At 41.7% G+C, this 55,313-nt stretch carries 62 protein-coding genes, 9 tRNA genes, 2 rRNA genes and 2 pseudogenes (2 of these 75 running past the window's edge); 57 read left to right on the top strand and 18 right to left on the bottom strand.

Annotation, left to right across the window (positions count from 1 at the left end):
* From ACYH0L_RS02530 to ACYH0L_RS02580, 11 genes are all read left to right on the top strand, one after another.
* Window positions 1-171, top strand: partial view of a hypothetical protein gene (locus ACYH0L_RS02530; RefSeq protein WP_003214273.1) — the 3' portion only. 111 nt of this gene lie to the left of the window's left edge; only the last 171 of its 282 coding nucleotides appear in the window; its start codon lies beyond the left edge, outside the window; it ends in the stop codon at window positions 169-171.
* 4 nt (window positions 172-175) lie between these two features.
* Window positions 176-526, top strand: coding sequence for a type II toxin-antitoxin system endoribonuclease NdoA (gene ndoA, locus ACYH0L_RS02535; RefSeq protein WP_003214169.1), 351 nt, complete (start codon window positions 176-178; stop codon window positions 524-526).
* A gap of 117 nt (window positions 527-643) precedes the next feature.
* Window positions 644-1,474, top strand: coding sequence for an RsbT co-antagonist protein RsbRA (locus tag ACYH0L_RS02540; RefSeq protein ID WP_099728416.1), 831 nt, complete (start codon window positions 644-646; stop codon window positions 1,472-1,474).
* Window positions 1,475-1,478: 4 nt separating this feature from the next.
* Window positions 1,479-1,847 carry an RsbT antagonist protein RsbS gene (gene rsbS / locus ACYH0L_RS02545; RefSeq protein ID WP_003214235.1) on the top strand — a complete coding sequence of 123 codons (369 nt, stop codon included), beginning with the start codon at window positions 1,479-1,481 and terminating at the stop codon, window positions 1,845-1,847.
* Window positions 1,848-1,849: 2 nt separating this feature from the next.
* Window positions 1,850-2,251: an anti-sigma regulatory factor gene (locus tag ACYH0L_RS02550; RefSeq protein ID WP_099728415.1), complete on the top strand. Its 402-nt coding sequence runs from the start codon at window positions 1,850-1,852 to the stop codon at window positions 2,249-2,251.
* A 10-nt stretch (window positions 2,252-2,261) separates the two neighbouring features.
* Entirely contained in the window at window positions 2,262-3,269 is a 1,008-nt protein-coding gene (locus ACYH0L_RS02555) for a PP2C family protein-serine/threonine phosphatase (protein WP_230031323.1), read from the top strand.
* 59 nt (window positions 3,270-3,328) lie between these two features.
* Entirely contained in the window at window positions 3,329-3,658 is a 330-nt protein-coding gene (locus tag ACYH0L_RS02560) for an anti-sigma factor antagonist (protein WP_099728413.1), read from the top strand.
* Complete coding sequence (gene rsbW, locus ACYH0L_RS02565; protein WP_099728412.1) at window positions 3,655-4,143, top strand: anti-sigma B factor RsbW; 489 nt, start codon at window positions 3,655-3,657, stop codon at window positions 4,141-4,143. Before ACYH0L_RS02560 ends, rsbW begins: the two co-directional genes overlap by 4 nt.
* Window positions 4,109-4,897 (top strand): RNA polymerase sigma factor SigB, encoded by a 789-nt coding sequence (gene sigB / locus ACYH0L_RS02570; RefSeq protein WP_099728411.1) that lies wholly within the window; start codon window positions 4,109-4,111, stop codon window positions 4,895-4,897. Before rsbW ends, sigB begins: the two co-directional genes overlap by 35 nt.
* A complete protein-coding gene (locus ACYH0L_RS02575) occupies window positions 4,897-5,496 on the top strand; it encodes a PP2C family serine/threonine-protein phosphatase (RefSeq protein WP_099728410.1) in 600 nt (199 codons plus the stop codon). The genes sigB and ACYH0L_RS02575 overlap by 1 nt, the downstream gene beginning before the upstream one ends.
* 77 nt (window positions 5,497-5,573) lie before the next feature.
* Window positions 5,574-7,733 (top strand): Tex family protein, encoded by a 2,160-nt coding sequence (locus ACYH0L_RS02580; RefSeq protein ID WP_482354329.1) that lies wholly within the window; start codon window positions 5,574-5,576, stop codon window positions 7,731-7,733.
* A 19-nt stretch (window positions 7,734-7,752) separates the two neighbouring features.
* Here the strand turns inward: ACYH0L_RS02580 and cmpA are convergent, their stop codons facing one another.
* A complete protein-coding gene (cmpA, locus tag ACYH0L_RS02585) occupies window positions 7,753-7,887 on the bottom strand; it encodes a cortex morphogenetic protein CmpA (RefSeq protein WP_008346893.1) in 135 nt (44 codons plus the stop codon).
* 99 nt (window positions 7,888-7,986) lie between these two features.
* Here cmpA and ACYH0L_RS02590 point away from each other — a divergent pair, with 99 nt between their 5' ends.
* From ACYH0L_RS02590 to ACYH0L_RS02650, 13 genes are all read left to right on the top strand, one after another.
* The gene (locus ACYH0L_RS02590) at window positions 7,987-8,460 is read left to right on the top strand and encodes a SprT family protein (RefSeq protein WP_099728407.1); all 474 of its coding nucleotides are present in this window, start codon (window positions 7,987-7,989) and stop codon (window positions 8,458-8,460) included.
* Window positions 8,461-8,885: 425 nt separating this feature from the next.
* On the top strand, window positions 8,886-9,863 hold the full coding sequence (locus ACYH0L_RS02595; protein ID WP_099728406.1) for a thiamine pyrophosphate-dependent dehydrogenase E1 component subunit alpha: 978 nt from the start codon (window positions 8,886-8,888) through the stop codon (window positions 9,861-9,863).
* Window positions 9,864-9,883: 20 nt separating this feature from the next.
* A complete protein-coding gene (locus ACYH0L_RS02600) occupies window positions 9,884-10,921 on the top strand; it encodes an alpha-ketoacid dehydrogenase subunit beta (protein WP_482354330.1) in 1,038 nt (345 codons plus the stop codon).
* A gap of 17 nt (window positions 10,922-10,938) precedes the next feature.
* A complete protein-coding gene (locus tag ACYH0L_RS02605) occupies window positions 10,939-12,078 on the top strand; it encodes a dihydrolipoamide acetyltransferase family protein (RefSeq protein WP_230031327.1) in 1,140 nt (379 codons plus the stop codon).
* Between the two features lie 16 nt (window positions 12,079-12,094).
* The gene (lpdA, locus tag ACYH0L_RS02610; RefSeq protein WP_482354331.1) at window positions 12,095-13,474 is read left to right on the top strand and encodes a dihydrolipoyl dehydrogenase; all 1,380 of its coding nucleotides are present in this window, start codon (window positions 12,095-12,097) and stop codon (window positions 13,472-13,474) included.
* 108 nt (window positions 13,475-13,582) lie between these two features.
* A complete protein-coding gene (locus ACYH0L_RS02615; protein WP_482354332.1) occupies window positions 13,583-15,430 on the top strand; it encodes a sigma-54-dependent Fis family transcriptional regulator in 1,848 nt (615 codons plus the stop codon).
* 210 nt (window positions 15,431-15,640) lie between these two features.
* Window positions 15,641-15,715, top strand: a tRNA-Asn gene (locus tag ACYH0L_RS02620).
* Between the two features lie 4 nt (window positions 15,716-15,719).
* A tRNA-Ser gene (locus ACYH0L_RS02625) sits at window positions 15,720-15,810 on the top strand.
* 7 nt (window positions 15,811-15,817) lie between these two features.
* Window positions 15,818-15,889 (top strand) — tRNA-Glu (locus ACYH0L_RS02630).
* Between the two features lie 25 nt (window positions 15,890-15,914).
* A tRNA-Gln gene (locus ACYH0L_RS02635) sits at window positions 15,915-15,989 on the top strand.
* 31 nt (window positions 15,990-16,020) lie between these two features.
* Window positions 16,021-16,096, top strand: a tRNA-Lys gene (locus ACYH0L_RS02640).
* Between the two features lie 7 nt (window positions 16,097-16,103).
* Window positions 16,104-16,186: transfer RNA gene (locus tag ACYH0L_RS02645), tRNA-Leu, on the top strand.
* 48 nt (window positions 16,187-16,234) lie between these two features.
* Window positions 16,235-16,318 (top strand) — tRNA-Leu (locus ACYH0L_RS02650).
* Between the two features lie 771 nt (window positions 16,319-17,089).
* Here the strand turns inward: ACYH0L_RS02650 and ACYH0L_RS02655 are convergent.
* Window positions 17,090-17,221, bottom strand: a complete 132-nt coding sequence (locus ACYH0L_RS02655) for a winged helix-turn-helix transcriptional regulator (protein ID WP_371930235.1) — start codon at window positions 17,219-17,221, stop codon at window positions 17,090-17,092.
* A 564-nt stretch (window positions 17,222-17,785) separates the two neighbouring features.
* Here ACYH0L_RS02655 and ACYH0L_RS02660 point away from each other — a divergent pair.
* From ACYH0L_RS02660 to ACYH0L_RS02670, 3 genes are all read left to right on the top strand, one after another.
* Window positions 17,786-18,121, top strand: coding sequence for a DUF3139 domain-containing protein (locus ACYH0L_RS02660; RefSeq protein WP_256499330.1), 336 nt, complete (start codon window positions 17,786-17,788; stop codon window positions 18,119-18,121).
* Window positions 18,122-18,143: 22 nt separating this feature from the next.
* Window positions 18,144-18,704, top strand: a complete 561-nt coding sequence (locus ACYH0L_RS02665) for a YiiX/YebB-like N1pC/P60 family cysteine hydrolase (RefSeq protein WP_256499331.1) — start codon at window positions 18,144-18,146, stop codon at window positions 18,702-18,704.
* A gap of 999 nt (window positions 18,705-19,703) precedes the next feature.
* Window positions 19,704-19,907 carry a cold-shock protein gene (locus ACYH0L_RS02670; RefSeq protein ID WP_003214229.1) on the top strand — a complete coding sequence of 68 codons (204 nt, stop codon included), beginning with the start codon at window positions 19,704-19,706 and terminating at the stop codon, window positions 19,905-19,907.
* A 278-nt stretch (window positions 19,908-20,185) separates the two neighbouring features.
* Here the strand turns inward: ACYH0L_RS02670 and ACYH0L_RS02675 are convergent, their stop codons facing one another.
* Entirely contained in the window at window positions 20,186-20,647 is a 462-nt protein-coding gene (locus ACYH0L_RS02675; RefSeq protein WP_099728400.1) for a CarD family transcriptional regulator, read from the bottom strand.
* Window positions 20,648-21,015: 368 nt separating this feature from the next.
* Window positions 21,016-22,065, bottom strand: a complete 1,050-nt coding sequence (locus ACYH0L_RS02680) for an NAD(P)-dependent alcohol dehydrogenase (RefSeq protein ID WP_230031330.1) — start codon at window positions 22,063-22,065, stop codon at window positions 21,016-21,018.
* Between the two features lie 206 nt (window positions 22,066-22,271).
* Here ACYH0L_RS02680 and ACYH0L_RS02685 point away from each other — a divergent pair, with 206 nt between their 5' ends.
* On the top strand, window positions 22,272-22,673 hold the full coding sequence (locus tag ACYH0L_RS02685; RefSeq protein WP_230031331.1) for a MerR family transcriptional regulator: 402 nt from the start codon (window positions 22,272-22,274) through the stop codon (window positions 22,671-22,673).
* 80 nt (window positions 22,674-22,753) lie between these two features.
* On the opposite strand, the gene bglS is transcribed toward ACYH0L_RS02685, so the two are convergent.
* Window positions 22,754-23,482, bottom strand: a complete 729-nt coding sequence (bglS, locus tag ACYH0L_RS02690) for a beta-glucanase (protein ID WP_230031332.1) — start codon at window positions 23,480-23,482, stop codon at window positions 22,754-22,756.
* A gap of 271 nt (window positions 23,483-23,753) precedes the next feature.
* Between bglS and ACYH0L_RS02695 the strand changes: the two genes are divergently transcribed.
* From ACYH0L_RS02695 to ACYH0L_RS02730, 8 genes are all read left to right on the top strand, one after another.
* On the top strand, window positions 23,754-24,326 hold the full coding sequence (locus tag ACYH0L_RS02695; protein WP_099728648.1) for a TetR/AcrR family transcriptional regulator: 573 nt from the start codon (window positions 23,754-23,756) through the stop codon (window positions 24,324-24,326).
* 80 nt (window positions 24,327-24,406) lie between these two features.
* On the top strand, window positions 24,407-25,846 hold the full coding sequence (locus ACYH0L_RS02700; protein ID WP_099728616.1) for a DHA2 family efflux MFS transporter permease subunit: 1,440 nt from the start codon (window positions 24,407-24,409) through the stop codon (window positions 25,844-25,846).
* A gap of 195 nt (window positions 25,847-26,041) precedes the next feature.
* Window positions 26,042-26,935 (top strand): alpha/beta hydrolase, encoded by an 894-nt coding sequence (locus ACYH0L_RS02705; protein ID WP_482354333.1) that lies wholly within the window; start codon window positions 26,042-26,044, stop codon window positions 26,933-26,935.
* A 196-nt stretch (window positions 26,936-27,131) separates the two neighbouring features.
* A complete protein-coding gene (locus tag ACYH0L_RS02710) occupies window positions 27,132-27,497 on the top strand; it encodes an MmcQ/YjbR family DNA-binding protein (RefSeq protein WP_367308386.1) in 366 nt (121 codons plus the stop codon).
* Between the two features lie 104 nt (window positions 27,498-27,601).
* Window positions 27,602-28,363: an SDR family NAD(P)-dependent oxidoreductase gene (locus ACYH0L_RS02715; RefSeq protein ID WP_256499335.1), complete on the top strand. Its 762-nt coding sequence runs from the start codon at window positions 27,602-27,604 to the stop codon at window positions 28,361-28,363.
* 105 nt (window positions 28,364-28,468) lie between these two features.
* Window positions 28,469-28,687: a MerR family transcriptional regulator gene (locus ACYH0L_RS02720; RefSeq protein ID WP_230031338.1), complete on the top strand. Its 219-nt coding sequence runs from the start codon at window positions 28,469-28,471 to the stop codon at window positions 28,685-28,687.
* A 70-nt stretch (window positions 28,688-28,757) separates the two neighbouring features.
* Entirely contained in the window at window positions 28,758-29,234 is a 477-nt protein-coding gene (locus tag ACYH0L_RS02725) for a hypothetical protein (protein WP_230031339.1), read from the top strand.
* Window positions 29,231-30,241: an alpha/beta hydrolase family protein gene (locus ACYH0L_RS02730; RefSeq protein ID WP_230031340.1), complete on the top strand. Its 1,011-nt coding sequence runs from the start codon at window positions 29,231-29,233 to the stop codon at window positions 30,239-30,241. The genes ACYH0L_RS02725 and ACYH0L_RS02730 overlap by 4 nt, the downstream gene beginning before the upstream one ends.
* A gap of 106 nt (window positions 30,242-30,347) precedes the next feature.
* On the opposite strand, the gene ACYH0L_RS02735 is transcribed toward ACYH0L_RS02730, so the two are convergent.
* The gene (locus ACYH0L_RS02735; RefSeq protein ID WP_230031341.1) at window positions 30,348-30,704 is read right to left on the bottom strand and encodes a hypothetical protein; all 357 of its coding nucleotides are present in this window, start codon (window positions 30,702-30,704) and stop codon (window positions 30,348-30,350) included.
* A pseudogene (locus tag ACYH0L_RS02740) lies at window positions 30,689-30,913 on the bottom strand (SAR2788 family putative toxin); the annotation flags it as partial. The pseudogene ACYH0L_RS02740 and the gene ACYH0L_RS02735, both read right to left, overlap by 16 nt.
* A 221-nt stretch (window positions 30,914-31,134) precedes the next feature.
* Between ACYH0L_RS02740 and ACYH0L_RS02745 the strand changes: the two are divergent.
* On the top strand, window positions 31,135-32,283 hold the full coding sequence (locus ACYH0L_RS02745; protein ID WP_283775143.1) for a type II asparaginase: 1,149 nt from the start codon (window positions 31,135-31,137) through the stop codon (window positions 32,281-32,283).
* 19 nt (window positions 32,284-32,302) lie between these two features.
* On the opposite strand, the gene ACYH0L_RS02750 is transcribed toward ACYH0L_RS02745, so the two are convergent.
* Window positions 32,303-33,217, bottom strand: coding sequence for an alpha/beta fold hydrolase (locus ACYH0L_RS02750; RefSeq protein ID WP_099728624.1), 915 nt, complete (start codon window positions 33,215-33,217; stop codon window positions 32,303-32,305).
* Window positions 33,218-33,274: 57 nt separating this feature from the next.
* The gene (locus ACYH0L_RS02755; protein ID WP_180275562.1) at window positions 33,275-33,721 is read right to left on the bottom strand and encodes a MarR family winged helix-turn-helix transcriptional regulator; all 447 of its coding nucleotides are present in this window, start codon (window positions 33,719-33,721) and stop codon (window positions 33,275-33,277) included.
* Window positions 33,722-34,162: 441 nt separating this feature from the next.
* Here ACYH0L_RS02755 and ACYH0L_RS02760 point away from each other — a divergent pair, with 441 nt between their 5' ends.
* The 4 genes and pseudogenes from ACYH0L_RS02760 to ACYH0L_RS02775 all read left to right on the top strand — a co-directional run bounded on the left by ACYH0L_RS02760 (window position 34,163) and on the right by ACYH0L_RS02775 (window position 37,020).
* A complete protein-coding gene (locus ACYH0L_RS02760) occupies window positions 34,163-34,768 on the top strand; it encodes a TetR/AcrR family transcriptional regulator (protein WP_099728627.1) in 606 nt (201 codons plus the stop codon).
* Between the two features lie 31 nt (window positions 34,769-34,799).
* Window positions 34,800-36,002 carry an MFS transporter gene (locus tag ACYH0L_RS02765; protein ID WP_230031343.1) on the top strand — a complete coding sequence of 401 codons (1,203 nt, stop codon included), beginning with the start codon at window positions 34,800-34,802 and terminating at the stop codon, window positions 36,000-36,002.
* A 379-nt stretch (window positions 36,003-36,381) separates the two neighbouring features.
* Window positions 36,382-36,600: a hypothetical protein gene (locus ACYH0L_RS02770; RefSeq protein ID WP_230031344.1), complete on the top strand. Its 219-nt coding sequence runs from the start codon at window positions 36,382-36,384 to the stop codon at window positions 36,598-36,600.
* A gap of 203 nt (window positions 36,601-36,803) precedes the next feature.
* Window positions 36,804-37,020: pseudogene (locus ACYH0L_RS02775) on the top strand (GNAT family N-acetyltransferase).
* A 12-nt stretch (window positions 37,021-37,032) separates the two neighbouring features.
* Here ACYH0L_RS02775 and ACYH0L_RS02780 read toward each other — a convergent pair.
* A complete protein-coding gene (locus ACYH0L_RS02780; RefSeq protein ID WP_230031345.1) occupies window positions 37,033-37,506 on the bottom strand; it encodes a GNAT family N-acetyltransferase in 474 nt (157 codons plus the stop codon).
* 53 nt (window positions 37,507-37,559) lie between these two features.
* Between ACYH0L_RS02780 and ACYH0L_RS02785 the strand changes: the two genes are divergently transcribed.
* Window positions 37,560-37,820: a YesK-like family protein gene (locus ACYH0L_RS02785; RefSeq protein WP_099728630.1), complete on the top strand. Its 261-nt coding sequence runs from the start codon at window positions 37,560-37,562 to the stop codon at window positions 37,818-37,820.
* 6 nt (window positions 37,821-37,826) lie between these two features.
* Here the strand turns inward: ACYH0L_RS02785 and ACYH0L_RS02790 are convergent, their stop codons facing one another.
* From ACYH0L_RS02790 to ACYH0L_RS02800, 3 genes are all read right to left on the bottom strand, one after another.
* Complete coding sequence (locus ACYH0L_RS02790) at window positions 37,827-38,366, bottom strand: GNAT family N-acetyltransferase (RefSeq protein WP_099728631.1); 540 nt, start codon at window positions 38,364-38,366, stop codon at window positions 37,827-37,829.
* Entirely contained in the window at window positions 38,363-38,758 is a 396-nt protein-coding gene (locus tag ACYH0L_RS02795; RefSeq protein WP_099728632.1) for a VOC family protein, read from the bottom strand. The genes ACYH0L_RS02790 and ACYH0L_RS02795 overlap by 4 nt, the downstream gene beginning before the upstream one ends.
* 68 nt (window positions 38,759-38,826) lie before the next feature.
* On the bottom strand, window positions 38,827-39,450 hold the full coding sequence (locus tag ACYH0L_RS02800; RefSeq protein WP_230031347.1) for a GNAT family N-acetyltransferase: 624 nt from the start codon (window positions 39,448-39,450) through the stop codon (window positions 38,827-38,829).
* A gap of 150 nt (window positions 39,451-39,600) precedes the next feature.
* Between ACYH0L_RS02800 and ACYH0L_RS02805 the strand changes: the two genes are divergently transcribed.
* The 6 genes from ACYH0L_RS02805 (at window position 39,601) to ACYH0L_RS02830 (ending at window position 43,689) form a co-directional block, all read left to right on the top strand.
* On the top strand, window positions 39,601-40,152 hold the full coding sequence (locus tag ACYH0L_RS02805) for a TetR/AcrR family transcriptional regulator (RefSeq protein ID WP_099728634.1): 552 nt from the start codon (window positions 39,601-39,603) through the stop codon (window positions 40,150-40,152).
* 80 nt (window positions 40,153-40,232) lie between these two features.
* A complete protein-coding gene (locus ACYH0L_RS02810) occupies window positions 40,233-40,787 on the top strand; it encodes a dihydrofolate reductase family protein (protein WP_099728635.1) in 555 nt (184 codons plus the stop codon).
* A 105-nt stretch (window positions 40,788-40,892) separates the two neighbouring features.
* The gene (locus ACYH0L_RS02815; RefSeq protein ID WP_099728636.1) at window positions 40,893-41,366 is read left to right on the top strand and encodes a MarR family winged helix-turn-helix transcriptional regulator; all 474 of its coding nucleotides are present in this window, start codon (window positions 40,893-40,895) and stop codon (window positions 41,364-41,366) included.
* Window positions 41,350-41,973, top strand: coding sequence for a nitroreductase family protein (locus ACYH0L_RS02820; protein WP_099728637.1), 624 nt, complete (start codon window positions 41,350-41,352; stop codon window positions 41,971-41,973). Before ACYH0L_RS02815 ends, ACYH0L_RS02820 begins: the two co-directional genes overlap by 17 nt.
* Window positions 41,974-41,990: 17 nt before the next feature.
* Window positions 41,991-43,043: an LLM class flavin-dependent oxidoreductase gene (locus ACYH0L_RS02825; RefSeq protein WP_230031348.1), complete on the top strand. Its 1,053-nt coding sequence runs from the start codon at window positions 41,991-41,993 to the stop codon at window positions 43,041-43,043.
* Window positions 43,044-43,392: 349 nt separating this feature from the next.
* On the top strand, window positions 43,393-43,689 hold the full coding sequence (locus ACYH0L_RS02830) for a hypothetical protein (protein ID WP_099728639.1): 297 nt from the start codon (window positions 43,393-43,395) through the stop codon (window positions 43,687-43,689).
* 42 nt (window positions 43,690-43,731) lie between these two features.
* Here ACYH0L_RS02830 and ACYH0L_RS02835 read toward each other — a convergent pair whose 3' ends face one another.
* Window positions 43,732-44,286, bottom strand: coding sequence for a helix-turn-helix domain-containing protein (locus ACYH0L_RS02835; RefSeq protein ID WP_099728640.1), 555 nt, complete (start codon window positions 44,284-44,286; stop codon window positions 43,732-43,734).
* 112 nt (window positions 44,287-44,398) lie between these two features.
* Between ACYH0L_RS02835 and ACYH0L_RS02840 the strand changes: the two genes are divergently transcribed.
* The gene (locus ACYH0L_RS02840; RefSeq protein WP_099728641.1) at window positions 44,399-44,986 is read left to right on the top strand and encodes a LysE family transporter; all 588 of its coding nucleotides are present in this window, start codon (window positions 44,399-44,401) and stop codon (window positions 44,984-44,986) included.
* A 4-nt stretch (window positions 44,987-44,990) separates the two neighbouring features.
* Here the strand turns inward: ACYH0L_RS02840 and ACYH0L_RS02845 are convergent, their stop codons facing one another.
* On the bottom strand, window positions 44,991-45,542 hold the full coding sequence (locus ACYH0L_RS02845; protein WP_099728642.1) for a GNAT family N-acetyltransferase: 552 nt from the start codon (window positions 45,540-45,542) through the stop codon (window positions 44,991-44,993).
* A 126-nt stretch (window positions 45,543-45,668) separates the two neighbouring features.
* On the opposite strand from ACYH0L_RS02845, the gene ACYH0L_RS02850 reads away from it, so the two are divergent.
* A complete protein-coding gene (locus ACYH0L_RS02850; RefSeq protein WP_099728643.1) occupies window positions 45,669-45,854 on the top strand; it encodes a CsbD family protein in 186 nt (61 codons plus the stop codon).
* Between the two features lie 161 nt (window positions 45,855-46,015).
* Window positions 46,016-46,678, top strand: a complete 663-nt coding sequence (locus tag ACYH0L_RS02855) for an O-methyltransferase (protein WP_249705205.1) — start codon at window positions 46,016-46,018, stop codon at window positions 46,676-46,678.
* Window positions 46,679-46,714: 36 nt separating this feature from the next.
* Here ACYH0L_RS02855 and ACYH0L_RS02860 read toward each other — a convergent pair whose 3' ends face one another.
* Window positions 46,715-47,035 (bottom strand): AzlD domain-containing protein, encoded by a 321-nt coding sequence (locus tag ACYH0L_RS02860; protein WP_099728644.1) that lies wholly within the window; start codon window positions 47,033-47,035, stop codon window positions 46,715-46,717.
* Window positions 47,032-47,757: an AzlC family ABC transporter permease gene (locus ACYH0L_RS02865; protein ID WP_230031350.1), complete on the bottom strand. Its 726-nt coding sequence runs from the start codon at window positions 47,755-47,757 to the stop codon at window positions 47,032-47,034. Before ACYH0L_RS02865 ends, ACYH0L_RS02860 begins: the two co-directional genes overlap by 4 nt.
* Before the next feature lie 295 nt (window positions 47,758-48,052).
* Here ACYH0L_RS02865 and ACYH0L_RS02870 point away from each other — a divergent pair, with 295 nt between their 5' ends.
* Both ACYH0L_RS02870 and ACYH0L_RS02875 read left to right on the top strand, forming a co-directional pair.
* Window positions 48,053-48,928, top strand: a complete 876-nt coding sequence (locus ACYH0L_RS02870; RefSeq protein ID WP_230031351.1) for a DMT family transporter — start codon at window positions 48,053-48,055, stop codon at window positions 48,926-48,928.
* 80 nt (window positions 48,929-49,008) lie between these two features.
* Window positions 49,009-50,028 carry a S66 family peptidase gene (locus tag ACYH0L_RS02875; RefSeq protein WP_482354334.1) on the top strand — a complete coding sequence of 340 codons (1,020 nt, stop codon included), beginning with the start codon at window positions 49,009-49,011 and terminating at the stop codon, window positions 50,026-50,028.
* A 99-nt stretch (window positions 50,029-50,127) separates the two neighbouring features.
* Here ACYH0L_RS02875 and gltP read toward each other — a convergent pair whose 3' ends face one another.
* A complete protein-coding gene (gltP, locus tag ACYH0L_RS02880) occupies window positions 50,128-51,378 on the bottom strand; it encodes a glutamate-aspartate/proton symporter GltP (RefSeq protein ID WP_230031353.1) in 1,251 nt (416 codons plus the stop codon).
* A gap of 370 nt (window positions 51,379-51,748) precedes the next feature.
* Between gltP and ACYH0L_RS02885 the strand changes: the two genes are divergently transcribed.
* The 4 genes from ACYH0L_RS02885 to ACYH0L_RS02900 all read left to right on the top strand — a co-directional run.
* A tRNA-Arg gene (locus ACYH0L_RS02885) sits at window positions 51,749-51,825 on the top strand.
* A gap of 11 nt (window positions 51,826-51,836) precedes the next feature.
* A tRNA-Gly gene (locus ACYH0L_RS02890) sits at window positions 51,837-51,910 on the top strand.
* A gap of 177 nt (window positions 51,911-52,087) precedes the next feature.
* Window positions 52,088-53,636: ribosomal RNA gene (locus ACYH0L_RS02895) — 16S ribosomal RNA — on the top strand.
* A 182-nt stretch (window positions 53,637-53,818) separates the two neighbouring features.
* A 23S ribosomal RNA gene (locus ACYH0L_RS02900) occupies window positions 53,819-55,313 on the top strand (it continues 1,436 nt past the right edge of the window).
* Together the 16S and 23S rRNA genes with 2 tRNA genes alongside form the textbook arrangement of a ribosomal RNA operon.

Raw genomic sequence — 55,313 nt, forward strand, 5'->3', positions numbered from 1 at the left:
TACCGAGCGACAAAAACGTATATTCGTGAACGTAATATTCGACAAAATCGTGAATCGATGAGACGCGGCTACATGGAGATGGCGAAAATTAATCTGAATATCTCTTCAGAGGCACAATATGCAGAATTTGAGGCTGAGAATACAGTTGAGCGATTAGTCAGCGGGGGTTAAACATTTGATTGTTAAACGCGGTGATGTTTACTTTGCTGATTTATCTCCTGTTGTTGGCTCCGAGCAGGGCGGGGTTCGCCCGGTATTGGTGATTCAAAATGACATTGGAAATCGCTTCAGCCCGACTGCTATCGTTGCAGCCATAACAGCCCAAATACAAAAAGCGAAATTACCGACTCACGTCGAAATTAATGCAAAGCGCTACGGCTTTGAACGAGATTCTGTCATTCTTTTAGAGCAGATTCGTACGATCGATAAACAAAGATTGACAGATAAAATCACACATCTTGATGATGAGATGATGGAGAAGGTTGATGAAGCCTTACAAGTTAGTTTGGCTCTTATTGATTTTTAATATGGTGATACTTGGTTGCTCTCCTGTGAGCAACTTTTTTTTGTGTTCATTTTTTATTAAGGCTATAATGGAGAGAGAATGAAAGTTATTGCTTTTTATGTACGCAGGGGGTAAATTATGTCGAATCATATCGTGTTAGCTTTTGCGAGAGCACACCAAAAGGAATTAGAAAAAGAATGGACTGACATCTTCAAACGACTCGGAGAAGAAGAAACGGACATGATGCTAAACGATAAAATGTATGAAACGATTTGTTCCGAATATGTCCAGCTTATTCTGGCATCCCTTTCAGAGGCGAATGCTGAGGATTTTGAAGAAAAAGTGCAATCTTTTGCTTTGAAAATTGTACAAATGGGTGTATCACTTAAATTACTGGCAAAAGGGCTAACGGAAATCCGTTCACACTTATATCAAAAAATGAACAGTGACAAAAATACTGAACAAGGAAGTAATGAGCTCATCTGGGAAATTGATCGGTTCATTTCACCTGTTCATAACGAAATATTGAATCACTACTCCATCTCATGGGAGAAAACCGTCAACCTTCAAAAAATTGCGTTACAGGAACTATCTGCTCCGCTGATTCCAGTGTTTGAGCACATCACTGTCATGCCTCTTGTAGGAACAATTGATACAGATCGCGCGAAGAAGATCATGGAGAATCTGTTAAATGGCGTCGTGAAACATCGATCACAGGTGGTCTTAATCGACATTACCGGTGTACCTGTCGTTGATACAATGGTGGCACACCATATCATTCAAGCGTCAGAGGCTGTGAGATTAGTAGGTGCAAAATGCTTATTGGTCGGTATTCGTCCAGAAATCGCCCAAACCATCGTCACTCTTGGAATTGATTTATCTCAAGTTACAACAAAGAATACCCTTCAAAAAGGAATTCAAACTGCTTTAGAAATGACAAATCGAAAAATTGTTTCATTGGAGGGATAACCCAGTGAGAAATCACCCGAAGATTCCAATCTTAAAATTATATAATTGTCTTCTTATTTCTATACAATGGGAGCTTGATGACCAAACGGCTCTTCATTTTCAAGAAGATTTACTCAATAAAATTCATGAAACAGGAGCGAACGGCGTTGTCATTGACCTAACATCTGTTGATATGATTGATTCATTTATCGCAAAAGTATTAGGTGATGTCATCACGATGTCAAAGCTCATGGGGGCAAAAGTTGTATTAACAGGAATACAGCCGGCAGTCGCTGTGACACTCATTGAACTTGGTATATCACTGGAAGAAATTCAGACTGCATTAGATCTTGAACAAGGGCTTGAGACATTGAAGCGGGAATTGGGGGAATAGATATGAAAGACCAATCCTGTGTGAAAATTTTGACGGAATGGGACATAGTCGCGGCAAGACAACTGGGACGAAATGTTGCAAAAGAACTGGGCTTTGGAACAGTTGACCAAGCAAGAATTACGACGGCCATTTCAGAATTAGCTCGAAACATCTATTTATACGCTGGTAAAGGTCAGATTTGTATAGAAGAAGTGATGGAGCGTGGAAAGCGTGGACTTAAAGTCATCGCAGCCGATGAAGGGCCTGGTATCATGGATATACGCAAAGTGATGGAAGACGGATTTTCTACATCAGGCGGACTCGGAGCAGGTCTTCCGGGAGTGAGAAGACTGATGGATGATTTTAAATTAGATTCTACACCAGAAGAAGGAACGGAGATACAAGCTGTCAAGTGGCTTCGCTAGGAGGGAAACCATGGATTTTAAGGAGGTAATGGAGCAGCGGTATCATCAGCTGCTCAGTCGTTATATCAGTGATCTAACTGAAACATCGCTTTATCAAGCTCAAAAATTCAGCCGAAAAACCATTGAGCATCAAATACCTCCTGAAGAAATAGTGAGTGTTCACCGAAAAGTAATTCAGGAGCTATACCCTGATTTGCCGGAAGATGTCTTTCATTCACTAGACTTCTTAATTGAAGTCATGATTGGGTACGGACTTGCCTACCAGGAACATTTAACACTCAGAGGCATCCAGCAAGAAATTAAATCGGAGATTGAAATTGCTGCAAATGTTCAGCAAACCCTTCTGGAAACGAAAATACCAGAAGGTGACACCTTTGATATTGGGGCCATTAGTGTGCCGGCAAAACAGATGAGTGGAGATTATTTTCACTTTGTCACTGATCACCATACAATCAATATCGCGATCGCAGATGTGATTGGGAAAGGCATCCCGGCTGCGCTCTGTATGTCGATGATTAAGTATGCGATGGATTCCTTGCCGGAGTCAGGGAGCGGCCCAACGAAGGTGCTGAAAACCCTTAATCGTGTTGTCGAACAAAACGTAGACCCAAGCATGTTTATCACGATGTTCTATGGCAGCTATAATACAGAAACACATGAATTTAAATACGCATCGGCTGGTCATGAGCCGGGCTTTTTCTATTGCAGAAAAGAGAACCAATTTTACGATTTAGATGCGAAAGGGCTTGTCCTTGGAATCGCACCAGACTTTGATTACAGGCAGTATGAGAAGCATTTGGATATTGGAGATATGGTCATTTTATTCTCCGATGGTGTAACAGAATCTAAGGCAGAGGACGGTTTCTTAGAGCGGGAGGATATCAAAGCGCTCATATCAGAGCACCTATCTTACTCGGCTCAGGAAATGGTGGATGCCATCTATGCCAGCTTACTCAAACTGCAAGATTTTCAGCTGCATGATGACTTTACATTACTTGTCCTGAAAAGAAAGGTTTAGAAAGTGAATACGCGGGTATATAAAATTCAAGGAAACAAGAATTTCGAGGTGAATGCATAATGAATATGTCTGTAAAAGAGCATCAAATAGATCATAAAACGAAAATTAGTGTCAGCGGAGAAATTGATGTGTACTCCGCTCCTGAGCTAAGAGAAACGCTTATGCCTAAAGCAGAGCAAGGAGAGCATCTAGAAATCTGTCTAAAGGATGTTTCTTATATGGATAGCACAGGTTTAGGTGTATTTGTGGGGCTGTTTAAAGCGGCTCAAAAAGCAGGTGGAACATTAAAGCTTGAGAACTTGTCGGATCGGCTTGTGAGGTTGTTTGAAATTACTGGATTAAAGGACATCATTGACATTTCTGCAAAAACAGAGGGTGGGGTACAATGAACGAATCAGTAGATCTAATCGAGATGAAAATCCCGGCGAAACCAGAATACGTAGGCATCATTCGTCTGACTCTTTCAGGCGTAGCAAGTCGAATGGGTTATGCCTATGAAGAGATTGAGGACTTAAAAATTGCCGTCAGTGAGGCCTGTACAAATGCAGTTCAGCATGCCTACAAAGGTGATCATGGCGAAAATGGAGAGGTAGCAGTTCGCTTTCTTGTCTATGAGGATCGTCTAGAAATCATTGTCGCTGACAAAGGCGGTAGCTTTGACTTTAAGCAAAAGCAGGAAGGACTAGGGCCTTATACATCTGCTCATACGGTGGATCAATTGGCAGAAGGAGGTCTTGGTTTATATTTGATGCAAACATTAATGGATGAAGTCGAGGTGCAAGCAAACTCCGGAGTTACTGTGGCAATGACAAAGTTTTTAAACAGGGAGCGAGTTGACCATGACACAACCATCCAAAACTATGAAACTAACTAAAGATGAAGTGGATCGCCTCATCCAAAGCTATCAAAACAATCAAGACGAGCAGGCGCAGCTCACGCTTGTTGAATGCTATACAAACCTGGTCGATATGCTGGCGAAAAAATATTCCAAAGGCAAAAGCTTTCATGAGGATCTAAGACAAGTTGGAATGATTGGTTTACTCGGCGCAATCAAGCGTTATGACCCGCTTGTCGGTAAATCATTTGAAGCCTTTGCGATTCCAACCATTATCGGGGAAATCAAACGCTTTTTACGTGATAAGACATGGAGTGTCCATGTACCAAGGCGGATTAAAGAGCTCGGACCAAGAATCAAGATGGCAGTTGATCATCTGACAACGGAGACGCAGAAGTCACCTAAAGTACAAGAGATTGCAGAATATCTAGATGTGACAGAAGAAGAAGTACTTGAAACAATGGAGATGGGCAAAAGCTATCAAGCGCTGTCTGTAGACCAAGGCGTAGAGGCTGATTCTGAAGGAAGCACCGTCACCATTTTAGACGTCGTCGGCTCACAGGAAGAGGGCTACGAACGTGTAAACCAAAAAATGATGCTTGAGAGTGTGCTTCATGTTCTGACGGATCGAGAAAAAGAAATTATCAATCTCACTTATTTGCAAAATAAGAGTCAGAAAGAAACAGGCGATTTACTCGGCATATCCCAAATGCATGTATCGAGACTGCAGCGGAAGGCAGTTAAAAAGCTACGAGATGCATTATCAGAAGATGCGTCTATGGAGCTAGGGTAATGAAGCAGATCGAACAGCATGAGCATGTGAACGCCATTATCTATCAATCGAATAAAGAAGGGAAATCATGCTGCGGGGACAGTTTTTTTATTAAAGCAGATGATGAAGAACTAATTTGTGCTGTAGCAGACGGATTAGGCAGCGGCCAGTTCGCCAATGAATCATCTTCTTTAGTTAGTGAAATTGTCGAAGAATATGGACATGAGGATGTGACGACCCTCATCGACAGATGCAATCAGGCCATGAAAAATAAACGCGGGGCCACGGTTGGCATATTAAAGGTGAATTTTTCCCAGCAGCAATTTACCTATTGTTCGGTTGGTAATATCCGATTTATCTTGAATGCACCTTCTGGCGACTATATTTATCCGCTTCCGACATCAGGATACTTATCAGGGAAACCTAGGAAATATAAAACATACACCTATTCCTACGAAAAAGGATCGACATTCATAATGTATTCAGACGGACTGAATGTGCCAAACATGCGAATGTGTTTAAAGCATAGCCATTCAGTTGCAGATATTGCAACGCAACTTGAAACATACACACAAGACAAAAAGGACGATCTCACCTATGTACTTGGTCAGCTCATGTGAAAATAGCTGACCTTTTTTCTGTTTTGCCGGTTTTTTTGATACACTAAAAGAGAAGACACAGTGAGAGGATGCAAAGTATGAAGACATCTGACGTTTTATTGAAACAAATTGCAACAGAATTAAAGCTTTCAACGAAACAAATTGAAAGTGTGATCCAGCTATTAGAGGATGGCAACACCGTCCCATTTATTGCTCGTTACCGGAAAGAGCAGACAGGCTCACTGGACGAGGTGCAAATTCAAACCATCTCTGAGCGCTATACATATATCCAAAATGTCACTACCCGAAAAGAAGAAGTCATTCGCTTAATTTCTGAACAAGACAAACTGACTGATGAATTAAAACAGAAAATCGAACAGGCTCATAAGCTGCAAGAGGTCGAAGATTTATATAGACCATTCAAACAAAAGCGTAAAACAAAGGCAAGTGTGGCAAAGGCAAAAGGGCTGGAGCCGCTGGCAGAATATTTGCTCAAGCTGCCGAATGATCATATCCAAAAGCAGGCTTCTGCCTTTATGAGCGAAGAAAAAGAAGTGACAAGTGTAGAAGAAGCACTTGAAGGCGCTCAGCATATTATTGCTGAACAGCTGGCAGATGACCCTGATATGCGAAAATGGATTCGCAGTGAAACGTACCAAAAGGGGAGTCTTGTCACATCAGGAAAAGACGTTGAAAGCGATGAGAAAAACGTTTATGAAATGTATTACGATTATCAAGAGCCGATCAAAAAGATTGTGCCCCATCGTGTACTTGCGGTCAACCGAGGAGAAAAAGAAGGCATTTTGAAAGCAGCCATCGAACCACCTGCTGAAAATATTCGTTTCTATCTCGACAAACAAGTCATAAAGGGCAAGCAAACGACGGCGAGACCGTATATTGAAGCGGCTATTGACGATGCTTACAAACGCCTCATTCAGCCTTCGATTGAACGTGAAATACGAAAAGAGCTGACAGAAAAAGCAGAAGAGCAAGCCATCCATATTTTCGCTGAAAACTTAAGAAAACTGCTGCTTCAGCCGCCGATGAAGGGGAAACGTGTACTAGGAGTGGACCCCGCATTTCGTACAGGCTGTAAATTAGCGGTCGTTGATGATACGGGGAAAGTTCATCATATTGGGGTCATTTACCCGCATCCACCCGTCCAGAAAAAAGCGGAAGCCAAACAAAAAGTAAAAGAGATCATTCAATCATCAAACATTGAAGTCATTGCAATTGGAAACGGAACAGCCTCAAGAGAGACAGAACAATTCATCGCAGACCTGATTAAAGAGCTGGATCAGCCGGTGTCATATTTGATCGTGAATGAAGCAGGGGCAAGTGTTTACTCCGCGTCTGCACTAGCGAGAGAAGAGTTTCCAGACCTGCAAGTGGAAGAAAGAAGTGCCATTTCAATCGCGAGAAGATTACAGGATCCTTTAGCAGAGCTCGTGAAAATTGATCCGAAATCTGTCGGGGTGGGCCAATACCAGCACGATGTGAGTCAAAAGCAATTGAACAGCTCGCTAACCTTCGTTGTGGAGACGGTCGTGAACCAAGTCGGTGTGAACGTCAATACAGCCTCACAGGCGCTGCTGCAGTATGTGTCGGGCCTTTCAAAAGCCGTCGCAGGGAATATCGTCAAGCGCCGCGAAGAGATTGGGAGATTCACAAGCAGAAAAGAACTGAAGGATATCCCAAGACTTGGTGCCAAGACATATGAGCAGTGTATCGGCTTCCTGCGCATCGCAGACGGACAAGATCCACTTGATCGTACAGGCATTCACCCTGAAAGCTATAAAGAAACAAAACAGTTCTTACGCATGATCAAGATGACGCCAGACGATCTTGGAACAGAACAATTAAAAGAGAAAATCGCTGAGGTGAAGCTGGATGAAGCAGCGGAGCAGCTTGAAATTGGTCCAATTACACTTCAGGATATCATCGATCAGCTGACAAGACCTGAGCGTGATCCGCGGGATGAAGTACCAAAACCGCTATTAAAAACAGATGTATTGAAATTGGAGGACTTGAAGCTAGGAATGGAGCTTCAAGGAACGGTGAGAAACGTCGTCGACTTCGGCGCATTCGTCGATATTGGTGTGAAACAGGATGGACTTGTCCATATTTCAAAGCTAAGCAATCGTTTTGTGAAGCATCCGCTTGATGTTGTGTCAGTCGGTGACATTGTGACCGTGTGGGTAGACTCTGTTGACCAGGCAAAAGGCCGCGTTGCCCTCTCCATGCTGAAACCAGAGTAAACAAAAAACGAGGCGCACCTTAGGATGGGGTGTGCCTTGATGTGACTGAATGTTTTTTTCTATAGAAGTACCAGCATTGATTCAGCAATTTGATTTGGTAATGATTTTTTTCATAAAATGCTTTCTGCATCTGATTTTTCAGCCAGTTGGGCATCGCCCATTCCTCCTTTGATCGAAACAGTGGATGTACCTTCAATGTATGCAAAGGGGAAATTGTCCTGTTCGAGGTTTTTATAGAAAGGAACGATCTTGTTTGAACCAGCCGCAATTACAACAGTTAACAGAGCACATTTCTCAGCAGTTCTTTGGTAAGGAATTTCGCCACAAGGCTGTTTTTAATGACCGCTTAAAAACAACAGGCGGGAGATATTTACTTGGTACACATGATATTGAATTGAATCGCCGATATTTAGAGGAGCATGGAAGAGATGAATTGATCGGTATCATCAAGCATGAGTTATGTCACTATCACCTCCATCTCGAAGGGAAGGGCTATCAGCATCGTGATCGCGAGTTTAAAGAGTTATTGAAACAGGTAGGAGCCCCGCGCTTTTGTACACCGTTAAGGGCTGTGCAAAACAGGCGAGGTGCGCAGAAACGCCATGACTACGTTTGTACAGGATGCGGCAAGCATTTTATCAGAAAAAGACGATTTGATACCTCTCGCTATGTCTGCGGCGTCTGCAAAGGAAAATTGACTTGGCACCGTACGATAGATTCAGTGTGAAAAGCATTCCTAGAGGGATGCTTCAGCGTGTAGACAAACCCTCGCATTCGTTGTCAGTCCTGCGTGCCGGTGCTCACGAATGTCACATTCACTCCGCTCCGGTACTCGTCCTTCCTAGACTGCAAAGGTTTTCTATCACGCTGAAAAAAAGAAGACAAAGGGCTAAAATAAAGGTCATTTCAGCCCTTTGTCAACAATCTGGAGCATTCCTAGAGGGATGCTTTTTTATGTCCAATCAAAATGGAACATCGTCTGATATGCAGGAGAGAAAGTAAACATATTGAGACAAAAAGAGATACATGTCTCATTTTGTCTCTTTTTTTACGGCTTGAATTGTCTAAAGCCTATGTTTCAACATGTCGTGATGTTGGCACGTTTTTTGCTTGTATATAAGTGCAAGCAAAAAAGATAGGAGGTTTTACAACATGGAAGTCGCATTGACAAAAGAAAAAGCGGTATGGATGTATCAAAAAATGCTGGAAATCCGCCAGTTTGAAGATCGAGTACACACACTTTTTACAAAAGGAATCCTGCCAGGCTTTGTCCATCTTTATGCTGGGGAAGAAGCTGTCGCTGTAGGAGCCTGTGCCCACCTGAATGAAAAAGACACCATCACAAGTACACACCGTGGCCACGGGCATTGTATAGCTAAAGGCTGTGATCTAAAAGGAATGATGGCAGAAATTTATGGGAAAGCCACAGGTTTGTGTAAAGGAAAGGGAGGGTCAATGCACATCGCAGATTTTGATAAAGGAATGCTTGGTGCCAATGGAATTGTTGGAGGTGGATTTCCGCTGGCTTGTGGAGCAGCCCTAACAGCTAAATATAAGAAGACAAAAAATGTAAGCGTTTGCTTTTTTGGAGATGGGGCAAACAATCAAGGAACATTTCACGAAGGTATCAATCTCGCAGCCATCTGGAAATTGCCTGTCATTTTCATCGCAGAAAACAATGGCTATGGGGAAGCGACACCATTTTCCTATGCTTCAAGCTGCAAATCAATCGTGGATCGAGCCGCCGGTTATGACATTCCTGGGATTCAAGTAGACGGAAAAGATGTGATGGCAGTTTATCAAGCCGCAGAACAAGCAATTGAACGAGCAAAAAATGGAGAAGGTCCGACATTGATTGAATGCATGACATATCGGAATTATGGTCATTTTGAAGGAGATGCTCAGCGTTACAAAATAAATACGGAAAGAACAGAACACCAAGAAGAGAAAGATGCCATCGCTCTTTTTAAAAATGAATTATTAAAGAAGCAGCTGCTTACGAATACAGAAATATCAAGTATTGAAGCGGCTGTAGCGGAAGCGATAGATGAAGCCGTTAGATTCAGTGAAGAAAGTAAATATCCAGATCATACTGAATTATTGACCGATGTGTATGTTTCGTATCAATAAATCAGAAAGGGGAAAGGAAAATGACAAGAGAAATCAGCATGTCTAGTGCATTGAACGAAGCGATCAAACTTGCGATGAGAAGAGATGAGGATGTCATTTTAATGGGGGAAGATGTTGCAGGAGGCGCTCATGTGGATCACTTGCAGGATGATGAAGCATGGGGCGGTGTTCTCGGTGTCACAAAAGGAATCGTTCAGGAGTTTGGACGTGAGCGAGTCCTTGACACGCCGATTAGTGAAGCTGGCTATGTCGGTGCTGCCATGGCAGCTGCTTCAACAGGGCTAAGACCCATTGCGGAACTCATGTTTAATGATTTTATCGGCACTTGTCTGGACCAAGTGCTGAATCAAGGGGCGAAATTCCGATACATGTTTGGCGGAAAAGCGGAGGTGCCCGTCACCATTAGAACAACACATGGGGCGGGTTTTAGAGCAGCGGCTCAGCATTCTCAAAGTTTGTATGCGCTATTTACGAGCATTCCTGGATTGAAAGTGGTTGTGCCTTCCTCGCCATACGATGCCAAAGGTTTACTACTGGCATCAATTGAGGACCAGGACCCTGTCATCTTTTTCGAAGACAAGACGCTGTACAATATCACAGGAGACGTTCCAGAGAGGTATTACACACTGCCGATTGGCAAAGCAGATGTGAAGAGAGAAGGATCAGACGTGACCATCTTTGCAGTAGGCAAACAAGTTCATACAGCACTCGAAGCGGCAGAACAGTTAGCTATGCAAGGAATTGAGGCTGAGGTCATTGATCCGAGAAGCTTGTCGCCACTTGATGAAGAGGCTATTCTGGCTTCGGTAGAAAAAACAAATCGGCTTGTCATTGTGGATGAAGCAAATCCAAGGTGCGGAATTGCCGCAGATATTTCTTCTTTGGTTGCTGATAAAGGATTTGATTTACTCGATGCTCCAATCAAAAAAGTGACGGCTCCTCATACACCGGTTCCGTTTTCACCACCTCTTGAAGATATCTATTTGCCGACACCTGATAAGGTTGTGAGCACCGTATTAGAAATGATTGGCGATAATCAAGACAAGATATTGAACTAAAGAAAGGAGAGAGAAAGATGGCTGTCGAGGTTGTGATGCCGAAATTGGGCATGTCGATGAAAGAAGGCACTGTATCTGTATGGAATAAGCAAGTCGGAGAGAGCGTAAACAAAGGGGAAAGCATTGCAAGCATCAATTCTGAAAAAATTGAGATGGAGATCGAATCACCTGCTGAAGGCACCGTATTGGAAATCAAAGTGCCTGAGGGAGAAGGTGTCCCTCCTGGCACGGTCATTTGCTATATCGGTGATGGAAATGAACAGGTTGAAGAAAAGAAAGAAGAAAGAGGCTTGCCGACAAAACCAAAGAAAGAGAGAAAGAAAATCTCCCCTGTTGCTCGTAAAATGGCTAACAATGCAAATCTGGACATTGACACGCTGGTGGGAACCGGACCAGACGGGAGAATTACAAAAGCCGATGTGCTTCAGGCACTTCCTGATCAGAAAGAGAAACAAATACAAAACAATAAGACAGACCATCAACCTGTCAACATGATGCGAAAAACAATTGCCTCACGGATGATGAAAAGTCTGCAAACAAGTGCACAACTCACAATTACGATGAAAGCGGACGTGACAAAACTGACAATATTACAACCTCAGTTGAACGAAACAGCCATAGCCCGTCACGATACAAAATTGACCATGACCGATTTTGTAGCCAAAGCAGCGATCCTTTCATTACTAGAACACCCTGCGATGAACAGTCAATATCAAAATGAAAGAGTGGAAACTTTTGAGTATGTTCATCTTGGGATAGCTGCTGCTTTAGAAAACGGCTTGGCTGTGCCGGTTATTCGACATGCGGAGCGACTATCGCTCATTGAGCTAGCGAAAAACATCAAATTGTATGGCAAAAAAGCACGTGAAGGCAAACTTCTTCACGAAGAAATCGAAGGCTCTACCTTTACGATCACCAACCTTGGTGCCTATGGTGTAGAGCATTTCACTCCGATTTTGAATCCGCCGGAAGCAGGTATCCTAGGCATCGGCACAATGTATGAAACCCCTGTTTATCAAGGTGATGAATTGTGCAAAGCCCATATCCTTCCACTCAGTCTGACGTTTGACCACCGCGTGCTGGACGGGGCACCAGCATCCGCATTTTTATCATCTGTAAAAGCATATTTAGAAAAACCAGTATCCATTCTTTTATAGGAAGAAGGGAAATACGATGACACTAGTTATTATAGGCGGCGGACCTGCAGGATATGTGGCGGCAATGACAGCCGCTCGTTTTGGAAGAGAGATTGTGTTAATTGATCAAGGACAGTTGGGAGGAACCTGTCTCAATGAAGGATGTATTCCAACCAAATCGCTTTTGCAAAGCGCCGATATGTACGAGGGTGTGAAGTCAGCTGCGCATTTTGGAATTGAACTTCCAGGGGAAAAGCCCATCATCCAATGGGATTCCGTTCAAAAACGGAAACAGTCAGTCGTCAAGCAACTGACAGATGGCGTTCGCTATTTGATGAATAAAAATAAAATCAAGGTGATAAATGGGAAGGCATCATTTCTTTCTGCACATGAGATGTTGATTGAAAGTGAAGGGGCGTCTGAAATCATTCAAGCAAAACAAATCATTATTGCATCAGGGGCAGAGCCTGCTGCCTTACCTTTTGCGCCATTTGATGGGAAATGGTTGATTGACAGCAAGGATGCAATGTCGCTCCCTTCGATACCAGATTCGCTTTGTATCATTGGTGGTGGGGTGATCGGGTGTGAGTTCGCAAGTATCTTTAGCAGAATGGGGACAAAGGTTGTTATGATTGAACAGTCGGTACACATTTTACCTGAAGAAGATGACGATATTGCACAATGTCTTCACGATCAACTTGAAGAAGCAGGTGTGGACATTTTGACATCGGCTGCAGTCAAGCAGCTTGATTCAACCTCAAGGAAAGTGGTGATTGAGAGAAAACATGGTGAGCGGTGTGAAATCCAGTCTGATCTTTGCTTAGTGGCAATTGGCAGAAAGCCGCGGCTTGGAAAGTTGAATCTTGATCAGATTGGCATTGAATATGACAGGAACGGGATCAATGTCAATGAGCATATGCAAACCAATCTCCCGCATATATATGCGTGCGGCGATGTCACAGGAGGAGTACAGCTTGCTCACGTTGCTTTTCATGAAGGCACGATTGCGGCATCCCATGCATCAGGTGAACATGTAAAGGTCAATGAACAAGTGATTCCAAGATGCATCTACACCTCTCCAGAAATCGCCAGTGTTGGTTTAAATGAAGAGAGTGCTAGAAAACAATATGGGGATATTCGGATAGGGACATGTGCATTTTCTGCAAATGGAAAAGCGTTAATTTTAAATCAACCAGCCGGTCAAGTAAAGGTCATTGTAGAACCGCAATTTCAAGAAATTTTAGGTGTATCAATCATCGGACCGAATGCAACAGAACTGATTGGACAAGCGGCGTTGATGATGCATACAGAGATGACTGCTGATACATTAGAGCAGTTTATTGCGGCACATCCGACACTTTCAGAGGCGATACACGAAGCCTTGCTGCAAACAATGGGACGAGCGATGCACTGCTGAAAAAGACTCTTTTTCTATCCGATTGACTTCTTGGGTTAGCCAATGTTAATTGAAAGCGCTTTTATATTTATCTATAATGAATAAAAAGCCCCCAGAGGAGAGGATGGAATGAATCCGACACCTTGTTATTTAAATACGTGGAAACGTTTTGTTCGTGAAGGTTTGCTTGATAAGTCTCGTCTGGATAAAAGAGTGATGGAATCATGGCACAGGTGTAAACAGGCAAATGTTAATCCGTATTTAGATAAAGGACAGTCGTTCTTAGAAAAGGAATTATTCAGTGCCCAAAAAAAGAAATATTCATTATTCCTCAATACCGCTCTTCCTTACTTAAATAAAATCAGTCAGCAATTAAAAGAATCTGACATGCTGGCCTTACTCATCGATGCAGACGGTTATGTGCTAAGTCTGACAGGAAGCCAAAGGACGATGGTGGAAGCGAGAAAAATTAATTTTATGGAGGGTGCGCGCTGGACTGAAACAGATGTAGGGACAAACGCGATCGGAACGGCACTCGTCATCGGAGAAGCTGTGATGATCAACGGAACTGAGCATTTTTCTATCGCCTCTCATCATTGGAGTTGTTCAGCCGCCCCTATTCGTGATGTAGACGGTACGATCATAGGGGTGATTGATATCTCCTGTATGGCGGATAACAAGCACCCTTTTATGCTTGGAATGGCTTCAACGGTTGCTTATGCCATAGAGAGAGAAATTCAAGTCCAGCAAAAAAGGAGAGAGATGGAGCTCATCACTCATTGTCTCCAGCAGGTGGAAGCGGAGGAACCGTATGTTGTCTGTAATGAAAAAAAGCAAATTGTTTCTGCAAGCAGGTCGATTAGAGAACGATTTTCAGACTGGTACGGAATGGATGTCGAGCGGCTTAAGGGTCATCCATTTGTTATCCGGGGAAAGCAGATCATTCAATCAGAGCAAGATGGAAAGATGCTAGGCATTTCTCTTTCCCTTGAAGAAGCAGCGAAAAGCAACATAACCGTTTCTTTTGCTCAATTTCCCGGGGAATCCGGAACAAGTAAGGTGTTTCAACAGACGCTCATCGAGATGAAGAGAGCGGCACAAACAGATGCTAATGTATATATTTGGGGAGAAACAGGTACAGGGAAAGAACTGGCCGCTAGAGCCATCCACTCAGCCAGTGAAAGGCATAGAGGGCCGTTTATTGCTGTTAATTGTGGAGCCATTCCTGAAAGCCTGTTAGAAAGCGAATTATTTGGCTATGCTGAAGGGGCTTTTACAGGGGCAAAACGTCATGGAGCAAAAGGAAAATTTGAACAAGCTTATAAAGGAACACTCTTTTTAGACGAAATTGGCGAAATCCCATATGCGATGCAAGTAGCGCTTCTTAGGGTGATAGAAGAAAGGAAAGTCGTACCGCTCGGCGGGACACATGAAATCCCTTTGGATATTAGAATTATTACAGCGACACACCGAAATATGAACGAACTGCTGAAGGAAGGAAAAATACGAGAAGACTTGTATTATCGTCTTCATGTCTACCCAATCAACATCCCGCCACTTAGAGAAAGAAAAGAAGACATCCATGATTTATATCGTTATTACCAAAAGAAGCACCACTGGAATGCGGTATTTCCTGAATCATTTTTTCAGAAATTGCAGGAGTATCATTGGCCAGGAAACATACGAGAGCTTTTTAATCTGTTTGAACATATAAGGGTCCTCTTTCCTAAAGGCGGTTGGATTGGTGAATCGCAATATGCTTCAGTATTAGAGGCGATTGATCAGAAAAAGCAGAAGCTTCATCCAGCAGAGTGTACTGAGATTCCAAAAGAACTTACGTTTAGAGAGCGCATTCAAAAGCAAACAGTGATAGAAGCACTTCATAAAACGAAAGGTCATGTGTCAGAAGCAGCGAGGTTAGCAGGGGTGCCAAGAAGTACCTTTTATAAGTGGATGCGAAAGTTTAAGCTGTCTTAATCTCCTGAAGAAGGTTGCATCAAGGCCCTTGGTCTACGTTAAGAGGTCGGGGCCTTTCTGCCAAGTTAAACAAATGGCATGGAATAAGGCTTGACTGTTATATTAGTATATGTTAAATTATAAAAGCCGTCGCAAATGGGGTAGGAATGAAACGCTAAAAATTCTTGACACATTTTTCTGGCATAGATATAATGAAACATGTCTTATTATTCCGCAGTAGCTCAGTGGTAGAGCTATCGGCTGTTAACCGATCGGTCGTAGGTTCGAGTCCTACCTGCGGAGCCAAAATGGAGAAGTACTCAAGTGGCTGAAGAGGCGCCCCTGCTAAGGGTGTAGGTCGCGCAAGCGGCGCGAGGGTTCAAATCCCTCCTTCTCCGCCATTTATCTGGCCCGTTGGTCAAGCGGTTAAGACACCGCCCTTTCACGGCGGTAACACGGGTTCGAATCCCGTACGGGTCATGTTTTGTTTAATTGATTGATTCGTTGGGCTATAGCCAAGCGGTAAGGCAACGGACTTTGACTCCGTCATGCGTTGGTTCGAATCCAGCTAGCCCAGCCATTTTTTATATTTGTTTTTCTGCATAGCAGATGAGCCATTAGCTCAGTTGGTAGAGCATCTGACTTTTAATCAGAGGGTCGAAGGTTCGAGTCCTTCATGGCTCACCATTGTCACGCGGGTGTGGCGGAATTGGCAGACGCGCTAGACTTAGGATCTAGTGTCTTTATGACGTGGGGGTTCAAGTCCCTTCACCCGCATTGTTTTTTCAAACAGTGCACTTATTGATATATGAGCACTTCATACACGCGGTCGTGGCGGAATGGCAGACGCGCTAGGTTGAGGGCCTAGTGGGTGAATAACCCGTGGAGGTTCAAGTCCTCTCGGCCGCATCAATGATACCAAGGGTTGTAGACCTTTGGTGTTTTTATTTTATATAACTGCTAAATAAATCTGTCCAAAGTCTGTCCACTCACCTTAAGATTAGCAGTAAGTCATGTGAATGACTTAAATCATGGAAATGGACAGGCTCAATCTTTCCTCCTTAACTTAACAAATCTGTTTTATCTTTCTATTGAAAATATATATAGTAGGCGGTCTGTCTCTGTATTGAAACATATAAGTATCTTCTGATTGATGTATTCCTATTCGATGAGATGTAGTCTCAATTCACCAGGTAATGGGATAAGTTTTGAATTGATACTTATAAGAGTTCAGAAAGAGAGTTTCGAGAAATAGAAAAAAAGCCTAAAATACCGTGTAGCTGCTTATAGTATATTATTCGTTAAGTAAACACTATAGGGTCGCTTCCTCCTAGAAAGTGTCCAGTATGATTAATACGTTTACCCCAAACCTGAGAACACAAGGAATCAAGTAAATCGGTATAAAATCTATAATTCCCATCGCTATATCATTTTTACTCACCCCTTCATATACATCTGCTGCAATTATTTTGACATATCAATTATTCTAAAGATATCACTCCAGAGAAAGGCATTTAACGAAAACAAGAGATAAAATAGAAAGATTTAAAAATAAACAAGTTGTAAGTGCAGGATGTCTCCTGCCTAGGATTTAGTGTAGACGGTCTCTTAATAAAAAAGAATCATCCCAGCTATAGCGATCATTCCTTTTGGAAGGTTATTTACTTTCTACTTATTGTTTCACTTAGGTTTCTCCCTTAGTTTTTTGCCTAAGTCCGCCATCATATCTATTATTGGGATATATTCACGCCCTTTAGGTGTTAATGAATATTCAACATGTGGAGGGACTTTAGGAAAAATCTCTCGCTTAATTAATCCATCTGTTTCGAGTTTCTCTCAACTGTTTTGTTAGATAACCTTGTGAAAAGTCCCATAAACAAAACTATAATTTTGCTATAACGACGTTCTTTTGTTTTAAAAATCCAAAGAATAATATACTTCCATCGTCCTGAAAGCATATATAGGTAAATACCATATACTTCTCTTTGTTCTTCTATACATTCTTTGTCAAATCCATCCTTACATATTCTAGACACCTTTTTCACATTCGATAGTTACATGAGAGAGTTCAGAAATATTTGATAATGTGTTTTATTCTGGCGAAGGATAGCCTTCATTCATAACCAGTGATATGGATTTACTTAGTTGATAACCCACAGTGAGTGAACAACCCTTGGAAAATAGACGCTAAGAGAAACCCGAAAATATGCAAGAAAAAGTGCGCCTCCACCAGCAGAGAAAGGCTGAAAAATATGTTGGATATAGAAAAAATTTAATTTTGTTGTTACAATTAACAGGAAATAAAGGATTGAATACCTTTATATACCATTTTATACAAAAATCATCATGTTGTTGGAAAGGGGAATAGATTACTTAATGAACAAGAAAATAACTTTCAGTATTGTTGGATTAGTGGCGTTAATTTTAATTGGGTTTTTTTCAGTAAACTATTTCTATGATTATCAAGCCAAGAAAATCGCATCTGAAACTGAAAATTATTTAATCAATGAAGAGGATAAGAAAAAAGAAGATATCAAAGAAGTTAAAGGTATTCGATCTAAGGTTGGAGATTATGGGATTTTGGTAAGAGTCATCTATAAAAGTGAACCTAACATACATTATTTTTACATTTCGAATAACGGCAAAATAATGTTTGAAGGTAAGGAAGATTTAAGTAAAGCTAAAGATCCAGTTCTTAATAAGAATGAATAACAAATGAGGGAGGAAACAAGTTTTGTTTGCGAGAGTTTTCACTATTTTTGTTGTTGCTTTAGGATGTTTGTTTACTATTGTATTGCATTCAGCACAAGCAGTGAAATATAGCAATGGTCAGACTGCTAAAGCTGGGGATGTGTTGATCTCGAAAAAGTCATTGGACAATTACTTTGTTGGACACGCTGCAATAGTTGGGGGCGATGGTGCTACTGCAGTGGAAGTATATAAAGGAAGAACCACTGTAAAAAGCTCTAAGCTTAGTAATTGGTTTAAAAAGCAAGACAGAGGATATAACGTAATGCGTTACAAGGATTCTAGCGTAGCAAAAGGTGCTGGAAATTGGGCGAGTTATAATGTAGGAGCAAAGTATAACTATAAGATTGTGTCTTCTTCTGCTTTAAGAGATTGGAAAGATCTTTATTGCTCCAAATTTGTATATCAAGCGTTCTATTTTAGTGGAGGGGTTAAGCTAAAAATAATAGGTGATCAAGCTGTGATGTGGGAATATCCCCCTACTTCAAGTTGGGTCATCAATCCGAACTTTATGATTGTCATGGAGAACTTTACTCGGATTAAATGAGGTTGTATAATCCGGTGCTAGTCTTACATTAATTTAGTCTATATAGTCGGAAAAATAAATAGAAAAAAACTAAAGTTGTAGTGGGATTCATCATCTGAAAAGAACTAAATATTTCAGAACTTGCATAAAACTCCTTTTAAGCTTATTCCAGTCAAATAAACGGTATTATAGATATAGAACTATTTATAAATAAAATTTACCCTGGCAAATGAATATTAAAAATGTAGTAAGTGAGATAAAACGCCCGACTGGACAGCTTTATTTCTCTTCTTATTCATAATATGTGTCATACACTTCTTGATATTGACACTTTAATTTGTCTATTAGATTTTGGTCACGGGAGATCATATCAAGCACATCATAATCAACATAGACAAGATAGCTTCATTATAAAACAAGATATACGCTGAAATTACTCTTTTTACAACACTTTTGATATATTGATACACCTTCTCAAAACGAACATGTTGGATAGATGCAAATATGACATTTGCGTCTATCTCTTCATGATAAACGATGGCTTCATACCACTTCTTGATCTTGATATACTTCCCTATATTAGTTTTTTCTCGATATCTGTGGTCATTTATCATATAACCCGAAATAAACGTAATATCAATTGCCTCTGATTGGTTTAGTGTTTTGTTTAATGTCTCTTTTAGTAAACGTAATTCCCCATTTTCAAAGAGTTCAACTCCGAATCGAATTCTCAATTCTGGAGATACTTGAAAAAATGGGATGACAGTATTTTTGTGAAATTTATATGGAACTTGTTTATTCCTTTCATGATTGAACCTCCTATCTATATTTGTGTAACCATATCATGTGCGGTGCTCTTTTAAATCCTAAATTGCAATTATTTCCGAATCATGTTACAATAAGAATAATTATTTTTGTTCGGCGTAAAGGATAGCATGAAGAAAGACTTTTCGTCTTGAGGATACTTTGGGCAAGGATAGTATAATACATTGTGTGATAACGCACTAGGAGGCAACAAACATGGAACAAGGTACAGTAAAATGGTTTAACGCAGAAAAAGGTTTTGGATTTATCGAACGTGAAGAAGGAGACGATGTATTTGTACACTTCTCTGCTATCCAAGGTGACGGATTCAAATCTTTAGACGAAGGTCAAAAAGTAACATTTGACGTTGAGCAAGGTTCTCGTGGAGCTCAAGCTGCTAACGTTCAAAAAACTGCTTAATCTTCATTTAATAAAAACAGGTTCTCTATAGAGGGCCTGTTTTTTTATGCTTTCTCTTATTTCTTCAATAAAAAACCCTACTCAGCGTGCCGAGTAGGGAGATGTTACAAGGTAATCGTAAAAAATTCATGCTTCAAAGGTTTATCAACAGTATAGCATAATAGATTGACAAAATGCGGAATTTGCCTAAATAATTTCTTTTTCTTTACTGAGTTCAAAGAGAGGGAATTTGTTCGTATAGAAAATGTATTTGAAAATGGGGAAGAAGGTAGAGAATCTTAACAGAAACTGTTTATTTGTTTTTCAGTAATTCCTTTGATAACTTCAAGTTCACTAAGCAAATACTCATAAGCATTGTCAAGCATTTTCTTTTCGCTTGCATTCAGTGCTTTTTCTTTCTTCATTCGCATGAGGTCACGTACAACTTCAACGCCTTCTTGTATGTCGCCCGTTTTTATTTTGTTCGTGTTGATTTTATATCTTTCTTTCCACGGCAATAATTTATCTGATTTTCCATTCTGAAAAATGTGTATAATGTTCTTTAATGCAAGTACATCTGTAACTGGTCTTATACTTGACCCCGACATTTTCCTCGTTGGAATCATCACTTTCATATGGCTAATTGACATTTTAATGACATAATACTGTTGTTTTTCATCAGAGAATTCCTTTTCTTCTATGGCTTCAATTATACCTGCTCCATGCATTGGATACACAATGTTATCACCAATTTGAAACATATCATCCACCTCCATATTAAGTACCTACTTTAAGGATACCACAAATCGATGTAAAATAATCAAATTTATAATAATAACATGATTATTTATTTGATGTCAATATTTTTGAGTCGAATTTTGAGAAAATCATTTATTTATTCCACCACTACTCATATATGGTTTTTTAACGTGATCAGTAAACTGGCACAGCCTAAAGCAATCACTACTTTTTTGTATCTCGTATGAAAGGAAATCCTAACATCACGAAAACGGCGATAATCAATAAACAATTTAAACAGGATATCCACATCTTCATGAGGACATCGTGATAAATGGTTGAAAGCTCAAAAGACTAGCCAAAGAGGCTAGCCTTTCAAAATAAAATCCGATCATAAGGTTGAAATATCAATGACAAAGCGGTAACGGACATCACTTTTGAGTACGCGTTCGTAGGCTTCATCGACTTGATTTGCGTTGATCACTTCAATTTGTGGCGCAATGTTGTGAGCAGCTGCGAAATCAAGCATTTCTTGAGTCTCCTGAATGCCGCCAACGAGTGATCCGGCCATGCTGCGGCGACCGGTGATTAATGAAAAGACGTGGAATTGATCTGGCTCAGGTGGTGCACCAACGTTCACCAAGGTTCCGTCCACACGAAGTAAGGACAAATAGGCGTCCACGTTGATATTGGCAGAGACCGTATTTAGAATGAGATCATATTGACCGGATAGTGTTTTAAATGTATCAGGATCACTTGTGGCAAAATAGTCCTTTGCGCCAAATGACAGTGCCTCTTCTTTTTTATTCAAAGAGCGGCTCAACACAGTGACCTCAGCGCCAAGTGCGCGTGCGAATTGAATTCCCACATGGCCTAGTCCGCCCATCCCGACAATGGCGACCTTTTTGCCAGGCCCTACATTCCAGTGCTTTAATGGCGAATACGTTGTGATTCCAGCACAGAGAAGAGGACTTGCCACATCAAGGGATAGTTGGTCAGGAATGCTGACGACAAATCGTTCTGTCACGACAATCTTTTGACTGTAGCCGCCATAAGTCGGTTCTCCATCATAATCAAGGTTATTATAGGTTTGAACGACTCCTTTCATGCAATATTGTTCATCTCCATTTTGGCAATATTCACATGTGCCGCAGGAATCTACAAAACAACCGACTCCTACACGATCTCCAATTTTAAACCTCGTGACAGCATCACCTACAGCTGCAACGACCCCAGTGATCTCATGCCCTGGAACCATTGGAAAAATGCCGCCTCCCCATTCGTCGAATGCACTGTGGATATCAGAATGACATATCCCGCTAAATTGAATATCAATTAAAATATCATGTGGACGAAGGGCTCTTCGTTCAATGGTTGTCCGTTCAAAGTTCGCTTTTGCATGTGAAACACTTAAAACGTGTGATTGGTGCGTCTGACACATTCTTGATCATCCTTTCAAAAGTGAAATTCGTTTCTTCCCCTATACTGTACGTCTTAAAGTGAACTCTAAGTCAAGATGGAATTCACCGGTGTAACGAATTCATCCTTAATATTAATTGAGCCAAAAGCATCTTGTTTTCTCTATCAAAATGGAGATGATGAGGAAAGGGAGAGTTGATAAGGTGAAAGAAGAGAAGGGTGAAAACAATGAAAATAGCACAAGCCGCAAAACAGCTGGAATTATCCACTGCGACGCTCAGGTACTATGAGAACATTGGTTTAATAAGACCAATCAGACGTGATGAGAACGGTATTCGTGATTATACGGAGGAGGATATTCAATGGATTGAATTTATTAAATGTATGAGAAGTGCAGGTCTTTCAATCGATGCGCTCAGAGAATATACGGCTTTATTTATTGAGGGAGATGATCATACATTGTCTTTACGGAAAAGCATTTTGGTTAATGAACGAGAAAGACTCTTAGAAAAACATAAGGAAATGGAAGAGACGATTAAACGATTAGATTTCAAAATAGAAAGTTATGAAGATATTATCCACAGTTATGAAAAAAAGCTGGTTCATCAACTCAAAACCAGTTCTATTTAAATGCATAGCCATCTTTATTCCAGTCACGCCTGCAAAGAGATGAAAAAAACCTGTGACATGTCACAGGTTTTATGATGAGGTTATTTTTTTGTGTAACGCACCCAGTTATAATGTGCGTGGAGCGGTGTAACGCCATTGTAGGAGCCGAGCCATTCATCGACACCTGCACCATTCCACAGGTTCATCATAATTTTTCCTGGTGTTTGAGGAATTTGAGTGGTGGCGGTATGTTTTAATTGTCCATCGACATACCATTTAATTGAGTTTGGCTGCCAGTCGAATGCATAGGTGTGATAAGCATTTGCTGCATCAAAACCAAGGTTGACGATTTTTTCATGATTTCCTACACCATTGGTATAGTAGTTGAATTGTACCTTTGTGGTATCTTTTCCTAGAAATTCGATGTCAATCTCATCCCAAGGCGTACCATCAGTTGGACCCGTATAAGTAAAGAACGAAGAAACGATCCCTACATTTTTTGCTGGTTTCATGCTGACTTCATAAAGCCCATAGCCGTATGTTTGAACGGAGCGGTTTTCCCCGCAGTCAAACTTGTTATAGGAAGGACTTGTGAGCGATAAACGCATTTCACCTAATGACGTCATGGAGACATTATTGGCACGCCATGTACAGTTAAACATGTTTCCATTCGAGTACCCATCGGCTTTTTGCCATAACCCTGTATTATAGTTGTTAAAAGGTTCATAAAACGATCCACCGGTTTGTGCTGAGGCAGCAGTAAATGTGGACAAACTCATAAATAATCCAGTGACAAGAAGCAGCAACATTCGTTTCACACGGTAAGGCATGTAGACATTCCCCTCTCCTTTTTTTGAAAGCGTTTTCTTTATTGATAATACATGATTCTCTCAAAATGGAAAATCGGTCTAAATAATGATAAACAGCAATTTTCATTTAATAGAATAGAGAGAAGGATCATGAGTAAAAAATAATGATTGACAAAGCGGACAGTTGTCCGTAAGATAATATCGTGACAATTGTCCTAACAACCTAAAGAGTCTTAATTTGAAACATATAGAGATGTGTGCAATGTGGATGAAGGTAAAGAAGGTGAGCATCATGGAAAAGGATATTGGGAAGGAAATTGAAGAGGTCGCTTTCTCCTTGTTTCAAGAGTTTGGCGTAGAAAATGTCAGCATGCATAAAATTGCGAAAACCGCTGGTGTTGGGCAAGGGACACTTTACCGCCGCTATGCAAATAAAAGTGATTTGTGTCTTTCTATACTTGGAGAGAAGTTTGAACGACTGATCCCTGCTTTGCATCTTTACTTGAGCAAAATAAGTGATCAACCTGTTCGAGATCGTTTACGTTATGTTCTCGAGGAGATCCATCTCATAGTCGGGCACCATTTAGACTGGATTCGGATGCTCACGATTTCTGGAAATTTAGAGCAGACAAGTAAAGTATATGATTGTCATTACAGTCAATCGCTTAAACAAATCATTCGTGATTTGCTGAAGGAAGCGAAAGAAAAAGGAGAAGCGAACATACAGGATATTGAGCTGACGACATTATGTATGTCCTCTCCAATGACGCCTGAACTCATGTTTTATATTCATGAATCTGGCTATTCAATCGAAGAAATTGCTCAATTCGCTGCAGAAAGACAAGTTTTATCCGTCTTTCAATAGACATTGAAGTGGCTCATTTCTGACCAGCCTGACTTCCTATGGTTCATCTAAACTGAAAAAAGAAAAGGAGCCAACTTAATATGAACAAACAGCAAGCAGCAGCTTCTGATATTAGAACGCTGCCCATTATTATCTCATTTATTACAGCTGGATTTATTGGTCTGTTCAGTGAAACGGCACTAAACATGGCACTGAGAAGTTTAACGTTAGACTTTGGAATTGAAGCGACGACCGCTCAGTGGCTGACAACAGGATATTTATTAACACTGGGTATTCTCGTACCGATTTCAGGACTAATTCTTCAATGGTTTACAACAAGACAGCTTTTCATTACTTCGTTGATATTTTCAATCATCGGAACATTTATTGCTGCGGTTGCGCCAGTCTTTAGTATTTTAATGGTTGCACGTGTCGTGCAGGCAGTTGGAACCGCATTGCTTCTTCCATTGATGTTTAATACGATATTGGTGATCATTCCGCCTCATAAACGAGGCAGATCCATGGGGATTATTGGCCTTGTGATCATGTTTGCACCAGCAGTCGGTCCAACGGTCTCCGGTCTTATTCTTAAATCGTTGACATGGCATTGGATTTTTTGGATTTCGCTTCCATTATTAATAGCTGCACTGGTATTTGGTTATATCTTTATGCAAAATATTACGGAACCAACTAGACCGAAAATCGACATTCTATCGATTGTGCTTTCAACTATTGGTTTCGGTGGAATTGTGTATGGCTTTAGTAGTGCCGGTGAAGGCGGCGGCTGGAGCAGCATGCATGTCATCGTGGCGATTGTTGTAGGTGTGATTAGTATTCTTGTGTTCTCCCTCAGACAGCTGAATATGAAAGAGCCGATGCTGAATTTAAGCCCATTTAAATATCCGATGTTTGTCATTGGGTTACTTCTGATCTTAGTGTGTATGATGGTGATGCTTTCTGCTATGATGATTTTGCCATTATATCTGCAAACATCCTTGGCCCTTTCAACATTTACAGCTGGTTTAATGCTGTTACCAGGTGGAATTATCAACGGACTCCTATCTCCAATCATGGGTGGTCTATTTGATAAGTTTGGACCGAAATGGCTTGTGATCCCAGGTCTTGTCATTGTCGCAGCGACGATGTTTGGCTTCACGAATTTAAGTGTGAATACATCGATTGGATATATTGTGACCCTTCATATTACGTTAATGGTAGGAATCGCTATGATCATGATGCCTGCACAAACAAACGGATTAAATCAGCTTCCACCAGAGCTTTACCCGCATGGCACAGCGATTATGAATACATTGCAGCAGGTGTCAGGAGCAATTGGTACTGCGGTCGGTATCTCTATCCTTTCATCAGGTGCCCGCAGCTTTATGAAAAATGTCGCTGATCCCGCAAATCCGGTGAATCAGCTGCTAGCCTTTACAAATGGCGTACAGCATGCATTTATCTTTGCTGTCATCATGACCGTCGTTGGCTTGGTCATCGCTTTCTTCATTAAACGAGTAAAGGTAGAACAGCAAGTATCTTAATGACATATGAAAAGCACTGAGGGCTTAGCGCCACAGTGCTTTTTTTAATTGGTGTATACTTGTTTCAAAGAGGATGAAAGTGGGGAGATAGATAAAAAGTGAACTGAATCAAATTTGTCTCTGATCAAGTGGAAGGTAAAAAAGAAAAGGTAACGAATGAATAGGAAGAAATGAATAAGATAGGAGACTGAGATCATGAACTTAGAAGAACAAATTAAAATCGCTGCGTCTTTACGTCAACCAACTGAAGGTTCATTACCGAGTCAATCGGAGCTGAAACCAGTCCATCCTCCTGAAGTGAACAAAATGGAATATGACATCCCAACATGTGCTGGCGAAACAAAGGTGTGGGTATTCAAACCTGTGAACGCAACGAAACAGCCGCTTCCTGTTTTTGTGAACTTACATGGCGGCGGATTTATTCTAGGCAGTGCTGAAATGGATAACCACTGGTGTCCTGTCATAGCAGACCGAGCACAATGTATCGTCGTCAATGTTGAGTATCAGCTTGCACCCGAAAATCCTTTCCCAGCCGCTCTTCATGAATGCTATGATGTGGTGAAATGGCTGTATGAACATCCTGATGAGCTTCAAATAGATCCCAATACATTAGCCATTGGCGGACATAGTGCAGGAGGAAACCTGGCAACAGCTGTTTGTCTGCTGAATATCCAAAAAGGGAACAAACTCCCGATTGTCTATCAAGTGCTTGATTATCCGCCGCTTGATTTAGCCACTGATCCAGAGCAAAAGCCAGCATTTGAAGAAGCGATTCCAGCTGAAATGGCGAAGCTCTTTAATACATTCTATGTACAAGAAGAAGATGCGCGCAATCCGCTCATTTCTCCTGTCTTTGCAGATAGATCATCCTTAGCACAAATGCCGCCGGCTCTTGTCATCACAGCTGAGAAGGATTCGTTAGCTGAAGAAGCCAAACAATATGCTGACAAGTTAAAAGAAGCGGGGGTAGTGGTCACGTATCAGCAATTTAAAGGAGTTCCTCACGCCTTCACACATGCAGGGGATTTAGAAATTGCTGAACAGGCTTGGCATCTGATGAGTGATCAATTAAAGAAGGCGTTTGAATAAGAAATGAAGGTTGTAGCCTTTCTTTTCTGATATAGGACAAAGCACAGGCCCGCTTCCTCCTGTGCTTTTGTTGTTTCAATCGATCTTTTGCTGAAATCCTGAGAAAGAGATGTGGATGTAAAAAGGATCAGAAATCTATCCTCGTTTTCTATATAATATAAAGAAATGGCGATGTCTTAAAAAAGGAGCTAATTCAATGGAAAAAGAGAAACTACAGGTATTTTGTCTTTCTTTAAGTGGTGCAACCCATGATTATCAGCCGGAGTGGCAGGCAGATCGTTATCATATTGGTGGAAAGATGTTTGCTATGATGGGCGGAGATGCGAATCGAAAACCTGTCATCACTTTAAAATGTGACCCTCAACGTGCTGAAGAACTAAGAGAGGCGCATGAGGGGATTATTCCGGGCTATTATATGAATAAGACTCATTGGAATTCGATTTACCTTGATGCGGACATTCCATCTTCATTTGTAGAGGAGTTAATCGAACATTCCTACCAATTGGTTTTTCACAAATTAACAAAAAAATCTCAACATGACATCCTCCAACATGATGAATGAAGTGAGACAAGTTAATAAACCCTGTGATTCTCTTCAAAATTGACTAGAGCGAAGTGCTGTCGTTATAATTTAACCAGTTAGAAGACGTTAATAGGGGGATATAAATGAGCTATACAGTCATTACAGGAGCAAGTTCAGGTATTGGGTATGAGGCGGCGCTAGCCTTTGCAGCACGAGGCAAAAACCTTATTTTAGCTGCACGCCGGCTCGAGAAACTCCAAGAACTGAAGAAAGAGATTCTTGATCAATATCCCGATATCAAAGTAAACATACAGTCTGTCGATTTAATCGACATGGAGCAAGTGTATTCATTTTATGAATCATTGGCTGAATATGAGCTTGACACATTCATTAATAATGCAGGGTTCGGCCATTTTGGTTCAATAGGAGAACAGGATGTAAGAAAAATTGGAGATATGCTTCATCTGAATATCGAAGCCTTAACGATTTTATCCACTTTATTTGTTCGTGATTATGAGCAAGTAGAAGGGGCGCAGCTGATCAACATTTCTTCAAGAGCGGGCTATACAGTCGTCAGCAATGCCGTCACCTATTCGGCCACAAAGTTTTACGTGAGCGCCTTTACAGAAGGACTGGCACTAGAGTTGAAAGAAAAAGGGGCTAAGTTACAGGCGAAAATATTAGCACCTTCCGCGACGGAATCAGAATTTGCAAAGCGTTCATTAGATGTAGACCAATTTGAATATGAAGGCAATATCAAGAAATATCATACATCAAAAGAAATGGCAGCTTGTCTGCTCGAGCTTTATGATCATGAAAAAACAGTCGGTATTGTTGACGGCAAGACATTTGATTTTGAATTCAAAGATCCGATTTTTTCACATGCTGGTCCAAGTATGAAATAGAAATTACACATCACTGAGGGCAGATTTCCTCGGTGATTTTTTTATGGCATGATTGACTGTGTGGTAACCACATGGTTTAGAATGTGTACACAAGGAGGGAATCTGGTGACGTATGTAACAAGTGGAGAAGTATGTAAGCTATTAAACATCACAAAGTATACGCTTCGTCATTATATAGAACAGGATCTCGTACGCCCTGCGAAGGTCGCTCAAAATGGATACCAATTATTTAATGAAAAAGAGATTTACACCCTTTATCAAATCCTCTTCTTAAAAAAGGGCGGGCTTCTCTTTAAAAGATATAAGCGAGACCTTTTCGAATGAACAAAGTATCACTCTGTTCTACCAAAAAATGCTGGGTCAGGTCGAGAAGCAAATACAGGAACTAAGCGAAGTGAAACAGCGTCTGGAGCATATGCTGTCGATTCAAAACAGCCTTCACCTTAATAAAACAACCATCCAAGATCGGCCAATTCGGTATTTAAAACAGATCCCGCATCATCTTCTAAAGGGTGAAACAGAGCTGGACTTTAAACAAATCGTTCATCAAAAGGAGCTGGATCTGTCTCTTTTTGAGGAGAGATATTATGTGATCAATCTGCAAGATGACACAACAATTTCTTATTATGTATCAAATGAACATGATTATGATGTGAGACTGGATGCAGGTTCATACGCGGTCAAAAGCTTTTTAGCCGGAGATGAAGAGAAGGTCATAGAAGAAATTGAGGCTTTTCTACATGAAGTACCTTTTACACAAGAGAGTGCACAACCTTCGTCTATCATCTTATATGAGAATGTACCAGTCTCTGTCACGTACCAAAATTCAATGGTGTACACAGTTGAACAGGGAGCGGGGAATAGAAGATGAAAAAAAGGATTTGGCTGATCATCGCTACAGCGGCATTCATTTTTATTGCAGCATTTGTATTTTATGAAAACAGCTTTGCTATGAATGAAAAGGAAGTCGTCATGGAGACAGAAAATGGGGCATTATCAGGTATCGTGACCACGCCTAAGAAAGCGCCAATCAAAGGAGTTGTGCTTTTTGTACACGGGGATGGTCCACAAAATGCCACATATGACGGAGGATACAGACCCTTAATGGAACGCTTTGCAAAGCAAGGCTATGCGTCTATCTCCTGGAATAAGCCCGGGGTGGGTCAATCAGAAGGAAACTGGCTCCATCAATCCATGGAGGATCGTGCAAAAGAAGTAGACAATGTGATCAAATGGGCGAAAAAAGAGCCTGATCTTCAATCAAAACAAATCATCTTATGGGGAGCAAGCCAAGCGGGCTGGGTGATCCCAAAAGTAATGGCAGATCGAACAGATATCACAGCCTCCGTCCTTGTCGGACCTGCTGTCAATTGGATGAGACAGGGAAGGTACTATACACTTCAAACATTAAAAGAAGCGGATGCATCTAAAGAACAAATTCAAAAAACACTCAAAAAAGAAGATGAGCAAAACAAATTATTAGTAGAAGGTGCAGCATTTCGCACATATCAAAAGAAAACGGACGTTCAAGAGATGACAAAAGATCGATTTGAATTCATTCAAAAGAACATGAAAGCCGATGCCACATCAGATATCAAGCGCATCCAAACACCGACCTATTTGGTTTTGGCGCAGAATGATCGAAATGTAGATTCTGCTGAAACAAAAAGGATCTACGAAAAAGAAGTAGCACCTAAATGGTTGCATGTTCAAACAATTAGAGGCGTAGAGCATTCAATGCTGAATCCGCTCATTCATCATTCAAATACCCTGATCACATTAGCAGCGATCGCCGCACCGAAAGACTTCCTGCTTAGCCAAGCGTACTTGGATCACTGTGAAAACATACTAGAGCAGCTAAAAAAACCTTTGCATTAGGCGTTTTTTTCATGCTTTTTGTTAGAAGTGAAAGAGTACATTTGAAATTTAAAACCACTCAGGATAAAACCTGAATGGTTTTTAATGTTATGCAAATTAAAAAATTTTAAATGTCGTTAAAATCTAAGCCTAAATTCTTTTTCATTTGAAGCACTAAATAATCTCTTTTTAAAAATTTACCGTTTCGAACCTCCGGAGAAAAGATTTTAGGATTGAATAATTCTATCCCGTTTTCAATCCACTGTTTTCTCCAAATGTCATGAGATTTTTCAACAATTTCTTTATCTGTTAACCCTTCATGGTCAAATTCATCACAATCAAAATCATCCACACCAAATTCAAAACCACAACATGGACAAATTTCGTTACTACCTGCGAAATCCGAATAGTATGGTCTTTCCTCTAATTCATTATAGCCACAAATTAAACAAATGTTTTTATTCATTTCTACTGATCCTTCCAATAGTTAATTCCTCTTTTAGGTTTGAAAAAAGTGATAATGACATCTTTCCCTTTTTGTTTTTCAACAGATAAAAATTCATTGGTTTTTTTATTATATTTATAATAACGGTGTTTACCATTAAATTTTTTCTTGCTTTTCTTTTCTAAAACATTTTTGCTTTTAGCTTTTCCTAATAGTGTACGTGCTTTATTTAGATACTCAGATTTGCTATATCTAAATAAGGATATTAAGGTAAATTTAATGTTATATAGTATATTTTTTATAACTTAACTTCTATTATAAAGTATTTCATCGGAAATATAGAGTTTTTTCCATCAATTGGTTCTATAACTTTTGCCTCATGCTGATGAATGAAGGAATGTTATAAAGTAAATCCTATAGACAGAGATATAGTCTTTCATCCATCACATTTAAGAAAAGAGATGATCCAATGAACGTCACAAAATGGTTAGGTGCTGTCCTTCTTTCCCTTTCATTACTAATGACAGCAGCTTGTGCAAACTCGAACACTCAAGAGAATAATCAAAGCAAACAAGAAAGCACAACCAATGAAACAAAGGACAAAACGACGGCTGTTGAGACAGGGAACAAGTCGTTATCTAATATTAAGGTACTGGCGACAGGTGGGACCATTGCAGGTGCTTCAGATAGTGATACAGATACAACAGGATATAAATCCGGTTCACTTGGCATCGATAAAGTGATTGCCTCCGTTCCTCAGCTGAAGGATATTGCAAACGTCACGGGTGAGCAGGTAGCGAATGTTGGCAGTGAAAATGTCAATAACGCTCTGCTTTTAAAATTAGCCAAAAGAGTCAATCAACTCTTAAATGATGATCAAGTAGACGGCATAGTGGTTACACATGGAACAGATACACTTGAAGAGACTGCTTATTTTTTACATTTGGTTGTGAAAAGTGATAAGCCCGTTGTGGTTGTCGGCTCAATGAGGCCAGCATCAGCAATTAGTGCAGATGGGCCGCTTAACTTGTATCATGCTGTCAAAGTTGCATCCACAAAAGAAGCAAAGGGCAAAGGTGTGATGGTCACATTAAATGACCGAATTGCATCGGCTCGATTTATTACAAAGACGAACACCACCACTACAGATTCCTTCAAGTCACTTGAGCAAGGCTACATTGGAGAAATTGCTGGTGAAGTGGTCTCTTTTTATAACGAATCGACAAGAAAACATACGACTGAAAGCGAATTTGATGTATCAAAAATAAAAGAATTGCCACAAGTTGATATCTTATATGGCTATCAAAATGATCAAAAATATGTGTATGATGCAGCAGTAAAAGCAGGGGCGAAAGGCATTGTTGTGGCCGCACCCGGAAATGGCACGATGTCCACTGAAGCGATTAAAGGGGCAACAGATGCTGTGAAAAAAGACGTGGTCATCGTGAGATCAAGCCGCGCAGGAAATGGAATTGTTACACATGAAAAGATGGATGATGAACATCACTTTGTCTCATCTGATTCATTAAATCCATCAAAAGCGAGAATTCTACTTATGCTGGCACTGACGGAAACAAAAAATCCAGATAAAGTGCAAACCTATTATGACCAGTATTAATCAGAAAAAGACCCGAATTTTATAGGGTCTTGTTTGATGCGTGTTCCTGATGATGATGTTCAGCACGCGTTTTTAAAGAGAGTAAAATATCTCGCCAAATATCGTCTACATCAGTGAGAAAATGTCCCGCTTGATCTATATAATATGTTTTGGCGTTTGGAATGGTTGGAGCAATTTTTTCTATTTCTTCAAATGGAGCCATCGTATCTTCTTTTCCATGCCATACATCAACAGGGATTTGTATATCTTTCATATTGAACGCCCACGGACGCGAGAGTAAATCTGGTTCATGAATACATTCATCAACCGATTGACGAGTGGCTTCGTGTAAATGCATCATCATCAGCTCGAGCTGCTCATCGGTTTGAAGGAATTGACGATCCCAAGGATGTAAATGTTTGTTCCCATTCTTGGTGAGCTTCTTAAATTTCTCTGGTTTGTTCTCAATCAGTTTTTTCTGTGCACGATAGCTTGCTTTTAAGAGCCAAGGGAATCTTTTACTAAGGAAAAAGGCTAATTTGTTCTCTTTCAGCATACTTTTAGGCGGTCTTCCGTCCTGAAAAGGAGTTGTACTTGAGATCAGAGCGGCTGAAAGGATACGATTGGGCAATTGATAGGCACAACCAGCAGCGAATGCGCCCCCTCCAGATACACCCATGACTGAAAAATGGTGTATGTCTAGATGGTCTGCCACTTCCAGCACGTCTTTTGCCCAGTCTAAAATTGTACGGTCAGGTTGAGGGGTAGATAAGCCAAATCCAGGTCTGTCTATACAGATGAGACGTACACCAAGCTCTTTGGAGATTGGGTCATCATCTAAAAACATGACTCTTGATCCAGGTGTTCCGTGAAAAAAGAATACTGGAAATCCTTCAAGATCACCGTATTCAATCAAACCCATTCTGCGTCCATCTTTCAAATGAATAACGTCCATATACTTTCATCCCCTTAATAGTTAATCTTACTTAAATATTGGTGGGAAAACACCGTGTTAAGGCGCTTCTTTTGCAATCTTATAGATTTTTTCGTATAGAGATAATAATGTTTTTAAATCTTCTTTTGGAAGCTTCGCATAGTATTTTTGAATAAGGTGCAATTGTATTTCTTCCGTATTCTTGTGATAATCAAGGCCCTTTTGAGCAAAATCAACAATGATTTCTCTTCGGTTATGTGGATTAATTTCTCGTTTGACATAGCCAAGCTGTTCAAGCTTTGATACGAGCTGGCTAGCTGCACTAGCAGAGATCGAAAAGTAATCAGCTAATTCATTGATTGTTCTCGTTTTTGTCCGTAATAATTCAAGTGTCAGCTCTTGTTTGCTTGTTAAATCTGCATATTCATTTTTTAAGAATCGTTTATACTCTTCTACGTAAATAGAGCCTAGTGCATTCGAGTACTCAATGATTTTTTTACTGTAATGAATGATCTCTTCATCCAATGACGTCACCTCTCCTCTCTTATATTATATACAATCCTTATATTTAAGTGAAATTAAATATTAAGTAAAATTAAATGAATAGTCACTTACGATAATTCACTTGAAAAGGAAATCATCGGTACAACCACTTTTTCAACAATAATGGGCAAAGAATACTTCCCATGACCCCCGCACATTCATAAAATGCGGTTAGTTTGAATTTGAACAGATAGTAGGCCAAGGTAGCAATGAACAGGTCATAAATGAAAAACAAGGATAAGTCTTTTTTAGTGATGGCACAAATGACCGTTTTGTTTGTTTTCACATGAACCACTCCTCATGAAGTCGATGACTTTTTCATTGTATTATGAACAATATCCATTTATAATAAAAAAATAAACCAACTGGTCGGTTTTATTTTGTCCGCATGAAGAAATGCAGAGTAGAAGGGATTGTTAATAGATGACAAGTGCACAAAGCGGGGCTGGAAAGAGTGAGAAGACGAAGCAAAAAATTGTCACCGCTTCACGTGATTTATTTGCGAAAAAAGGATATTCAGAAACATCCGTGCGAGATATTTTAGAGGCTGCTGAGATTAGTAAAGGCAATCTCTATCATCATTTTAAAGGAAAAGAGTTTTTGTTCCTTCATATCATGGAAGAGGATCATCGCTTGATGATGGAGACGTGGCATGAGGAGAAACAAACGCTGCATCGAGCCATAGATAAGCTCACAGGATTTGCAGAGCTGCTGAGTCAAATGGGGATTAACTATCCTTTAATGAGAGCAAGCGAGGAATTTTGTGCAAGTGCATTTACATCAGATGAAGTCATGGAACGGCTGAATAAAATTGATGTGGACTTTGATGATGTGATGAGAGATATCTTGCTTGAAGGAAACGAAGATGGCAGCTGGTCGATCCAGCATGTCGAGTCAAAAGTCAAAATATTACTTTCCGTTTTTTACGGATTAGATGTGTTATATAAGAATGACACGATGAAGCAGAAAAAAGAGTTACAAAAAGAGGCGATCTCATTGTTTATTCACGGAATCAACCATCATGAGTAACAAGTGAGTCAGTAAAGGAGAAACAAACATCATGCAAAAACCGATTCGTGAGCAAAAAGCTGTACTCATTATTTTATTAAGTAATATATTTATTGCGTTTTTAGGCATCGGCCTCATTATTCCTGTCATGCCGCTATTTATGAATGTGATGCACCTAACAGGCAGTACGATGGGATACCTTGTGGCTGCGTTTGCTGTTGCTCAGCTCATTGCATCACCTATTGCAGGAAGATGGGTAGACCGCTACGGTAGAAAGATTATGATTGTGTCAGGGCTGTTTCTATTCGCTTTATCAGAACTCGTCTTTGGCTTAGGGACACATGTGTATGTTCTTTACTTTGCGAGGGTTCTAGGCGGCATTAGTGCGGCGTTTATCATGCCGGCTGTCACCGCCTATGTCGCAGATATCACGACCGTTCAAGAAAGATCAAAGGCGATGGGATATGTATCTGCGGCCATTAGTACCGGCTTCATCATTGGACCGGGAATTGGCGGGTTTATTGCAGAATACGGCGTTCGTCTGCCATTTTTCTTTGCAGCAGGTATTGCGTTTATTGCCGTCATTTCGTCTATGTTGATGCTGAAGGAGCCATTAACAAAAGAAGAGCGAGCGAAGCAAATGGAACAAGTAACGGAATCTACCTTCTTTAAAGATTTGAAAAAATCCATTCACCCAAGCTATCTCATCGCCTTCATCATTGTGTTTGTGCTGGCGTTTGGACTATCCGCATACGAAACGGTCTTTAGCTTGTTTACAAATCATAAGTTTGGTTTTGGACCGAAAGATATTGCGATTATCATTACCGTCAGCTCGATTGTTGCGGTCATCATCCAAGTGCTTGTCTTCGGTAAATTGGTGAATGCTCTTGGGGAAAAAAGAGTCATCCAGTTATGCTTAATCGTCGGGGCGATCTTAGCTTTCGTGTCGACTGTCGTTTCAGGGTTTATGGTCGTACTAATCGTCACGTGTGTCATTTTCCTTGCGTTTGATTTATTACGGCCAGCATTAACGACATTCTTATCTAAAATCGCTGGCAATCAGCAAGGGTTTGTCGCAGGGATGAACTCCACTTACACAAGCCTTGGCACGATTTTCGGACCAGCGCTTGGCGGCATTCTATTCGATCAAAATATTCATTTCCCATTTTTATTCGCAGGTGTTGTCTTATTTCTTGGATTAGGCTTAACCCTTATTTGGAAGGGGAACGCAGCGGAAGAGGCAGCCGCAGAATAACGAAATGAAGCAGAAAGACACAAGAGACCTTTCAATTAAGGTCTCTTCAGCGTGTAGACAAACCCTCGCATTCGTTGTCAGTCCTGCGTGCCGGTGCTCACGAATGTCAAATTCGCTCCAGTACTCGTCCTTCCTAGACTGCAAAGGTTTTCATCACGCTGAAAAGAAGACAAAGGGCTAAAATGAACTTTATTTTAGCCCTTTGTCAACAATCTGAGACTTTAAGATTGTGGCTTCAGGTGATTCAATGCCTGTGCCATTTTTTTATTTTGATGCAGAAGAATTCTATTTGTTGCAAAGAGTTACTGCATGCCCACAGCTTTTTTATCTATAATGAAAGAAAGAGCACGTTTTGAATGGAAGGGTGATCTTGCATCTCTTGGATCAACAAAGAGCAGCATTGGTGAAAGAGGGAATACGACGGATCGACCCGGCATATCCAGTATTTGTAGATTCGATTATGGATGGCATCATACAAGGAGATCTTTATGTGGATGATGTAGAACAGCCTCTTGTTTATTTTCTCGAGGCAGCATGCGGCATTTATTATGTAGCAGGCAAGGCAGAAGCAGAGCTTTCATTATTGGCTCACACCTGAATGAGATGCAAAGTCATGCGTCTTGTTTTCCATCGACATTTCCTCATCTGCCTGCTTCTCATCAGGGGTATAGGGGAGAAGCGCACGAATGAACAGGTGATCACTGCAAGCAGGGCGTTCTCTCATAGCTATTACGAAACATATTGGGGAGAAACGGCTCGCTTTCTATCAAAGGAATTGGGATTATAACACATGGGGAGCAAGTGGTCAGTGAATGTATCTCCATTTTTTCAAGTGAAGGTCGTGTTGAGTTAGATATTTGGACAGATGAAGCCTATAGAGGAAAAGGGGTGGCATTGTTAGCAGGTCAGCACCTGTCTAGAAAATGGCAGGACGCCGCATTGGGATTGCGATGTCCATCACCTAGCTTCGACCAAACTGGCAGAGAGGCTAGGCTTTCAGTGGACAAAAACCTATTGATTGTTTTATGGCTCATGATGAGAAGGTTTTGAGATACCAAGCATCCATCGCAGAATGCTCTGAGCCTTCTATCGGCTCAGAAAGAAGAGAAAAGCCATATCGTTGATAAAGACCGGTGGCTGCTGTTAATTCACTACGGGTTTCTAAATAACAGGCTTCGTAGGTTGTAGATGCATATCGCAGTGCCGTATCCATCAGTTTTTTGCCCGCACCTTTTCCTTGTGCCTTTGGACTTAAATAAAGCTTTTGTAACTCACATATGCCATCTGTAAAAGGGGCAATGCCTGCGCCGCCCACAATGTCACCATGCTCTTCAGCAACCCAATAGGCTGCATGAGTCAATGACTGATAGTATTCGAAAAGCTGATCAAGGTGTGGATCTGTGTAGGCTGTACCTTCAATCGCAAGATTCGCTGATTCTAGTGACTGGCGAATAATGGCCGCAATATACGGATTGTCTTTTTGTTGAATGGGTCTAATGTTCATTGGGAGAACCTCCATTTTCATAGGATAAAAAAGAGAATAGGAGTTGATGTAACATGTTCTGGCTGCAAACCGCCATTTTTACAATCCTTGTGCTTTGTCTCTCGTGGTGGGTAGGAAAAAGACGCAGATACCGAAATGCTGGGCTGATTCTTCCTATATGTATCACCCTGTTTGGATTGATCTTATTGATCAGTAGTTTCTTCATTGGCAGATGGGAAGGGATAGCGCTCAGTATATCAAGCGTCTCTATTATTCTAGCTTCAATGATTTGTTTGATCATTGTCACAGGGATTCAATTTTTTAAAAAAAGATGACCCTTCTTAAGCAGGGGTATCTCCATTGTTGATTTGATCGTATTCTTCACGCAGAATGCCCATGATGATGACATCTGAATAAGTACCATTGAAATAGAGCGCTTGACGTCTTTTTCCTTCATATTGAAATCCGGCTTTCTCATAGCTGCGAAAAGCTCTTGGATTATGAGAAAAGACTTCAAGCTCAAGACGGTTGAGTTCTAATGTGTCAAAGGCGAATGCTTGTACCATCCGAACAGCCTCAGTGCCATAGCCTTTTTGAAAATGTTCTGGGCCATGAAGTGCAATCCGAAAGCTTGCAGTACGGTTCATCGGGTCAATATCCACAATCGCCGCATCCCCAATCATTTCTTTCGTGTCAAGCAGACAAATAGCGAAATCTCGTCTGCTGTCATCCTGCAGAAAGCGGGTATAGGCTGATTGAATTTCTTCTAGTGTGAACGTTTTGCGTGTGCCAGTCATATAAAGTGTTTCTTTATGCTGGCATCCTCTTTGAATACCGGGATAATCGTGCTCTTCAATCGGTCTCAAAAATAAACGAGTCATGACTGTTCACCCTCCTCTATATATCGAGAGATTTCAATTAAATTCATATCAGGATCACGGATATAAACGGATTCAATTGGACCTAATGTACCAGTGCGCCTGACTGGCCCCTCTTCGATTGGAACGACCTGCTTTCGAAGGTGCAGCAGCAAACTGTCCATATCTAAATCGGTGATAAAGCATAAATCAGCAGATCCAGGAAGGGGATGAGCAGCTTTTGGTTCGAATTCATGACCGTCTTCATGAAGGTTGATCTTTTGTAAACCAAAACGAAGAGCTTTACGGCCTTCTCTAAAAGTCTCTTCTTTCATCCCTAATACGTTTGTATAAAAGCGAATGGTTTCCTCCATATGTTGTACAGTCAACACGATATGATCAAGTCGTCGTATCATCAGTCTCTCCTCCAAGTATGATCATTGATTGAACTGTTTCTATTATATCATCACCTGAAGAGGATACCTTAGTTAATCACAGTTTTATAGCTCCAGCTTTCTAAGAACATTTCCTTTCCGCGCAATACTCTTTCATCAAACTCCACCCACCCATTTTTCCGGTAGAACTGACGATTGGCCTCGCTGTGTGTAATCAGCGTGAACAATCCACCACCTTGTCGAGCGATAAAGGGGAAGAGACATTGTTTTAACATGCAGCTTCCGAGTTTTTTCCCTTGCTGGTTTTTTGCGACGACAAGCGCTTCTAGATACCAATAAGGTTTCTTTAAGGAAAAACACGCTTTTTTTGCCTGTTTTAAAATACTGAACACATGCTGAATGGCTGATATGCTGCCTGTAAAGAGCAGCTTTAACCCACCTGATAAAATATAATCCATGATGCCTGGTTCAGGAAGGTGCGGGTGTTTTAAAAGGGCTGCAGACACAATTTGCTCGTTCTCAACCCCGACAAAACAGATTTGATGCTGAAAATACACTTTTGTGTTGATCAAATGCAGCTGACGGGCGAAAGCAGACCGCTTTGAGACCCTTTCACATAACAAATCAAAAAATGTATAATCCTGAAACGAATCATATAACAACTCTGCCACTTGAGGCAGTTCATCTTCTCTAGCCATTCTAAATTGAAACATCAGTAGGTCCTCCCTTTTTGAACAGATATAGATTAGTGAACATATGTCGACTATAATGAAGAGAAAATCATACGAACATCGGCAATAGCTGATCTCTTGTACAAAAATAGACAACTGGGGCCAAATTGTTCAAAAATGGAGGGCCGTCTCATGAAGGATAGACGAACAATCAAAACAAAAAAGGCGATCAGGGAAAGCTTTCTTGAGCTTTTAAAGGAAAAAGAGGTGCAGCAGATTACAGTATCAGAGCTATCAAGAAAAGCGGATTTAGGGCGAGGTACCTTTTATTTGCATTATCATGATGTGTTTGATTTATATGAACAGCTTGAGAAAGAACTATTCGATCAGCTTGGCGGATTATATGATGAAACCTTTCCAAGTCAGGACCCGCTTGATATGCTTTCCTTTTTAAACAAAACCACAGAGTATTTGAAAGAGAATCAATATATGCTGACGTTATTTGTTAAACCCAATGGTCCAACGACGAATCAATTTAAAGCGTTTTTTAAAGGAAAAATCATGAAAGAGTGGCAGCTTGATCAGCGTCATATTACGGAGAATGAACAGATTGAGGCCTCTTTTGTCGTGTCTGGTGTCGTTGGTGTACTTGAAGAATGGATTCATGAAGGCATGACAGTCGATGCCGGCAAGCTCGCACACAAATTGTACGAGCTTCTCGTCAAGGTGGAACAGGAATCGTAAGAAGAGAGAAAGCAAGGTATCCTTTCTCTTTCCTTTCTGCTACAATAAGAATGTATGTTCTTATTTAGGGGTAGGGAGTGATGAGATTGAGTGAAAAAAGGAAGCTGCTTTTTTATGGGGCGATGAGTATCGATGGTTATTTAGCGAGAGAGGATCACCGTCTCGATTGGCTAATCGGAACAGAGGGCGAAGAGGAAACGAGATATGATGACTTTTATGCGTCAGTCGATACGCTCATCATGGGGCGTAAGACATATGAGCAGGTTCTTAAGCTCTCACCTGATGAATTTCCTTATGAAGAAAAGACCTGCTATATCGTTTCACGCACTTTACAAGATAGTCATAAAGGAACACACATCATTCGCGAAGATCTCTTATCATTTATCACAAGTTTAAAAAATGAAAAAGGCCAACATATCTGGATTGTAGGCGGCGGGGAACTGCTTCAGCCTTTATTAAAAGCAAGATTGGTCGATGAGCTTTTTCTTCAAATCGTACCTGTCATGATTGGAAAAGGAATTCCTCTTTTCCTTCCAACGGATCAGGAATCTAGATTTTCATTACAAGAAGTACAACAATATCAACAAATTGCTGAAATGCATTTTGTCTTAAAAGAAGATCGAAAAGACCACTGAACCGTGGTCTTTTTTCGATGAAACAAACACGTTGACAAGAAAATATCCTAGTGTTAGGATAAATTCATCCTAGTTTTAGGATTTCTTGAAAAAGGAGTAGTTGCCATGGTGCAGCATGAACATGAATTAGATTTAAGGCTATTCCGCGTGTGGTTGAAAGCCTATCAAGCCCTTTTTACAAATATCCAGAAAGACATTGAACGTTATGATATCGGTTTTGAAAATTTTCAGATCCTTGAATTGCTCTATAGTAAGGGGCCGCATCCCGTCCAAAAAATTAGTGACATCTTATCAATCCCAAGTGGAAGTATTACATATGTCGTGAACAAGCTAGAAAAACAAGAACTGGTTAAAAGGCAATGTGCGCCATCTGATAAGCGTGTATTCCATGTGCGGCTTACGAATAAAGGAAAGCAATTGTTTGACGACATTTTTCCTAAACATACAGATGTCATTTCACAAAATCTGTCCTTTATTGAAAAAGAAGAAAAAGAGCAGCTCATCGAATTGCTAAAGAAAATTGGTTTAGGTGCAGAACAACTTCGCGAAAAGGAGAAACAAGATGACACTCAGCTTTGATACATTGGTACGTGAAAGACGATCAGCATCAAATTTTTTGCCGAATATCTCGATTTCGAGAGAAGAGCTTAACAGCATATTCGAAGAGGTCAAGATGGCACCATCTGCTTTTAACTTACAGCATACACAATATGTCGTCGTCCAAACAGAAGGTCTCAAAGAACAAGTAAGAGAAGCCGCATTTGGACAATATAAAGTGCATTCCGCTTCAGCAGCTATCATTGTGCTGGGAGACCCGAACGCTTATGAGCAAGCAGGAAACATATATGAAGGCTTAAAAATGCTTGGCATTGTAAACGCACAGCAATATGAAGAAATGGTTAGAGAGACGATGAGCTTTTATGAGCAGAGAGGGGCGGATTTTCAGAAGGAAGAGGCGGTCCGCAATGCTTCATTATCTGCCATGCTGTTTATGCTCGCCGCCAAAAACAAAGGCTGGGATACCTGCCCCATGATTGGTTTTGACCCTGAAGCAATGAAAAAGGTTCTGAACATCGAGTCGGATTTGGTTCCTGTGTTAATGATCACACTCGGAAAAGAAAAAGTAGAAAGCAGACAAGCGAGAGGCTACCGAAAGCCTGTCTCTGAATTTGTGACATATTTATAAGATAGGGGGTTCCATCCATGGAACTAGGAATTAGTACATTTGTAGAAACAACACCTGACTTTCAAACAGGAAAAACAGTCAGTCACGCACAGCGTATTCGAGAAGTAGTAGAAGAAATTATTTTAGCAGACCAAGTAGGTCTTGATGTATTTGGAGTAGGTGAGCATCACCGGGAAGATTTCGCTGCATCGAATCCAGCGGTCGTATTAGCGGCTGCGGCAACGCAAACAAAGAATATTCGCCTGACGAGTGCAGTGACAGTCCTTTCATCGGCAGATCCTGTTCGTGTATTTCAGGATTTTGCTACATTAGATGGACTATCTAACGGACGTGCAGAGATCATGGCAGGCCGTGGATCATTTATTGAATCATTCCCGCTCTTTGGCTATGACTTAGATGATTATGAAGAATTATTTGAAGAAAAACTAGATTTACTCCTGAAATTACAGCAGTCAGAGCGTGTGACGTGGAGCGGAAAGCATCGTCCAGCCATTCAGGATGTTGGGGTATATCCAAGACCTGTTCAAGATCCACTTCCAATCTGGATTGGCAGCGGGGGGAACCGTGAATCCGTCGTGCGTGCTGGATTATTGGGGTTACCGCTTGTACTCGCGATCATTGGTGGCAGTCCTAGACAGTTCGCACCGCTCGTTCAGCTATACAAGCAAGCGGCTGTACATGCTGGACATGACCCGGAGAAATTAACTGTGGCGTCACATTCGCATGGATTTGTTGCACAAGAAACAGAACTGGCAGCAGATCAATTCTTCCCTTCCACACAGCATGTCATGAATACATTAGCGAGAGAGCGGGGCTGGGGACCTTACACACGTTCTACGTTCGATGCAGCGAGAACATTAGAAGGCGCACTGTATGTGGGAGATCCAGATGCAGTAGCTGAGAAAGTGATTCACCTGCGAAAAAATGTTGGGATCACACGATTTATGCTTCATGTACCAGTTGGTTCAATGCCGCATGATCAAGTGCTAAAAGCCATTGAGTTATTTGGAAAAGAAGTGGCTCCTAAAGTAAGAGAAGAGGTTGCTCGCTGGGAAGCAGAGCAAGAATAAATAAAAAGGTCGATCAAGTGAATAGGCTTGATCGACCTTTTCTTATGCTTAAGGATCAATGACACATGGTTTCACTGTAGGGCATGAGGCAGCAGAAGCAAGTGGTGTAGTCGTCAAGGTGAAGAGGAAAACAAGTTGAAAACAGATGAGCCATTTTTTCATGAAATCACCTCCGTCGTCAATTGTTTCACTAGAATGAGATAAGGAGAAAATCATAGAAGTATGTAAATCTCTCTATCCAGCATAAGACAATCATATCATAATTTTCAAAAAAATGAAAAAATAACTTACTAAAGTTCTAAATTATGGTAAAGTTAATATGTTCAACAAAAAAGGGAGGGATTTTTTTATGAAAAAGGTCATATCTTCTGTTTTGGTTGGGGCAATTGTTTTAACGGGTGCTGGGGTCACAACTGCTCCTCCGGTGGAAGCAAAGGAAAAAGCAAACAGTGAAATAACGGTTCAAGCAAGTCGAACTGTTTCAGAAACGAGAACATATACGACGTCAAACATCCCATCAAGTATTACATATGCAAAGGATGGCTGGGTCGGTATTTTATATCAATCTTCCATTGAAGAATTAGGCTTAGGAAAATACAGAGTCACATTTACTGGAACTGTTGTGAGAGATCCAGGGTTTCATTAAATAAAACGTAAAGCTGACAGGTGGACAAGCCTGTCAGCTTTTTTAATGGGGATAATAAAGAATCATTTGCATCCGTACCATCTGTTCTCCTGATTGCTTATACTCATGGGCACGGTCAGCTTTAAAGCGAATTGAGTCGCCAGCTTTTAATATGTATTGTTCGTCACCGATAGATACATCAAGCGCTCCCTCAAAAACGGTGATCAATTCCTCTGTTCCTCCAATGTGTTCATTCGCACGTAACGACCCGCCAGGATCAATTTCTACCTGGTACACTTCGAATTTCCCCCGATCATCAAAGGGAAAAGTCGTATACACACGATATCTTCCATCGTCCTCAGTTAAAACCTGTCCATCCTCTTTACGTACCACCTTGATTTCAGGCTGCGGTGCGTAGATGAGCTCACTAAAAGACACCTTTAATCCATTGGCGATTTTCCACAAAGTTGTGATGGTAGGTGTTGATTCTCCTCTTTCGATTTGTCCAATCATTGTTTTGCTCACACCAGTTAATTCTGCCATCTTTTCGAGGCTTAACTTTTTTTGATCTCTAAGCTGCCTCACATTTTTAGAAATAATCGATTGTACGTCTTCCATGAAAAAAGCTCCTTTCTGTATTTACTTTATAAAGACCAAAAGGTACAATAAAACGTAATATACGTGATGAAGTAAATATAGTCTAAATAACGTATAAAAGGGAGGCGGCAACTTGATTCTTTCTATGTTGATCTATGCTTTTGTCACCAGCTTCACCCCCGGGCCAAACAACATCATGGCCATGGTCTTTACGAATAAATATGGGGTCAAGAAAACATTTCGATTTTGTTTAGGTGTTGGTATCGGGTTTTTCGTCATTTTGTGTTTGAGTTGTTTCTTCAATATCATTCTATATCAAGTCATGCCGAAAATAGGCTGGGTCATGGCTTTCATCGGAGCTGGGTACATGATCTATTTAGCTGTCAAAATCATGAAAAGTAAAGGCGGCGATGACGAAACACTTGACCGCTATAATGATTTTATCCCAGGCATGCTGCTGCAATTTATCAACCCGAAAGCGCTTTTGTATGGGTTAACGGTGATTTCAACATTTGTTTTGCCAAATGGACAGTCCAGCGTGCAGTACATATTATGGACGCTGATTCTTGCACTCATTGGATTTTTAGGCACGTTCAGCTGGAGTCTGTTCGGCTCTTTATTCAAGCGTTTTTTGACTGTTTATCAGCGGCCGTTCCAGTTTGTCATGGGGCTGCTCCTGATATACAGTGCTATTTCGATGATATGGGGCTATGTCATGTAAGCGGTCAGGAGACCGGCCGCTGCCTGCCCATCACAACAGTATCATCATACAGTCCGTCTGCCAGTCGTTTATCGTTTTTTAATACCCCTTCAATCTCAAAGCCATGGTGTTCATATAACCGAATGGCTTTTTGATTGGTTTCCAGCACGTGAAGTGAAATCTTTTGAATGCCCTGCTTATCTGCCCAGTCAATAGAAGCGGCTAAAAGCTCTTTGCCGATGTGATAGCCCCAAGCATCCTTCTGTACGGCGACGCCAAACGTTACTTTGTGAGCAAAGCGCTTGAGTGAATGCCCTTCGCATCTTGAAAAGCCTACAATCTCTCCTTCGATGTCAGCGACCAAAAATAAATGCCGGCTTTGCTTGGAATCCTCTTGAATGAAAGCTTCAAATCCTTTTTCATCTAGAAAGGCTTCGCCTGGTTCACGGTCTAAATATTCTGTTTCACCATCGATTTTCAGTCTGAGAGCAGACAACTGTTTGGCATCTGCTAACGCTGCAGATCGAATACGATAGGTCAAATCACGAACTGTGAATATGTTTTCAGATAGGATCATTGAACAGAGCACCAACCCTTCATTCCTTTATGTCTATCATACCTGAAACGGGTACATAGCACACTCAGATGTTTTTTATCTTTCAAAAAGGCTAAATGAAAAGTATCAAACGTGGAGGTGGGACAAATGAGTGAAGAAAAAGGACATGTGGATAAAGCGAAAGGAAAAACAAATCAAGTCAAAGGTCAAGTGAAAGAAAAGCTTGGCGAAGCAACAGATCATCAAAACCTGAAAGCAGAAGGGAAAAAGGATCAAGCAAAAGGGAAGCTTCAAGATAAAAAAGGTGACGTGAAAAATAAACGAAACCAGTAGCTTTCCGAAAAGTGTGCGAACCATTTGCAGTTTGCCTCATGTCTCCATGATCACATTCCTTTCATCAATCAAATGAATAGATATGTGAAAAGAATTGATTATACGTTCTCACTACTGTCATGTAGACTTGAGATAGAGGATGATCAAGGGAGATGGATGAAATGGAGCAAGTGTGGGGGAAAGTTGACGCGTATATCACAGACAAATTGATTCCTAAAGATGACGTATTGGAGCAAGCTCTTACCAAGAATAAACAAGCGGGGCTGCCAGAAATTGATGTGTCTCCAGCCCAAGGAAAAATGCTTTATTTATTAGCAAAAACCAAGAATGCAAAACGTATTTTAGAAATCGGGACACTCGGTGGATACAGTACCATTTGGCTGGCGCGAGCTCTTGAAGAGGATGGGGAACTCATCACATTAGAGGCTGTCAGCCATCATGTAGAGATCGCACAGCAAAACATCAGCAGAGCGGGCTTATCGGAACGGGTGATCATTTTGCAAGGAAAAGCATTAGATACGCTACCGCAGTTAAAAGAGAGGGATACGCTTCCGTTCGATTTGATTTTCATTGATGCAGATAAACCAAACAACCCGAAATATCTGAAGTGGGCGTTACACTTCTCAAAAAAGGGAACAGTCATTATTGCAGACAATGTCATCAGAAATGGAGCAGTCCTTCATGCCTCTGATCAGGATGAACGAGTGAAGGGAACGCGTGAATTTTTCGATTTACTCAAACAAGAGCCAAGAATTGAGGCAACAGCTATTCAAACTGTTGGTGAAAAAGGCTATGATGGGTTTGTATACGGAATCGTAAAATGAAACAAAGCTTAACCGCATGCGGTTAAGCTTTTTCTTTTAGAAAAACCATCTGGCAGTACCCATCAGCATAACCCCAATCAGAACAGTGAGTGATAAGCTTTTTGTCCAAATAGCGATCAGCACAGTCGGAACCAAGACCGCAAGATACATCCAATGAACGGTGACGCCTGTTGTAGTATGTATGAAAAGATGCTCTGCAATCAACGCAGTAAATATACAAATTGGGATAAACGATAACCACTTGAGTACGACTTCAGGCAGCTGGATACTCCGTACAAATAAAAATGGAACGACCCTTGGAATAACTGTCACAATCATACAACCAAGAATCAGCCATATCATAAAGCTGCTGATCATTTATCTGTCACCACCCCAATGGTTGCGACAATCACGGTTGCTAACAGAACTGCCACGTGCGAAGGAACAAAATGAAGCAGAATAAACATCGCAACAACCATATACAAAACAAGCGACAAGCGATGGGTTAACTTATTTTTTGGCACAGTTTGCAAAGAAAGGATCAAGAGCGCAGCAAACATGGCAGATAGGGCAAAATCAAGACCAAGCGCTTCAGGATTTGAGATCCAATGACCAAAAATGCCGCCAAGTGTACAGGCACCAATCCAGCACAAATAAGCTGTTAAGTTCAGTCCATGCATCCAGCGGTTGTTCAGTTTTCCTTGCTGCGCAAATTTGTTCATCGCTACGCCAAAGGATTCGTCAGTCAGTAAAAGACCAAATCCGATATTTTGCTTCAAAGAGTAACGTGTAAAGTGAGGGGCGAGCGTTAGACTGAGCAATAAATGCCGCAGATTCACAATAAATGTGGTGAAAACAATAGCGGAAAGGGGACTCCCTGTTACAAGCAGTGCACAGATGATAAACTGCGAAGCACCTGCGTAAATAAAAATAGATAAGAGCGCAATGTCCCATATACTTAACTGTGCGCTAATTCCAACAATTCCGAAGGCAAACCCAATACTCATATAACCGAGCAGAGTTGGCACACAATCTTTTATCCCCTCGAGAAACGGTTCGTGTCCCGCGCTGGGAATATGTTTCCTAGCTTCAATATCCAACGATCTCTACTCCTTTTTTCGTGAACACCTATAGTTTTACTTACTATATGAAAACGAATTCAGCGTGTCAATCCCTATGTATCTTCTATTATATGAAGAAAGATGGTGATAAATAAGGATTGAAGTGAATCAAAATTTGTTATAAAGTATCAGAAAATAAAAACAATTGGGGTGACGACAATGCTATGGAAGCCTTTATTTGAACATGATGTACCAAATACCCTCCGTCCATAACGGAGAGTGATCTCCGTTTGTGGATATGGCGATGAATATATCCAGTAACGGAGGGAAAAGGATGAATGAAAAATATATAGGTGCTCTTTACTTAGCAATTGCTGCAAGTATTTGGGGCGGCATGTACGTTGTTGTAAAAGTAACAGTAGCGGTTGTTCCGCCACTTGAACTCGTATGGATGAGATATGCAGTAGCAGGAGTCGTTTTGGTGTTCACCATATGGCGATTGGGTTATTCTTTTCGATTAGATAAAAAAGACATCCCGCTCATTGCAGCGATTGGGCTGATTGGAAATGTTCTTTCGATCGTGACCCAAGAAATTGGCACGATGTACACATCTGCCCAAATGGGGGCGGTCATCACGTCTGCAACGCCTGCCTTTATGGTGCTTTTCGCGTTCTTTCTATTAAAAGAATCAATCACTGTGAGAAAATGCGCGTCCATCCTGCTTGCTACAGTAGGTGTACTCACAATGATTGGACCAGTCGCAGTGCAAACAGATGAATTTGCTGGAGGTCTCTCATTGGTCATCGCTGCTTTAACATGGGCGCTCATGTCTGTTCTACTGAAACGGGTTCCAGGAAAATACCCTCAGGTGGTCACAACAACATATGCGATCATCATTGCATTCATTGTCTTAACACCGCCTGTTCTATTTCGCTTACCACATTTAGATGTGGGGCAGATGGCAAGGCCTGAAATTTGGGGCGGTATTCTCTATCTTGGCATGATCTCGACAGCCCTTGCTTTCTTTCTGTGGAATAGGGGGCTTCAGCTCATGGATGCCTCAAGCGGTGGACTGTTTTTCTTCTTTCAGCCTATCGTAGGTGCAGTTCTTGGCTGGCTGCTTTTGGGAGAAGAGATGGGGATGCGCTCTTTCATTGGGATTCTATGTATCTTTGCAGGTGTCTATACTGTGCTGCGGCAAAAGGAATAAAATGAGATGTCCCTTGGAAAAGGGGCATATTCTTTATAATGAATAGGATGAGAGATGAATAGTGGAGGGAGGTGGACAAGATGATACAGTATCCGCATTTGCAAAAAGGACAGACGATTGGCGTCACAGCCCCTTCCTCAGGTGTACAGTCATCTTTGCATGAAATGTTCCATCTGTCATGCAAGCGGATGAAAAAAAGAGGCTATGATGTCATATGTGGAGAGACGGTATGGCAGCAGGAAAAGGCAAAGTCAGCCCCTTCCACAGAACGAGCAAACGAGCTCCAGAACATGATGACATGTGATGAAATTGACCACATCATTCCGCCGTGGGGCGGGCAGCTACTCATTGAAGTGCTAGAGCATCTTGATTTCTCATCGATGCAAAAAAAGTGGATTCTTGGTTACTCGGATACGAGTGTACTCCTTTTGGCATTCACATTAAAAACTGGCATTGCCACAGCGCATGGTCCGAACTTTGTGGATCTCCAAGGTGAAGAGCTTGATCAGACGACTGCCATGTGGGAAAAAGTGCTCGCCACTACAGGGGAGATGAACATTACCCAGTTTTCTTCATCTATGTATCAAAAGGAATGGCAGTATGATCACCCGAGTAAACATGTCTTTCATTTAACAGAGCCAACCGTATGGCGTACGGTTAATCCACACGAGACGACGGTGAAGGGAAGACTGCTGGGTGGTTGCATTGATGTCATACGTCATTTAGCAGGAACACCTTTTGGAGATGTGAAGGCTTTTCAAGAAACATTCCTTAAAGGTGAACCGATTCTATGGTATTTCGAAAACTGCGCATTAAATGCTGCGAGCATGAAGAGATCTCTTGTGCAATTAAAATTAGCAGGGTGGTTTGATGACTGCTCTGGGATCATGTTCGGCCGGAGCGCAGTGGATGTGCCTGTGGAAGGATATGAATATACGGATCTATATGAAGAATTACACAAGGAATTACAAATCCCGATTGTTTATGATATGGATTGTGGACATGTTCCGCCACAAATGACCATCATCAATGGAGCGTACGCAGAAGTGCAGATTCAAGACGAAGGCAAGGCAGTTCTGAAGCAAACATTTTTACCATAAGAAAAGGAAAGGGCGGACCCTTTCCTTCAGATTGTTGACAAAGGACTAAAATGAAGATCATTTTAGCCCTTTGTCTTCTTTTCAGCGTGATAGAAGACATTACATCCCTTTAGTTTCCTCACCTGCTTTTGGAACTTCCCATGCAGACTCACGGAATACTTTTTCCCATTTAGATACGACAATACATGCAACTGCATGCCCTGGTACATTCACGCCAGTTCGTGCCATATCCATAATTCTGTCAACACCGGCGATAATGGCGACGCCTTCCGCTGGAAGACCTACTGCGTGGGCCGTTGCCAAAAGAACGACGAGTGAACCGGATGGCACAGCTGCAATGCCTTTACTTGTTAATACAAGGACAAGCATCATGAGAAGCTGCTGTGATAGACTCATGTCGACGCCAAACGCTTGTGCGAGAAACACACAGGAAACGGATAAATATAAACTTGACCCATCACAATTCAGAGAAAGACCAGAAGGGATCACGAAGGAAACGATTCTTTTTGGACAGCCGTATTTCTCCATCCGTGACATAAGTTGAGGAAGGACAGTTTCTGTACTTGTAGTGGAAAAGGCAACTAAGAACAAATCCCAAATCATTTTTAATACTTCGAAGTAGTTAAAACGGAAGATCAGTGCGACAAGAGGGAACAAGACAAATAGAATAATGAATAATCCTAAGAATACAGTCCCGACAAGCTTCATCATTGGGATTAATAAAACGATGCCATATTGGCCAACAGAAGCAGCCATTAATGCAAGAACCCCAATAGGTGCTGTCACCATCACCATTTGCGTTAGCTTAAACATAATTTGTGCCACTGATTCAAAGAAGGTTAGAACAGGAGCGGATGCTTTACCGATGCCGCTTGCGGCTACACCAAATAAAATAGCGAAGAAAATGACAGCAAGTAAATCATTCTGAGCCATGACATCGACGATATTGGTTGGAATGATATTTAATACCATTTGCTTAAAGTCAACGACTTTCTGAGTATAGCCATCTAATTCCCCAATATCTTTCTTAGCTAATTTAGAGAAATCAAGTCCAACGCCGGGCTTTAGGACATTAGCCAATAATAGACCGATCCCAAGAACGATGGTTGTGATGACCTCAAACCAAATGATCGTCTTTAATCCGAGGCTACCCATTTTCTTCATGCCGCCGCTGCCAGCCGCACCGATCACAATAGTAGAGAAAACGATAGGAACAACGATCATTTTAATCAATCTAATGAAGCCATCACCAATTGGCCGCAGTGCCATTCCGAAGTCAGGGAAGAAATGGCCGATAAGAGCTCCTATCACCAAAGCGATCATGATTTGAAAAGCGACGAATTTTTTCATCATCTCCTACCTCCTTTAAATGCTTGGAAAATATTAAGAATTTTCCAATAAATAAAAATTCTAGGTGGTCATGTTTTGTCCTCCTTTGGATTTAGAAAGATTTTATTTAAGAATGATTGATATTATGAAAGAAGAGAAGAAAAATAGGGCTATCGCATCTCTATTTATATAAGAAAAAATCACTTCTTAAAAAACATTAAACTTTTTCACAAAAATGTATTGACCCATTTATATGATCCGTGGTATATTTTTATTCGTCGCTGATGACGCATTTGAAACACAGACGTTCAAACGCATGTGACAAACAAATCTCAAAAAGATGTTGACTTAATAAAAATGATATGTTAAGATAATTAAGTCGCCTGATTAAGCGCCCGTAGCTCAATTGGATAGAGCGTTTGACTACGGATCAAAAGGTTAGGGGTTCGACTCCTCTCGGGCGCGCCAATACAAACCACGCGGGTGTAGTTTAGTGGTAAAACCTCAGCCTTCCAAGCTGATGTCGTGAGTTCGATTCTCATCACCCGCTCCATTTTGAAAAAAATGATCTTTGAAAACTAAACAAGACAAAACGTACCTGTTAATTCGAGTTTTTATAAAAAATCCTATGATACATCATAGGTAGTCAGTCAAGCTGACGAGGCAGGAAGGATCACATACTAAGTTCGCTACATCGTGTAGCAACGCATGTGTGATATGCATCCTGCATACCTCGGAGAGTTTGATCCTGGCTCAGGACGAACGCTGGCGGCGTGCCTAATACATGCAAGTCGAGCGGACAGAAGGGAGCTTGCTCCCGGATGTTAGCGGCGGACGGGTGAGTAACACGTGGGTAACCTGCCTGTAAGACTGGGATAACTCCGGGAAACCGGAGCTAATACCGGATAGTTCCTTGAACCGCATGGTTCAAGGATGAAAGACGGTTTCGGCTGTCACTTACAGATGGACCCGCGGCGCATTAGCTAGTTGGTGGGGTAATGGCTCACCAAGGCAACGATGCGTAGCCGACCTGAGAGGGTGATCGGCCACACTGGGACTGAGACACGGCCCAGACTCCTACGGGAGGCAGCAGTAGGGAATCTTCCGCAATGGACGAAAGTCTGACGGAGCAACGCCGCGTGAGTGATGAAGGTTTTCGGATCGTAAAGCTCTGTTGTTAGGGAAGAACAAGTGCGAGAGTAACTGCTCGCACCTTGACGGTACCTAACCAGAAAGCCACGGCTAACTACGTGCCAGCAGCCGCGGTAATACGTAGGTGGCAAGCGTTGTCCGGAATTATTGGGCGTAAAGGGCTCGCAGGCGGTTTCTTAAGTCTGATGTGAAAGCCCCCGGCTCAACCGGGGAGGGTCATTGGAAACTGGGAAACTTGAGTGCAGAAGAGGAGAGTGGAATTCCACGTGTAGCGGTGAAATGCGTAGAGATGTGGAGGAACACCAGTGGCGAAGGCGACTCTCTGGTCTGTAACTGACGCTGAGGAGCGAAAGCGTGGGGAGCGAACAGGATTAGATACCCTGGTAGTCCACGCCGTAAACGATGAGTGCTAAGTGTTAGGGGGTTTCCGCCCCTTAGTGCTGCAGCTAACGCATTAAGCACTCCGCCTGGGGAGTACGGTCGCAAGACTGAAACTCAAAGGAATTGACGGGGGCCCGCACAAGCGGTGGAGCATGTGGTTTAATTCGAAGCAACGCGAAGAACCTTACCAGGTCTTGACATCCTCTGACAACCCTAGAGATAGGGCTTTCCCTTCGGGGACAGAGTGACAGGTGGTGCATGGTTGTCGTCAGCTCGTGTCGTGAGATGTTGGGTTAAGTCCCGCAACGAGCGCAACCCTTGATCTTAGTTGCCAGCATTTAGTTGGGCACTCTAAGGTGACTGCCGGTGACAAACCGGAGGAAGGTGGGGATGACGTCAAATCATCATGCCCCTTATGACCTGGGCTACACACGTGCTACAATGGACAGAACAAAGGGCTGCGAGACCGCAAGGTTTAGCGAATCCCATAAATCTGTTCTCAGTTCGGATCGCAGTCTGCAACTCGACTGCGTGAAGCTGGAATCGCTAGTAATCGCGGATCAGCATGCCGCGGTGAATACGTTCCCGGGCCTTGTACACACCGCCCGTCACACCACGAGAGTTTGCAACACCCGAAGTCGGTGAGGTAACCTTTATGGAGCCAGCCGCCGAAGGTGGGGCAGATGATTGGGGTGAAGTCGTAACAAGGTAGCCGTATCGGAAGGTGCGGCTGGATCACCTCCTTTCTAAGGATATATGGAGCAGCGTGCGTTTTGGTCTTGTTTAGTTTTGAAGGATCATACCTTCAAAACATGTCTCTAGCGAGACAGGATTGTTCTTTGAAAACTAGATAACAATAAGTAATACATTCACATTGAATGCAATGCAAAGTTCATCACACATAGTGATTCTTTCTAAAGTAAGAAATGGTTAAGTTAGAAAGGGCGCACGGTGGATGCCTTGGCACTAGGAGCCGATGAAGGACGGGACGAACACCGATATGCTTCGGGGAGCTGTAAGCAAGCTTTGATCCGGAGATTTCCGAATGGGGAAACCCACTGCTCGTAATGGAGTAGTATCCATACTTGAATACATAGAGTATGAGAAGGCATACCCGGGGAACTGAAACATCTAAGTACCCGGAGGAAGAGAAAGCAAATGCGATTCCCTAAGTAGCGGCGAGCGAAACGGGAACAGCCCAAACCAAGAGGCTTGCCTCTTGGGGTTGTAGGACACTCTATACGGAGTTACAAAGGAATGATATAAGCGAAGAGGTCTGGAAAGGCCCGCCAGAGAAGGTAACAGCCCTGTAACTGAAATGTCATTCCCTCCAGAGTGGATCCTGAGTACGGCGGAACACGTGAAATTCCGTCGGAATCCGGGAGGACCATCTCCCAAGGCTAAATACTCCCTAGTGACCGATAGTGAACCAGTACCGTGAGGGAAAGGTGAAAAGCACCCCGGAAGGGGAGTGAAATAGATCCTGAAACCGTGTGCCTACAAGTAGTCAGAGCCCGTTAACGGGTGATGGCGTGCCTTTTGTAGAATGAACCGGCGAGTTACGATCCCGTGCAAGGTTAAGCAGAAGATGCGGAGCCGCAGCGAAAGCGAGTCTGAATAGGGCGCATGAGTACGTGGTCGTAGACCCGAAACCAGGTGATCTACCCATGTCCAGGGTGAAGTTCAGGTAACACTGAATGGAGGCCCGAACCCACGCACGTTGAAAAGTGCGGGGATGAGGTGTGGGTAGGGGTGAAATGCCAATCGAACCTGGAGATAGCTGGTTCTCTCCGAAATAGCTTTAGGGCTAGCCTCAAGGTAAGAGTCTCGGAGGTAGAGCACTGATTGGACTAGGGGCCCCTACCGGGTTACCGAATTCAGTCAAACTCCGAATGCCGATGACTTATCCTTGGGAGTCAGACTGCGAGTGATAAGATCCGTAGTCGAAAGGGAAACAGCCCAGACCGCCAGCTAAGGTCCCAAAGTATACGTTAAGTGGAAAAGGATGTGGAGTTGCTTAGACAACCAGGATGTTGGCTTAGAAGCAGCCACCATTTAAAGAGTGCGTAATAGCTCACTGGTCGAGTGACTCTGCGCCGAAAATGTACCGGGGCTAAACGTATCACCGAAGCTGCGGACTGTTCTTACGAACAGTGGTAGGAGAGCGTTCTAAGGGCTGTGAAGCCAGACCGGAAGGACTGGTGGAGCGCTTAGAAGTGAGAATGCCGGTATGAGTAGCGAAAGACGGGTGAGAATCCCGTCCACCGAATGCCTAAGGTTTCCTGAGGAAGGCTCGTCCGCTCAGGGTTAGTCGGGACCTAAGCCGAGGCCGAAAGGCGTAGGCGATGGACAACAGGTTGATATTCCTGTACCACCTCCTCACCATTTGAGCAATGGGGGGACGCAGGAGGATAGGGTAAGCG

The sequence above is a fragment of the Bacillus sp. MC1252 genome (genome assembly GCF_056838025.1).

Coding starts and splice junctions, on each gene's coding strand:
- ACYH0L_RS02685 (WP_230031331.1), top strand. CDS start 22,272: ATGAAAATAGCACAAGCCGCAAAACAGCTGGAATTATCCACTGCGACG.
- ACYH0L_RS02825 (WP_230031348.1), top strand. CDS start 41,991: ATGGAACTAGGAATTAGTACATTTGTAGAAACAACACCTGACTTTCAA.
- ACYH0L_RS02580 (WP_482354329.1), top strand. CDS start 5,574: ATGAAGACATCTGACGTTTTATTGAAACAAATTGCAACAGAATTAAAG.
- ACYH0L_RS02810 (WP_099728635.1), top strand. CDS start 40,233: ATGAGATTGAGTGAAAAAAGGAAGCTGCTTTTTTATGGGGCGATGAGT.
- ACYH0L_RS02575 (WP_099728410.1), top strand. CDS start 4,897: ATGAAGCAGATCGAACAGCATGAGCATGTGAACGCCATTATCTATCAA.
- ACYH0L_RS02780 (WP_230031345.1), bottom strand. CDS start 37,506: ATGAACATTAGACCCATTCAACAAAAAGACAATCCGTATATTGCGGCC.
- ACYH0L_RS02700 (WP_099728616.1), top strand. CDS start 24,407: ATGAACAAACAGCAAGCAGCAGCTTCTGATATTAGAACGCTGCCCATT.
- gltP (WP_230031353.1), bottom strand. CDS start 51,378: ATGAAAAAATTCGTCGCTTTTCAAATCATGATCGCTTTGGTGATAGGA.
- rsbW (WP_099728412.1), top strand. CDS start 3,655: ATGAACGAATCAGTAGATCTAATCGAGATGAAAATCCCGGCGAAACCA.
- cmpA (WP_008346893.1), bottom strand. CDS start 7,887: ATGCCCAACTGGCTGAAAAATCAGATGCAGAAAGCATTTTATGAAAAA.
- ACYH0L_RS02845 (WP_099728642.1), bottom strand. CDS start 45,542: ATGATCCTATCTGAAAACATATTCACAGTTCGTGATTTGACCTATCGT.
- bglS (WP_230031332.1), bottom strand. CDS start 23,482: ATGCCTTACCGTGTGAAACGAATGTTGCTGCTTCTTGTCACTGGATTA.
- ACYH0L_RS02560 (WP_099728413.1), top strand. CDS start 3,329: ATGAATATGTCTGTAAAAGAGCATCAAATAGATCATAAAACGAAAATT.
- ACYH0L_RS02750 (WP_099728624.1), bottom strand. CDS start 33,217: ATGGACGTTATTCATTTGAAAGATGGACGCAGAATGGGTTTGATTGAA.
- ACYH0L_RS02820 (WP_099728637.1), top strand. CDS start 41,350: ATGACACTCAGCTTTGATACATTGGTACGTGAAAGACGATCAGCATCA.
- ACYH0L_RS02795 (WP_099728632.1), bottom strand. CDS start 38,758: ATGATACGACGACTTGATCATATCGTGTTGACTGTACAACATATGGAG.
- ACYH0L_RS02555 (WP_230031323.1), top strand. CDS start 2,262: ATGGATTTTAAGGAGGTAATGGAGCAGCGGTATCATCAGCTGCTCAGT.
- ACYH0L_RS02800 (WP_230031347.1), bottom strand. CDS start 39,450: ATGTTTCAATTTAGAATGGCTAGAGAAGATGAACTGCCTCAAGTGGCA.
- sigB (WP_099728411.1), top strand. CDS start 4,109: ATGACACAACCATCCAAAACTATGAAACTAACTAAAGATGAAGTGGAT.
- ACYH0L_RS02730 (WP_230031340.1), top strand. CDS start 29,231: ATGAAAAAAAGGATTTGGCTGATCATCGCTACAGCGGCATTCATTTTT.
- ACYH0L_RS02605 (WP_230031327.1), top strand. CDS start 10,939: ATGGCTGTCGAGGTTGTGATGCCGAAATTGGGCATGTCGATGAAAGAA.
- ACYH0L_RS02695 (WP_099728648.1), top strand. CDS start 23,754: ATGGAAAAGGATATTGGGAAGGAAATTGAAGAGGTCGCTTTCTCCTTG.
- lpdA (WP_482354331.1), top strand. CDS start 12,095: ATGACACTAGTTATTATAGGCGGCGGACCTGCAGGATATGTGGCGGCA.
- ACYH0L_RS02600 (WP_482354330.1), top strand. CDS start 9,884: ATGACAAGAGAAATCAGCATGTCTAGTGCATTGAACGAAGCGATCAAA.
- ACYH0L_RS02680 (WP_230031330.1), bottom strand. CDS start 22,065: ATGTGTCAGACGCACCAATCACACGTTTTAAGTGTTTCACATGCAAAA.
- ACYH0L_RS02815 (WP_099728636.1), top strand. CDS start 40,893: ATGGTGCAGCATGAACATGAATTAGATTTAAGGCTATTCCGCGTGTGG.
- ACYH0L_RS02860 (WP_099728644.1), bottom strand. CDS start 47,035: ATGATCAGCAGCTTTATGATATGGCTGATTCTTGGTTGTATGATTGTG.
- ACYH0L_RS02540 (WP_099728416.1), top strand. CDS start 644: ATGTCGAATCATATCGTGTTAGCTTTTGCGAGAGCACACCAAAAGGAA.
- ACYH0L_RS02805 (WP_099728634.1), top strand. CDS start 39,601: ATGAAGGATAGACGAACAATCAAAACAAAAAAGGCGATCAGGGAAAGC.
- ACYH0L_RS02660 (WP_256499330.1), top strand. CDS start 17,786: ATGAACAAGAAAATAACTTTCAGTATTGTTGGATTAGTGGCGTTAATT.
- ACYH0L_RS02710 (WP_367308386.1), top strand. CDS start 27,132: ATGGAAAAAGAGAAACTACAGGTATTTTGTCTTTCTTTAAGTGGTGCA.
- ACYH0L_RS02830 (WP_099728639.1), top strand. CDS start 43,393: ATGAAAAAGGTCATATCTTCTGTTTTGGTTGGGGCAATTGTTTTAACG.
- ACYH0L_RS02715 (WP_256499335.1), top strand. CDS start 27,602: ATGAGCTATACAGTCATTACAGGAGCAAGTTCAGGTATTGGGTATGAG.
- ACYH0L_RS02870 (WP_230031351.1), top strand. CDS start 48,053: ATGAATGAAAAATATATAGGTGCTCTTTACTTAGCAATTGCTGCAAGT.
- ACYH0L_RS02615 (WP_482354332.1), top strand. CDS start 13,583: ATGAATCCGACACCTTGTTATTTAAATACGTGGAAACGTTTTGTTCGT.
- ACYH0L_RS02785 (WP_099728630.1), top strand. CDS start 37,560: ATGTTCTGGCTGCAAACCGCCATTTTTACAATCCTTGTGCTTTGTCTC.
- ACYH0L_RS02855 (WP_249705205.1), top strand. CDS start 46,016: ATGGAGCAAGTGTGGGGGAAAGTTGACGCGTATATCACAGACAAATTG.
- ACYH0L_RS02745 (WP_283775143.1), top strand. CDS start 31,135: ATGAACGTCACAAAATGGTTAGGTGCTGTCCTTCTTTCCCTTTCATTA.
- ACYH0L_RS02550 (WP_099728415.1), top strand. CDS start 1,850: ATGAAAGACCAATCCTGTGTGAAAATTTTGACGGAATGGGACATAGTC.
- ACYH0L_RS02835 (WP_099728640.1), bottom strand. CDS start 44,286: ATGGAAGACGTACAATCGATTATTTCTAAAAATGTGAGGCAGCTTAGA.
- ACYH0L_RS02790 (WP_099728631.1), bottom strand. CDS start 38,366: ATGACTCGTTTATTTTTGAGACCGATTGAAGAGCACGATTATCCCGGT.
- ACYH0L_RS02875 (WP_482354334.1), top strand. CDS start 49,009: ATGATACAGTATCCGCATTTGCAAAAAGGACAGACGATTGGCGTCACA.
- ACYH0L_RS02705 (WP_482354333.1), top strand. CDS start 26,042: ATGAACTTAGAAGAACAAATTAAAATCGCTGCGTCTTTACGTCAACCA.
- ACYH0L_RS02850 (WP_099728643.1), top strand. CDS start 45,669: ATGAGTGAAGAAAAAGGACATGTGGATAAAGCGAAAGGAAAAACAAAT.
- ACYH0L_RS02675 (WP_099728400.1), bottom strand. CDS start 20,647: ATGTTTCAAATTGGTGATAACATTGTGTATCCAATGCATGGAGCAGGT.
- ACYH0L_RS02670 (WP_003214229.1), top strand. CDS start 19,704: ATGGAACAAGGTACAGTAAAATGGTTTAACGCAGAAAAAGGTTTTGGA.
- ACYH0L_RS02760 (WP_099728627.1), top strand. CDS start 34,163: ATGACAAGTGCACAAAGCGGGGCTGGAAAGAGTGAGAAGACGAAGCAA.
- ACYH0L_RS02595 (WP_099728406.1), top strand. CDS start 8,886: ATGGAAGTCGCATTGACAAAAGAAAAAGCGGTATGGATGTATCAAAAA.
- ACYH0L_RS02765 (WP_230031343.1), top strand. CDS start 34,800: ATGCAAAAACCGATTCGTGAGCAAAAAGCTGTACTCATTATTTTATTA.